The following is a 54,499-nucleotide window of genomic DNA, read 5'->3' as shown; positions in this document are numbered from 1 at the left end:
GGCACGCGATCCTCAACAAACGGGGCTGGCTTGCTGGAAACTGGCCCAAGGCGTTTGGCGGGGCCGGGTGGGATGCGGTCCAACGCCATATTTTTGAGGATGAAATGACCCGGGCCTCTGCGCCCCGTATCGTTCCCTTCGGCCTTGGGATGCTTGGCCCGGTGTTGCAGAAATTCGGCTCCAAGGCACAGCAGGACTACTATCTGCCACGGATCCTGAGTGGGGAGGACTGGTGGTGCCAAGGGTATTCCGAACCCGGCGCAGGATCCGACCTCGCCTCGGTCCGCACGACTGCTGAACGCGATGGCGATCACTACCTGGTCAATGGGCAAAAGACCTGGACGACTCTTGGCCAGCACGCCAACAAGATCTTCTGCCTCGTGCGCACCTCGAAAGAGGGCAAGCCGCAAGAGGGAATCTCTTTCCTGCTGATCGACATGAACAGCCCCGGCGTCAAAGTGCGCCCGATCGTGCTGATCGACGGTGAACCCGAGGTGAACGAGGTGTTCTTCGATGACGTCCGGGTTCCGGTCGAGAACCGTGTGGGCGAGGAAAACAAGGGCTGGACCTATGCGAAGTACCTGCTGACCCATGAACGCACCAATATTGCAGGCGTGGGTTTTGCAAATGCCGGTCTGGCAAACCTGAAGCGCATCGCCCGGCTCGAACAGGCAAATGGGCGCCCACTGATTGAGAACCCGCATTTTGCGGCGCGGATCGCTCGGATCGAAATCGACCTCATGGCCATGTCAACGACTAACTTGCGTGTCGTGTCCAAAGCTGCGGCGGGTCAGGCCCCCGGTGCCGAAAGCTCGATACTGAAGATCAAGGGCACAGTCATCCGTCAGGAAATCAACGCGCTCACCCGGTCAGCGGTGGGGCCCTATGCAATGCCCTTCGCCTCGGAGGCGCTGGAAGACGGCAGCAATCTTGGCCCCGTGGGCCCCGACTATGCCGAAGCCGCCACCGCGCAGTACCTTAACAACCGAAAACTGTCGATCTTTGGCGGATCGAATGAGATCCAGCGCACGATCCTCAGCAAAGCCCTTCTGGAACTGTAAGGACAGACCATGAATTTTGAACTGACAGAAGAACGCCAGATGCTTCAGGACGGTCTGCGCCGGTATCTGCGGGACAGCTACACGCCATCCATCCGGGCTGAACTCAAAGAGTGTGACCGCGGATATTCCCGCGATGTCTGGTCCGGTCTTGCAGAAATGGGCGTCATCGGTGCGTTGTTTGCCGAAGATGACGGCGGTTTTGCCGGGTCCGGGTTCGACATTGCCGTTGTGTTTGAAGAGCTTGGCCGGGTTGGCGCGGTTGACCCGCTGATTGACACAGCCATTCTCGGCGGTGGCCTGATTGCAGCCCTGGGCAACGACGCGCAGAAACCGGTCATCGACGCGGTGATTGACGGTTCAGTCCAGCTTGCCTTTGCCTATGGCGAACCGGCGAGCCGCTATGACCTGTCGCGCGTCGAAACCTCGGCGACCCGCGATGGCGACGGGTTTGTCCTGAACGGGCGCAAGGCCGTGGTGATCAATGCCCCCGCTGCCGATCAAATCCTTGTCAGCGCCCGCACCTCCGGTGACGCGGCAGATCGGGACGGGATCAGCCTGTTCCTGGTATCTGCGTCCACCCCGGGCATGACGCTGCGCAGCTACCCGCTTGTGTCCGGTGGGCAGGCCGCGGAACTCCTGTTGGAAGATGTCCGACTGGGCAGTGACGCCCTGCTGGGCGACGAAGGCGGTGCATTCGAGGCCATCACCCACGCTCAGGCGCGCGCCACGCTGGCGATCTCCGCCGAGGCGCTTGGCCTGATGGAAAGCATCCGGCAATTGACCACCGATTATCTCAAGACCCGCAAGCAATTCGGAAAACCGATTGGCAAGTTCCAGGCGCTGCAACACCGGATGGCCGATGTTCTGATCGAGATCGAACAGGCGCGCTCGGCCGTTATCAACCTCGCCGGGCATATCGATCACCCTGAGGAGATCCGCGAAAAGCATGTGAGCGCAACGAAGAACCTGATCGGCAATGTCGCCAAACTTGTTACCGAGGAGAGCATTCAGATGCACGGCGGCATCGGCATGACCGACGAGTACGAGTTGGGGCATCTCGCCAAGCGGCTGATCATGGTCGATCACCGGTTTGGCGATGCAATCTATCACCTCGAGCGTTTTATCTCGCTGGCCGTGGCTTGATCCATGGCGGCGGGCGATCTGATAAAAGACGAAACCGGCACGCAGCGGCTGATCGGCTATGTCATTGACGTCGGACAACCCGACAAGCGTGCTCGTTGCACGCTGTCGGTGACGGATCATCACCTCAATCGCCACAATGTCCTGCACGGTGGCATCGTAACGACGATGCTGGACAGCGCCATGGGCGCAACCGCCAGCCTGTCGGTTGACCCAAGCGGCCGCGCACCGTTCCTGACCGTCTCGCTCACCACGCAGTTCGTCGCTGCTGCGACCGAGAAATCAAAACTGATCGCAACCGGTGAAGCCGTGGGTGGTGGCCGTTCATTATTGTTCGTGGATGGCGAATTGCGGGACGGGTCGGGTCGGCTGATCGCCACGGCAACAGGCGTATTCAAGCGCGTTCCAGCGGACAAATTGGACGCACCAAAAGGGAGTGACGGCTGATGCACGAGCTTGCCCGTTGCGAAGACCACGGTGATCACCTGATTGTCGTCAATTCGAACACCTCGAAGCGTAATGCGCTGTCGCCGGACCTCTATCGCGTTTTGGGCGATGCACTGGACCTTGCGGCGAGAGAACCCCGCATCACCGCGGTCGTCCTGCGAGGAGAAGGCGGATATTTCTGTGCCGGCGGCGACCTCGGCCTGCTTGCAACCCGCCGGGAGATGCCCCGAGATCAGCGTCTCGCGCGGGTTGAAGAACTGCACGACGTGATCCGCGCGGTCCTGAACTGCCCGAAACCTGTGATCGCCGCCGTCGAGGGCGGCGCGGCTGGCGCCGGTGTTTCGCTTGCCTTTGCCTGTGACATGATCGTGGCTGACCGGGATGCGACATTCACCGCCGCCTATGTCAAGGCCGGACTGGTCCCCGATGGTGGCCTGACCAGCACATTGGCCGCGCACCTGCCACGCGAGTTGGTGATGCGCATGACCTTGCTGGGGGAGCCGGTGACGGCAGAACGCCTGTTCAGCCTTGGGGCCATCTCGCAGATTGAACCTGCGGGCAACGTTGTCCCGGCCGCGCTTGCGCTGGTCGAGAGGCTCGGCGCCGGGCCATCCGGTGCCCAGGGCCGCATCAAAGCGCTGGTCAACAGCGCACATACGTCATCCCGCTTGGAGCAGATGAACGCTGAACGCGACGCAATGGCGGATGCCATTGCAGACGCGGAAGCCGCCGAAGGCATTGCTGCGTTCCTCGAAAAACGCCGCCCTGACTTTACCAAAGCACGAGGCACCACATGACAGATCCGACCTTCGACACCGCCGTTACTCGGACCTATGGATGCCGTCTGCCCATTGTCGCCGGTGGCCTGATGTGGCTCTCGGATGCGTCCTATGTGGCTGCCGGTGTCAATGCCGGTATCATGTCCTTCCTCACGGCGGCTAGTTTTCCCGAGCCCGCCGACCTGCGCGCCGAGATCGCGAAGTGCCGAAAGCTCTGCGGTGATCGCCCGTTTGGTGTGAATGTCTCAATGCTGCCCAAACTGGTCGAAGGCGAAAGGATTGCGGACACTTTCCGCCTGATCGCGGATGAGGGCGTGCGTTTTGTCGAAACCTCGGGGCGCAATCCCGAAGCCTTCTTACCGTTCTTAAAGGACGCTGGCATCCAAGTTCTGCATAAGGTGCCAAGCGTGCGCTACGCGGTGAAGGCACAGCAAGTTGGGGTCGACATGGTCTCCATCGTCGGCGCGGAATGCGGCGGCCACCCCGGGCTCGATCTGATCGGAAGCATGGTCAACCAGGCGCTGGCCGAACGTCAGCTCGACATCCCTTTCCTGATCGGCGGTGGCATCGGTGCCGGTAGCCAGATCGTCTCGGCCCTGGCCTCCGGCGCTGCGGGCGTCGTGATCGGCACGCGCTTTTTGGTGTCCGAGGAAATCTCGGCGCACCCGCAATACAAGCGGGCCTTGGTGGCAGCCAACGAACGAGACACGACATTGACGATGAGCAGCGTGCGCAACACGGTGCGCACGCTCAGCAACGAAACGACCGAGATCGTGCGGCAGCTTGAGGCAGATAATCCCGATATCAGCATTGCCGAACTGATGCCTTATGTGTCCGGCGCGATTGGCCGCAAGGCATATGAAACCGGCGACGTATCGCGCGGGATGTTGTCCGCAGGACAGGCCCTAGGCCTGACCGACTCCATCGCCCCGCTGGCAGACATTGTCGCCCAACTGGAACAAGAGGCAGGTGTCGCGCTGGCGCGCCTGCGCCCCCAATCCCTTGCAACGCAACGCGCAGAGGTGCTGGCATCATGACCGAAAACAGCTTCCGGATTCATCATCTTGTCGAGGAGAGCGCGCGTGCCTATCCCGATGCGATTGCCCTCATAGATGGCAGCGGCCACCAGGTCACATACACTGAATACCAGGCGGCGATCGCCGAAGCCGCCACCTTGTTGCAAAACCGGGGCGTGCAGCCTGGCGACCGCGTCGCGATCGTGGCTGAAAACTGCATCACGACGGCGGTCTTCATTTTTGCGGCCAGCATCGTCGGGGCCTACGCGCTGCCAATCAACGCGCGGATGACCGCAACCGAAGTCGCCCGCGTGATGGCGCATGCAACGCCGCGCGTGACTGTCTTCACAACCGAAGCCTCCAAAGAAGCGGCGGCACATGCGGAGACCGCAGGCGCGGAAACGCAGGAAACTTCTTTTCGGAGTTTCGCCATCGCCGTCACCGGTGCCAGCGCCCCGGAAATGGTCGAGGGCGGCCCGAACGAAACCGCCGTTCTGCTCTACACGACCGGCACCACTGGCGACCCCAAAGGGGTGATGCTGACTCACGCCAACCTGCGCTTTGCCGGCAGGGCCTCGGCTGAGCTGCGCGGCATGAGACAGGACGACAGGATCTATGGCGTGCTGCCGTTGACCCATGTTTTCGGGCTTGCTTCTATGCTGATGGCCGCCTGTGGTATCGGGGCGACGATCCAGCTTGAACCCCGCTTTCGTCCGGACGCCCTGTACGCGGCGCTGATGGACAAAGCCACCGTTCTGCCCGCGGTGCCGCAGATGCACGCCCTGCTGATGCAATATGCCAAGGATCGGGGGCTTTCACGGCTCGAAAACAGTAAATTGCGCTATGTTTCCTCCGGCGCAGCCCCGCTTGATCCGGCATGGAAGCGCAAGGCCGAGGCCTTCTACGGGCTGCCTCTGCAAAACGGGTACGGACTGACAGAAAGCACCGCTGGCGTCTGCAGCACCCGCAATCCCATCGGTTCACCTGATATCAGTGCGGGCTTTGCGTTGCCGGAGACTGAAATCCGGCTCGACACCTCGGTCGGCGCGGAGGGCGATCCGGATGCCGGTGAAATTCTGATCCGCGGCCCGCAGGTCATGAAGGGATATTTTAGGAACCCGGCGGAAACCGCACGCGCCATTGACGCAGACGGATGGCTGCGCACCGGTGATCTTGGAAAGATGGACGAGGCGGGCAATCTGCACGTTGTGGGACGCTGCAAGGAACTGATCATTCGCGGCGGCTTTAACGTCTACCCGCCCGAGGTCGAAGCCGCGTTGAACGACCACCCTGACGTGATCCAGTCAGCCGTGATCGGCAATTCCGTCAACGGCGACGAGGAAATCCTCGCCTTTGTTCAGTGCGCTGATCCGGCGGCGCTGGACCAGGAGGCGCTCGCCGCCTTTGCCGCCAATCGTTTGACTGGCTACAAGCGGCCATCCCGCATCATCCTGACAACCCAGCTTCCGGCTGCGCCGACAGGCAAGATTCTGAAACACAAACTGCTGTCCGTTTTCGCGGACCAGCTGGCGCGACCCACGGCAGAGGGATAACGCAGGTGGTAAATGACATGAATGGTTCCAGCCCCGGCCGGGATAAAAGCCGCTGCCAGAAGACGGCCGACGGTCCTTCTCCTGCGCGGATCTTATCGTTGCCTGGACCAAACCCGAGGCGCGTGGCGGCAACGCGATGTCCGCAGAATTTCATGTCATTCGGCATTTGCTGATGCCTTGAAACCGTGAACCCAGATGAAGGCACCCACGATGTCCACGCGCTGTTCCTCAGGCGCGCAACCACCGGCCTTCAGTCGTTTCATCAATTCCAAACAACAACTTGGAGACCATGCCCATGAAGGTGCTCGTGCCTGTCAAACGCGTGATCGACTATAACGTGAAGGTCCGCGTCAAAGCGGATGGAAGCGGTGTCGATCTCGCCAATGTAAAAATGTCGATGAACCCCTTTGACGAAATTGCCGTCGAAGAGGCGATCCGCCTCAAGGAAGCCGGCAAGGCAGATGAAGTGGTCGCGGTGTCGATCGGGGTCAAGCAAGCCCAGGAAACGCTGCGCACCGCGCTTGCAATGGGTGCCGACCGCGCCATCCTGGTTGTGGCCGCCGATGATATCCATACCGACATCGAACCGCTGGCGGTGGCCAAGATCCTCAGGGCGATCGTCGAGGAAGAGCAACCGGGTATCGTTCTGGCAGGCAAGCAGGCGATCGACAACGACATGAACGCGACCGGCCAGATGCTGTCGGCGCTGCTGGGTTGGTCGCAGGGCACATTTGCCTCGAAGCTCGACATCGAAGGCGATCACGCGCTGGTCTCCCGCGAGGTCGACGGCGGGTTGCAGACGATCAGAGTCCAGATGCCGTCGATCATCACCGTGGATCTGCGCCTGAACGAGCCGCGCTATGCGTCGCTGCCGAACATCATGAAAGCCAAGAAAAAGCCGCTGGATGAGAAAAACGTGGCCGATTACGGCGTCGATGTCACCCCGCGCCTTGAGATCGTCAAGACCGACGAACCCGAGGCCCGCAAAGCTGGTGAAATCGTGGGCTCGGTCGACGAGCTTGTTGCAAAACTCAAAGACGCGGGGGCTGTGTAATGGCTGTTCTTCTTCTCGCCGAAGTCACAGATGGCGAACTCGTTGTCGACGCGACCGCAAAGGCCGTCACCGCCGCTACCAAACTGGGCGAAGTGACCGCGCTGTGCTGCGGTGGGTCTGCCGCTGCCGCCGGAGAGGCCGCCGCCAAGATCGACGGCATTTCCAAAGTGCTGGTCGCCGAGGACCCCTCGCTGGGTCATCGTCTTGCGGAATCCACCGCTGCGCTGATCGTGTCGCTGGCTGATGCGTACGAGCACATAGTCGCCCCCGCCACCACCGACGCCAAGAACATCATGCCGCGTGTCGCAGCCTTGCTTGATGCGATGGTGATCTCGGATGTCTCGGGCGTTGTCGATGGCAGCACATTCGAGCGCCCGATCTACGCTGGCAATGCGATCCAGACCGTCAGGTCCTCGGATGCAAAGAAGGTGCTCACCATCCGGACCTCGACCTTTGACGCGGCTGGTGAAGGTGGTTCGGCCCCGATCGAGAGCATTTCGGTGGCGGACACCCCGGGCCTCTCCGAATGGGTCGAAGACAAGGTTGCGGCAAGTGACCGCCCCGAGTTGACCTCGGCCGGTATCGTCGTCTCGGGTGGGCGTGGCGTTGGCAGTCAGGAAGATTTCGCCCTGATCGAGAAATTGGCTGACAAGCTCGGTGCCGCAGTTGGTGCCTCGCGGGCCGCCGTGGACTCGGGCTTCGCCCCGAACGACCTGCAGGTCGGTCAGACCGGCAAGGTGGTTGCACCAGATCTTTACATCGCCGTGGGTATCTCGGGCGCGATCCAGCACCTTGCCGGTATGAAAGACTCCAAGATCATCGTTTCGATCAACAAGGACGAAGAGGCGCCGATCTTCCAGGTGGCCGACTACGGGCTTGTCGCCGACCTCTTCCAGGCCGTGCCGGAACTGACCGGGAAACTATGACAATCGCGTGGCGGTGACGGGAATCCCCGTTCTCTCTGGTCCGGATCCCGGACGTTTTCCAGGTCCGGCCACGCGGTTGGGCATTGCTAATGGGGAGATACAGGCGGGCCAAGAGGCCCGCTGGCCCGATCCGGTGCATGCCGCTGCCGGCACGGGCGGCATCGCAGAACTGGAGGCCACATGAACAGATCCACCGAATTCGCATCGGCGCCGCCAATGACCGCGCAGCGGGTCAGCCTGATCGGCGGGTTGATGGTCGCGATTGGTCCGATTGCCATGGCGCTCTATACGCCGGCGATGCCCGGTGTGGTTGCAGCGTACGAGTCCACCAAGGCGGTCGTGAAACTGACCTTGACGCTCTATTTCGCCGGTTTCGCTATTTCCCAGCTGGTCGCGGGGCCGCTATCGGATGCGATCGGGCGCCGTCCGGTGACGGTAATCTTCGCGGCGATTTTCTGCGTTGCGTCGCTGGGCGCGCTGCTGGCGCCGACAATCGAGACGCTGACCATTGCCCGCTTCGCCCAAGGGATTGGCGCGTCCGCCGGGGTGGCGATCTCGCGCGCTATCGTACGCGATTGTTTCCAGGGCGACGAATCGTCCAGCATCATGAACATGATCGGCATCATTCTTGCGGTCGGCCCGGCGGTTTCGCCGACGATTGGAGGGTTGCTCGTGCTGCATGTTGGGTGGAAATCGGTGTTCGCGGTGATGATCCTCTTCGGCCTTGCTATTGCGCTGGTCGCGTTGGTCGCGATGCGCGAAACCCTGCCTGCGCCGCAACCGCTGCGGCTGGCGGCCCTGGGCGGGTCTTATCTTCGGCTGCTCGGCAACCGGCATTTCATGACGGCGAGCCTGACGGTTGCGGGCTCGGTTGGGGCAATCTATGCGCAGGCGACGCTGCTGCCCTTTATCCTGATGGGGCAGATCGGTCTGAGTCCCAGCGGATTCGGCCTGGCGATGCTTTTGCAATCGGGGCTGTTCTTCTCGGGCGCACTGGTGGCGCGATCCGTCATGAAACGAACCAGCGCATACCGGCTAGTCTGGCCTGGGCTGGGTGCCATCGCCCTAGGAGCTTTGTTAATTTTCTCGCTTCTCTGGGCGGATGACCCGAAAACCTTCCGGGTGATGGTCCCGGTGGGCATCTATGCCTTCGGCATCGCCTTCGTGGTGCCAGCAATGTCCACCGCCGCACTGGCGCCCTTCCCCCGGATCGCCGGGGCGGCGGCAGCACTGATGGGATTCCTGCAGATGAGCGCAGGGTTGTTGGTCGGTACGATCGGCGCATTTTTCGCGGATACGCTGGTCGCGTTCGCGATGCTAATCCCGTCCATGGCTGTGGTGGCCTGCGCGAGCTACGCGATCTACCGTCTGAACCCGCATCTGGCCGAACCGGAACCGCGCGAAAACGTGATTGGCACTGCTCCACCTGGGCGAACATTCCTGCGAGAAGAGTGAGGGAGCAAGAGACCATCCACTTTCCTAGGGGCTCTTGGCCTCAAGACAAAATGGTGGCTGTAGCATTGTGTAACATACTCGATCCAAAGTTGCTCGTGGCCCTGCTCCTCCTCCAGTTACGTGGTTCTCAGCTATGTTTAGGAAAACGGAGGATAGAGATGCCGGTTGCCTCGACAATTACGTGATCGGGGCGCGGGCGGCGACCAAGGGTGTCGCCGATCGCATAGAATAGATCGCCTGAGATGGTGCAACAGATGCAGCCGTTGGTAAGTTCGATCGTGTCCTTGCCCCGTAATTTCATCAGCGCGGAGTCGATGTTGATCGAGCCGAAATCGTTCACCAGTACAACCATCCGAAGCCCTTGATCTATTGCGCGCGTTGCAGCCATTGGCGCGAAACTGTTGTTGGTCACTCGCATCTGGTCAGGCAAATTGATGCGCGTGGTACGAAATAATGAGGACTATGTTTCCGAGTTAAAGCCGCGTTCGGCCCCAGTTCTTGGACCGGCTATCAAATGATGGAGATCGCCTTTGGCCCGCAACCCCGTTAATGCCTATCAGTACTTCACTGCACTTGACCTGCCCCCCGTTGGTCCCTCGCTCATGAGGAGAGTCTGCGGGTTTGGTTTTGGTAATCGTCGGTCTCGGGCTTGGCAAGCGCGGCAGGCGCGGAGCCCTCAAATAGCTCAAGCGCCTGCCGCGCTTGCTTTGGTGTTCTGTTCCCCAGCGAAGAGTGCGGCCTGACGTTGTTGTAATCGTAGCGCCACAGCGCCAGCTTGCGGCGGGCATCGTCCAGGGTATCGAACAGTTCTTCATTGAGAAGCTCGTCCCGCAGGCTGCCGTTGAATGACTCGATGAATGCATTCTGCTGCGGTTTTCCGGGGTCGATGTAATGCCAATCCACGCCGTTCCTGTAGGCCCATTTCAGGATTGCCCGGCTGGTGAATTCCGTGCCGTTGTCGCTGACAATGCAAGCAGGCTTTCCGTAGATCCGGACGAGCGCGTCCAACTCCCGGGCAACGCGCTCACCTGAAATGCTGGTGTCCGCGGCCAGGCACAGGTTTTCCCGGCAGCAGTCATCGTTCACGGCCAGAATGCGGAATTTCCGCGACGCGCCGAAGCTATCCGCCAGGAAGTCCAGGGACCAGCGCTGGTTGGGCTGCGTGGTTTCGGGCATCGGCGTTCGCGAGCCCCGGGCGCGTTTGCGGCCCCGCCGCCGCTTCACCGCGAGGCCTTCTTCGCGGTAGAGGCGGTACAGTTTTTTGTGGTTCATGATCATGCCTTTGCGCTCAAGCAGCACGCCGATCCTCCGGTAGCCGAACCGGCGGCGTTTGCCAGCGATCTCTTTCATCTCCTGGCGGATCTCGGGATGGTCGGGCGGGCGTTCGCGCCGGACCGTCTTGGGGTCGACACCGACAAGCCGGCAGGCCCTGCGCTGCGAGAGGTCATGATCCCGCATTGCATTGAGCGCTGCCTCTCGCCGCTCTTTCGGTGTCGTCAGCTTTTTCCCAGCAGGTCTTTCAAAACCACGTTGTCGAGCATCGTGTCTGCCAGCAGCCGCTTCAGCTTGGCATTCTCATCTTCCAGCGCCTTCAGCCGCGCGGCCTCCGATACCTCCATGCCGCCATACTTGGACTTCAGCTTGTAAAAAGTCGCCGGGCTCAGGCCGTGCCGGCGGCACACCTCCGCTGTCGGCATCCCGGCTTCCTGCTCTTTGATCATCCCGATGATTTGCGCCTCGGTGAAACGGCTCTTCCGCATTCGTCTGCTCCTACATAGGTTGGGCAGACTCTACTTCATGGTGAGGGATTTTGCGGGGGGCAGGTCACACTTGGCATGAATGGCTGCACTACACGATGCGCAGCGGCGTTGAGAACGAAGCGCTCGCGGTGAAATTCTTGCTGCGAGCGCGCGCAGCGAGAAATCGGCACTTCTGGTGTGGGGTCGTCAGAACCACGGCTGCGTCGCGAACGCAGGTCCGCTCAGGATTGGCGAACGGCAAGAGCCGCCCGCCAAGGTGGTTCAAATGTCGATTTGCTCGGCGATACTCAGCGCATCTTCAAGTTCGACGCCAAGATATCTGACTGTACTGTCAACCTTGATATGTCCGAGCAGAAGCTGAACCGCTCTGAGATTTCCGGTTTTGCGGTATATCTCCGCTGCTTTGGTCCGGCGCAGCGAATGGGTGCCGTATCCACTGGGCTCCAGCCCGATCGCCGCCACCCAATCCCGCACAAGCCGGCCATATTGGCGCGTTGAGATATGCGGGCGGTCGTGAAACCGGCTGGGAAACATGAAACGGCAGCCGATCATTTCCGGCGACTTGATCCATGCGGTAATGGTATTCCGCGTGTTTTCAGAGAGTTCGAACTGAACGGGCCGTTTGGTTTTGCTCTGGATCACGGACACTCTTTCGCGAACGCGATCATCCCTCACCAGGTCGGTTACAGCCAGTTTCACCAGATCGCATCCGCGAAGCTTGCTATCAATTGCCACGTTGAACAGCGCAAGATCGCACAGGTTGCCCGCCAGTTCGAGCCGCGCTCGGATTGCCCAGACCTGTTTCGGCAACAGTAGTCGTTTCTGGCCGATGATCCGGCCCTTGTTCCAGGCTCTTCGTTTCGGGGTGACAGCGGGAAGTTGGACTCTTGGCATAGTGCTCCCTCCAATCCTCCCGCCAAGCCCAGACATCAGCACCGCGCTGACACCTGAATTTTACAGGCAGTTTGAATGGCCGTTGTCAGGTCGCCTATTCTTTGGGACACGCCGCGGATGCATTGGGCTGGTCTGAGCCCGTAGCTGACCTCACTGTTTTCATTTATCATTCGACTAACAATGGGAATGCCAGACGGAGGACGGGGGATAATATGCAAGATTTTGACGAATTCGCTGCCCGCGAGCGCCTCGGCTGGGCCGACGAGAACATTGTCTCCGCCTATGTAAAAAAGTTTGGCCCTGTAACGGACTACGCGGCCCGGGAGTTGATCAATCGTGGATCGCCAAAAGGATTGTCAGTTCTGGATTTATGTTGCGGGCAAGGCACCTTGACTGCAATGCTTAGCGAGGCGGGTTCACGTGTTACTGGCTTAGACTTCTCTGAAGAAATGCTTGCCTTAGCGGCGGAGACTGCACCAGATGCTGTTCTTCAGCAGGGTGACGCCGCAGCACTTCCTTTCGCTGACGGCCAATTTGATCAGGTGGTCTGCAACTTTGGAATGATGCACTTACCTGAGCAACCAAAAGCGTTAGATGAAATCAACAGGGTGCTGCGTACGGGCGGTCGTTTCTTGATGGCAACTTGGGCGACCCCAGATGTTTCTCCGGCTTTCGCAACTGTGTTTGGTGCGATTAAGACGAATGCAGATTTTTCCGATGCCCCCGCTCAGCCGGACCTTTTCGCTTTTGCGCGGCCCGACGAAGCGAAGGCGATGATGAAGGCATCTGGCTTGCGTATGGTTTCCCATGAAAATGTCACAACGCATTGGCTCTTGAATGAACCGGGTGAGTTATTCGAGATATTCCTCACGGCAACGGTTGCGGCGTCCCAGCTTATCAAGGGTCAGAAGCCGGAAGTGATTGAAGCAATTCGGGCTCAAGTAACCGATGCCGTAAGGGCCAATTTTCGCGACAAGAATATTTATCGAGCACCAGTGGCCATCGCGATCGTGCAGGCAGAGGCTGAATAGTAGTCGTTATTCTGTCGAATTCCGTTTTGTCCGCACCCCGGTCATAGAGGGCCGCCGGCACCGCCAAATCCCGAGCGTTTCCGTCTGATGACCGCGGAGAGCCCCTTGCGGGCTTCGCTGCAAACCGCATTCTTCCTTCTGCATCATTCTTCATGCTAGCGTTCGTGCGTGAAGGAGGGGGCATTTCATGACGGACGCACAATCGATTTCAGATCATTGGGGAACGGGCGACGTATTCGCCAAGATCTTGGACGCCATGCGATCGGCCGGGATCGATCCAGAAACCGTGACAATTGAACAATTGGCACCTGTTGATCACTTTCACGCCCGTGGTTTTCCAGCCACCGTTGAGTTGGCCGATGCCCTGCCGATCAAAGCCGGGCAGCGTCTGGTGGACATTGGCTGTGGCATAGGTGGACCAGCAAGATACCTTGCCAAACGCTTCGGCTGTGAAGTTGACGGCTTGGATATCACCGCTCCCTTCGTTGTGGCCGGAAACCAGCTTTCCAAGCTCGTTGGCATGCAGGACGATGTAAGGATCGCACATGGTGACGGGCAGGAACTACCCTATGCAGACGAAACCTTTGACGGTGGATGCACCCAGCATGTGACGATGAACGTTCCTGACCGCGCCACTTTTTTTGGCGAGGCGTTTCGCGTTCTAAAACCAGGAGCCTTCTTCGCATTGACTGAGCATGGACTTGGCGAGGTCGGCAATCCTCATCACCCGGTGCCCTGGTCTGAAGACGGGACCGGGGCCTATCTAATGCGGCCCGCGGACACGGTTGCGGCTCTGGAAAAGGCGGGTTTTGCAGACATCGAAGTCATCGATACTGGCGAAAAGTATCTTCAAGGTTATCTGCGGGCAATCGAACTGGCCGAGAAGGGTGAAGCACCGATTTTTGGTGTCCATATATTGCTGGGAAAGCTGGCGCCGCAAATTGTCAGGAACGCTGCACGCAATATCGAAGAGCGAAGAACGCATCCAGTTCAGATCATCTGCCGTAAGAATCGATAGATCCCATCTTCTAGATACCTCAGCCAGTTAAACACGACGTGTCGTCCGTTTTTAGCTAGAATGGCGTTCAATCAAGGGGAGTTACGAAATGACGTCCAAAAACAACTTGCCACAATTGAATGGCCAGAACATGACCTGCGGCGGAGGATTTGAAACCTGGCTTCAGTATGTCGACGGATTCACGCTACGACATTTTTGCGCCTTCGAACTTCTCAACGTTAAGCGCGGTGTCGCGTGTCTGAGCGATTACCATCGCAAGCTGGTCGAAGCGGCTGTGGAGAACGGCTTTGGCGTCATCAACGAAGGGCTGCACTATCGCGCCAGCCGGGATTGGGGAGAGTTGATTGGGTTTTCCAAAGAGGCTCTCGAAGAAATCAACATCCGCGGAATTGAGTTCTACAAGGACTTCGCCAAGGAGTACGACAGCCCGGAGACGCCGATGATCGTTGGAGGCGTCATCGGTCCGCGAGGGGATGCCTATAACGTGGGTCGGACGCCAGATGCCGCTGAGGCGGAAGACTATCACTCTGAGCAAATTCAAACATTCAAGAAAGCCGGAGCAGATGTCGTAACAGCTGCCACATTCTCGAGCATCGAAGAAGCGACTGGAATTGCGAGAGCCGCAAAATCGGCTGACATTCCCATTGTGATTTCTTTCTTCGTTGCCCGGGGAGGCAAACTTAAAGGAGGAGAAACGCTGGAAGAGGCAATAGGCGCCGTCGATGCTGCCACCGAAAGTGCTCCTGCCTACTACATGATCAACTGCACACACCCGACCGAATTCACACCCGGATTGACCGAAGGAGATTGGGCCCGCCGTCTTGGTGGCTTTATGCCCAACGCAGTTGCGATGGAGACGCTCGATCTTTGCAAGCTTGGTCACTTGGAAGATGGCGATCCGGAAGAACTCGGGGGTCAAATGGCCGACCTGGCCCGACGCTTCCCCCACATCAACGTATGGGGCGGTTGTTGTGGCACGGACGGACGCCATATCGGACAAATCACGCGCCAGGTCGGCGAGGCCCGAAGACAGATGGCGGCGAAGTAGAGCATTTGTCCGAATGGCCAATTTGTCCCGCGACCCGTGAATTCGAGGTTTCAAATTTGCCGCGGCTTGCCGTAATGGCTGCATTCTCCTCTGCCATGCAAAGAAAGAAATTCGGCAGTGCAGCAGATCGGCGCGCTGCGAGCGCGCGCAGCATGAAAACCGGATTCACAGTATGGGCTCGGACCTGCCGCTCGCTGCATTCGGAGCCTATGTCCGCTTCCGTCTAGAGCCACCGACTTTGCCGAAACCGGAACCAACACAAGGCGGACACAGGCTGCTGATCTAACCGCCTTTTCACCTTTCGCGTTCGCGGGCCTCTTCACGCTGCCGTTCCTCTAGTTCACCCTGGCCTCGCTGCTGAACCTTTGCCTGCCGCACCTCAGCGCTCGCCTGCTGGCCAGCCTTGGCCAGTTTTTCCGCTTCGGCTTCCTGTTCTCGGGTGACATTGGGAAGTTTTTGCACGTCGAAGGTCTTCCCGGCCCGCAGGCTCTCGGCCAGGTTGCCCGCCAAATTGGACAGGGCCTTTTCCCGTTCTTCTTCCGGCACCCCGGCGTGGCGCAGAGCGGCATCTGTTTTTGCAGCGATGCTGGCGGCTCCTTTCACCTGCTCGTCGCCCGGCTCGAAGTGGCGTATGCGGTCCTCCAGGCGATCGGTGGCAGGCTGCTGTTCCCGATCCTTGTCCGGGATTCCACTGGCCTCCGGGTTTGACTGCTGGGCTGCAGGGCCAACCGGTACGGCTGGCGCCGGATCCGTAAGCAGCGGCTCGTTCATTTTGACCGCGGCTTTATCGGGTTTCCGGCTCTTTGCCTCCGCACGTTCGATGTCTTCCGCAACCCAGGTGCGCCGTTGCACCTCCCGTTCAGAGATTTCGCCGGTTTTTGGAGCCTTGACCTGGACGGTTACGGTTTGGGTGCCGTCGGAGCGGAGCGTTGCCGTGTCGCCGACCTGCAGGCGGTTCTCCTTTATGATATCCGGTAGGGAAACACCCCAAACCTTGTGCTTCTGACCTGATGCCAATTCGAGTTCCACAAACGGGGTGGCTTTGGCGCCTTCACGGTCACGATAGGGGGCCGAGCCGGTTTCGGTGACCTTGCCGCGCACGCCCTTTTCATAGTTTGGCATGTCGATCACGTTGGTGGTCTTGCCACTATCATGCCGGTCACCCGCAGATGCTGCTGGAGCGGGCGAAGAGTGCCTGGCGTGGCCGGATTTGCCGTCATCCAAGCGCTCAATCACCCGGTCACCGATCAGCTGCGCCCTGCGATCAGATTCCTTGCGGTCCTGTTCGGACGGCCTGTAGCCTTGGACCTTCATGCCGTGGGCGGTGCCCTCGATCCACATTTCACGGCGGAAGTCTTCCGGTCCGCGGGCCTTGATACCTTGCCAGCCGCGGTGGGCAGCCAGCTCGATCATGTCCATGGCAGTGGAACGGTCGGCATTCCTGGTGGACAGCTTGTCGCCCTTGTCCACGATGGCCGGGCGTTCATCGTCATAGGCGCGGAACAGCTCCCGCTTGTTCGCGTGTTTCGTGATCAGGAAGCGTTCTTCAAAGTTGCGCGGCATGCCGAAGCGGGATTTGTCCTGATCGTGCTGCGGGGCAGGGAGGTCCGGCTCGATTTCACCGTCCTGCTGCGGCTGCCGAACCATCGCATCAGAAGCAGGTTCCTGGACATTGACCTTACCAGCGGCTTTTTCCAGCAAACTAGTGCCCGCGGTGTCTTCTTGCGGAACTGCCTGTTCGGGAGCCTGTTGCGGCTCAGGCTGAACAACTTGTTGCCCATGATCTTCCATATCAGGCCCTTTCCTGTTTCTGCGGTTTGTCCGGCACGCCAAGCGCTGCCAGAATGTCGTGCGTACCCTGCGGTGTTGTCAGTTTTCGGGTGGTGCTCAGCTTGGCGATCTTCTCGGTAAGCCCGGCACTGTCGAGCGCCAATTTCTCGAAGGAGATGCCGCTGGGATCAGCCACCTCCTCGTCGGTCATCGGAACCTCGGCGGGTTTGCCGCTGGCCATATTCTCTTCCTGGAACCCCTTGAGGAGTGTGAGCCGGGACACGGTTTCCTCCAGTGCGGTCAGACGCTTGCGCATTGCCCCGTTCTCAGCTTTCAGAGCCGAGATGTCCTCGCCAGCTTCCCGCTTCGGCACGACCGGGACCTCCGGCGGCTTGATGCGCGAGCGGGCCAGAAACACCTCCTCCGCGTAAAAGCGGATCTTGCGCGCCCGAACCGGGCGCTCGCCGCCGATCAGAACCAGCGCTTCCGTGTCGGACAGCTCCAGCAGCTCCTGCGGCATCATCAGATCACGCTTCTGCTCGCTCTCGCTGATAGTTGTCGTTTTGCGTTCTGCCAGGTATTTCGACTTGCTTTCGCTCCTCGCGGCCATGCCATGGGTGCCGAGGCGTTCTGAGATCTTCTTGGCTTCGTCGATATTCTTGGGTGTGAACACCACGGTCACGCCGGCGTTGTCCATATAGGATTTTGCCCCCTCCTGGCCGTAGATATCCGCCAGCTGCGCCGGTGTCTGAAGGATGGTCAGCACCTTCAGCCCGTAGCCCGCGAAATACCCGATGCCGCGTTTGAAGCTGGGCAGCTCACCCACGGCCGCAAACTCATCCATGCACAACAGGACGCGGTGTTTCAGCTCGGGATTGTGCTCGGGCAGTTCCTGCATATTGGCGTCAACGCAGCTTTGGAAGAACAAGTTGAGCAGGGGTGCCAGGCGGCCGAGGTTGTTGGGGGTGATGCCGACATAGATGCTCATCGGTTTCTTGCGCAGATCGGCGAAGTTGAAATCAGACGCCGATGTTGCGCGGTCGAGCATCGGGTTTGCAAACAGACCCAGGTTTGCGGTGATGGTGGACTTCACGCTTTCAAAGGTTGCCTCGCTCTTGGAAAGGAAGTCGTTGAGCGTGGAGACCGTTTGCTGCGACAGGGGCGTTCCCGATGCGGCCCGGTCCTCGATCCGCTTTTTGAATGTCTTGACGAACTTATCTGTGAGGGTGAGCTGACGGTAGATTTCGCCGAGGGTGAACGGCAGCTCGGGCGTTTCGGCCAGATAGCCGCCGACGCCGACAAAGGCGGTCTGGGCGGCGCGGTCGAAGAACGGGTCTTTGGATTGCACAGGAATGAACAGGTCAGCCAGGCGCTGGAGATCATCGATCTGGTAGTCGGTGCCCCGGCGCACGGCGGACAGCGGGTTCCAGCGGTGCGTGCAGCCGTTTGGCTCCAAGGGGTCGAACATGAACACCTCCTGGCCGCCTGCTTTCCGGAAGCCTGCGGTGAGGGTCCAGTTCTCTTTCTTGATATCGAGGATGACGGCCGATTCCGGCCAGTTCAGCAGGTTGGGGATCACAACACCCACGCCCTTGCCCGAACGGGTCGGCGCATAGAGCATCATGTGCTCCGGCCCGCCATAGCGCAGAAGGTTGCTGGCTGTCAGATGGCCGGTCCTGGCCACTTTCACCTTGCCGTTGTCTTCATCGACCCGCCCGAAACGGTCAACGGGCTTGCCGTAGTTCGGCGAGGGCAGGGGGCCTGTGAACCCTGCAATCAGCCCTTGTTTTGCCCGCAGGCCTGCACGTCTGATATCTGCGCCCTTGGCGAATGCAGCACTGCCGTGCAGGTCAGGCTTCGGCTGAGACTTGAGAATCCCTGCGATGATCAGAGCCGCAGGCGCCAGCGCGGCATAGCCCGCCAGTTTCACCCATTTCGCGGTCTGCGCGGGCTGGCCACCCGCCAGCGCAAACTCGGGATAGATCAGAAGATCCTGAGGCAAGGACACCGGCATCTTAAGTCCCCACTGCAGCACCATGGCAGAAGCGGCAAGGCCGCCCAAGGCGGCAATACCCGTCCCCGCTGCCACCGCGGTAATGCGGGCGCCAGTGCCCATGCGGGGCCAGTACTGGACGATCATTTCACCCCTCCTTTGGCTTGTTTCAAGGAGGGGTCATAGAAGATCTCGGTAATGCGCCGCCCTTGCGGGGTTTTCCTGATCTGCACCACCACATCCACCATCTGGTAGAGCATGTCCTTGATTTCGCCGCGCTTGAGGTCGCGCCCCGCCTCGCTTTCCTTCACCAGCAGGGCCAGCTGCTCGAAGGCGAGTTGCGCGGAATCCGCGTGGATGGTGGTGATCGACCCTGAGTGGCCGGTGTTCACATTGCGCAGATAGTAGAAAGCCGCGGCGTCGCGCAGCTCCTGCAGGAAGATCCGGTCAGGCCGCATCCGCAGGGCGCTTTCCAGAAGGTCACGTGCGGACACATTGGCTTCGCCCTGGCCGCCTTTCGAATAGATCAGCCGCACCGCATTGGGCTGCGGCAGCTCGAGCTCCACGGTGTCCTCGATCGTGATCAGCCGTTCATGCTCGGGGATCAGCGGGATCAGTGCCTTGGAGAAGGTTGTTTTGCCCGAGCCGGTGGCGCCGGAAATCAGGATGTTTTTCTTGGCGGTGACGGCCTTCTTCAGAAAGGGGAGCCAAGCTTGGTCCTTGTGCAGCTGCATCAGCTCTCTGCTGTCCGCATCGGGCGTATCTGCATCGGCTGTGACGTCATCGAACATCCCCAGCCTGGCCAGCTCATCCAGTGTAAAGCTGCACTGAGCCGGTTTCCGGATCGTGATGCTGACAGTGCCTGCGGGAACCGCTGGCGGCACCACAATCTGAATCCGCTCGCCGCCCGGCAGCGAGCCGGACAGAAGCGGGCTGGTTTCGTTGATCTCCTGGCGGGTGTAGGAGCCGATGGCACGCACCATGCTCATGAGGAAGTCGAATGTCAGCTGAAGGAGGCTGTGGGTCTCCCAGCCGGAATAGGCCTCGACGAAGACCTGGCCGGGGCTGTTGACGCAGATCTCGATAACATCCGGCCGGTCGAGGAAGCAGTCGAGCGGCTCCAGATAGGCCGCGAGTGCCACCGGCACCCGCTTTGCCATTGCGATGGGACGGGGTTCTGTCATGGCGGTCACCGCAGCTTGTAGACAGAGGAAAAGTCCAGGTCGCGGGCAACCATCACGGCAACCTCCTCGCCCTGGTTCTTCCGCAGGATCACTGGCACGTTGATGGTGTTTTCCAGCTCTATTTCAGCCAGCCTGCTGGCACCGTTGCTTGTGCTCTCATATTCGCCGTCGTCATCATGGCGGTTTGCCGCAATCGCCAGGGCGTCATCAATGATTGACAGCATCATGGTGCCGCCGAAGCGGGTCCAGAACCGGGTATCCACATCACCGTCAAATCCGCTGCGGCCGAGGGCATCGGTGGCGGGAGACGCCAGGCTGACGATGACGCCATTGGGGGTTTCTGCCCGGTTCCAGACCACGAACAGGCGCCTGTTCCCCCGCTTCATGCCGCTCTGGTATTCGCCAATGATCCGGGTTCCCCGTTCCAGCAGAACAACCGCGCCGGTGGTGGAGAATATGTCGTCGGTCACGCTGCAGCGGACCATGCCGGGGTTGCTGGAATCCATCGCTGTATCAAGCGCGCAGGGGATCATTGTTCCCTGGGTGATGGTCAAATGCGGATTTTCGAGAAGCTTGGCTTTGGCGGGCGAGGGCGCCCCGGTGAGCAGCGAAGACGCAAAGCCGCTCAAGTCTCCACCTGCACTGTCGGCGGCACTGCCGAACAGGCCGCCGGGGCTGCCCGCTGCCGCGTCCGCGTTGGCTGCTGCGGTGCCGCGGGGACCTGAGTAGGCCAGGAGCGGGGCCCGCTTCGAGCTTTCGTAGATCAGGTCTGCCTTGCTGGGTGTGGCAGGGCGAAGCTCTTCCTCGGCTCTGGCCTGTTCGATGGGGCCAAGCGGTTCTTCCGGCTCAGACGGAACCGGTGCCGGCAGGACAGCAGGTGCCGGATCCGGAAGATCGGCGGGCTGGAAGCCGCTGCTGGAGCGGATCCGCGTGAATGCCTGCTGCGTTTCCGGCTCCTCCGGCACCTCGTCGCTGGGCCATTGCGCGTAGGCGGCGATACCAAGGAAGGTGATACCCGCCAGCACCAAAAGCTTCTTCCGGGTTTCGCCATCCAGCCCGCCGGTCTTTTCTGCGGTTACGGAGGAGATGCCGCGCTCTTCGGGGATCGCGCTTTCGGTCCCGGCATCAAGTGGGTTCTTGTCGTCAGCCATGATTATTCCCCGATGATTTCGCGCCGCACGGAGCGGGAAATTGTGCCGGTGCCTGTGCCGCTGCGGCCTTCATCAGGCCCCATGTTGTAAATCGCCGTGACCTGGTTTCCGAGGCGCAGGCGCAGTTCCGGCGCTATGTCGTGGACGATGATCTGGTTTTTCCGGACGGTTGTGTTTGCGCTGCGCTCTCGCCCATTTTCCACGATGAAGACAGAAGGCAGCCGGGTGCGGCGCTTAAACGACAGCACGGTCATTTCGCTATTGTCATAGGCGCTGGCGGGCTGCAGGTCGCGGGAGCCAGCCGCCAAATAGCGCCAGTTCTTTGTACCGGTGGTTGCCACCGCATCGGCAAGCCGCGCTGCTGCGGCCTGCTCCTGTGCGCGGGCTTTGTGTTCGGCAGCTTCCGCACGCCTGCGTTCCGCCTCGTCGCCGGGATAGGCGTAGCGGATCTGGAAATAGACATCCCGCGTATTGTGCATGATTTCGCCGTCGCGGGTGATCAGCTCCATGGAATAGGTGCGCGTTGTGCCATCCGCCCGCATGGTGGCGACCTGGAGATTGGTTGGAGGATTGGCCTCGCGCGCCTTGAGGTAGAGGATGTTTCCCCGCGGCTGGATTTCCCAGGCAACCGTGTCGCCGCCCGCCACATCGATGATTTCTTCGCTCTGGGCAAAAACGATCTGAACCGTGGTGCGGATGGTGCCGATCACGCGCACAACATCCCATTCGTTATAGCGCACCGAGCGCACGCGGCTGTCCGACCGTGAAGGATCGGGAATATCCAGTGCCGCCGCCGGACCCGCGGCGGCCAGCAGGACACTGGCCAGAAGGGCTGCTTTCAGTCTCATTCCACCACCTCCGGGTCGGCACGGTAGCTATTGGCGATGAAGCCCAGCGGGTTGATCAGCCGGTCTTCGGAGCTGATTTCAGCACGCGGTTCGAACTCGAAGCTGATGGTGGCCACCCAATGGCTGCGGGTTCTGAGGTCTTCCCGCTCGTTGATTTCGGTGCGGTAGAAGCGCACCTGGGCCAGTCCGTCCCCGAGGAAGGCAATCGAGCGGATCTTGATCTCGGCCTTGGTGTCCTTGCCGTAGGTGTACTGCGGGCTTTGCGGGTTGCTGGCGTTGTAATAGGCCGAGAACTCTCGCTGAGCTTCCGGCGAGGATAGAAGCGAGACCTCGTGAAAAATTGCTTCCCTTTCAGCGTATGAGTAGCCCTCCCGCGCCCGCACGTAGCGGGCAAGAAAATAGCGCGATACGGCCTCGTCATAGGTCTGCCCGCCGTCTTCCAGTGCAGTCATGACCTCCGGCACGCCGCTGGCCTCGTCCACGCGGATCACAAAAGGCGTGACCTCTTTCAGCGGCGCCAACGCGGCTACTGCAGTGACGGCCGCGAGGGCCAGCACACTCGCACCGCCCGCGATGACCCAGGCCACCCGCTTTGACCGTTCTGCGGCAATGCGCAGGTCATAGTCAAAGGACCTCGCCTCGCTCAGGTATTTCTGGAATTCCTTGTCGTGTGCATCCTTCATGATCAGCTCCCGCGGCTATCCTGATCGGTGGGATTTGCGAGCCCGATTTCCTTCTGCTTCTGGAGCACGGCCTCCTGGTAGTCCCATTTCGTGGGGTTCAGCGGGCGCACCATGCTTCCCCTGACATCGGGCAGCGGAGTCACCGGGGCGCAAGCGGTGACGCCAAGCGCCGCCGCCAGAACAATAAGCTTTTTCATGTAATACCTGGTGTTTGAGGGTGATGGGACCGGATTTGCGCGGCCTCAGGTTCTGGTTGCGGAGCCGCTATGCGTGCTGTTTCCACCGCCGCTGCTTGAGCTGCCCAGGAGTTTCCGCTCAACAACCCGTTGAAGCGCGCCCGTGGAGGCACCCGTGCCAGCGGTCAGCGCCGAGGCTATGGACGGCAGGAGAAAGAAGAACAGCATGCCGCAAGTGAGTGCTACTGCGTAGTTCATCATTGCAGTGAGCGCATCAACTCCAGAGGTTTTGGTGATAACCTTTGCAAGAAAATCAACGATGATGGTCATGACAACAACCACCAGCAGTTTAAGAACTGCGAAGTTCACTGTTTGGCCGAGCCAGGAGAAAAACCATCCTCGAGATACATCGAATAGTGCAAAACAGATGAACAAAGGGCCTATCGCCGCCATAATCGCCAACCCGAAGTGCGTGATGACGGCTACAAACAGTGCAACTGCTGAAAAAATGGCGCCATAGGCCATTATGACCAGGTTTTGGATGGATCCAGTGATACTGCCGGAAATGCCGCTTCCTGCTTCTTCCTCAGCACGAACTCCTAGATCTGTGACGTGCGCCATTACACTGTCGGCCGGATTATTCCCCCTTCCCCCAGTTATGCCGGTTACAAATGCCGGTGTGTCAGTCAGAATTGTGTTCGAAACCCAGCTCGTGTAGCCGCCCACACCGCTAACCAAGGACCAAATGATGGCGAGTTTTATCCCGCGCGCCAAGAAATCCATCACAGGCTCCTGAATCATGCCGCGCATGATCGCAAAACCATAGAGCACGATATACAGGGTCATGGCTGCGGCCAGAGGTGCTGCCAGCGCACCTGACATTTTGCCGGCAATCGTGTTGGTTGTGTCCGCGATGCTGCTGGTAAACTGAGAAAAGAACCAATCCCACATCACTATTCTCCGTAGAGTCTTTTGGCGGTTTCCAACCTCTTGATCCGCCGAGCTTTTGCAGCCGCTTCTGTTGCGTTTCGGCAATTTGCATCTTCACCTGATCTATCTTGTACTTCGCAAGCTTCGATCATCGCCGCTCGTTCATGTTCGTTTTCCAGGAAGTATTCGATCGTGTGGTTTTCCTCCTCGTTACACGCGACAAGAAAAAGCGGAGAAAGGAAGGTCGCCGCTCGAAATTTCATCACTTATTCTCCATAGAGATTTTTCGCGTTTTCAAGGCGTTGCACTCGCAATTTGGCCCGGTATCCGTGCTGACGCTGTTCTTCGACCTGCATCTGCGCCTCCTGCAGCATGGCGAGGCCCTGGATTCGGTTGGTGTCGTTCTGCAGCATGGCCTGCTCGACCGAGAGGCGGGCGTTCAGGGCGTTGATCTCCTTCTGAGTTTCCGCCCGGCCGATTTCCATGCGCAGCTTTTCCAGCCCGGATAGCCGGTCGTCGGCTACCTGCAGAATGCGGTCTCCCATGGCGGCATTCCGGGCGCTCTGGCCTTTTATGCGCTCCAGTTCGTTCCGGTAGAAATCCTCGGCGGAGATGTCCGCGCCAATCAGAGAGGCATGATCGTAGACATCCCGCGCGGCCCCGGCCAGTTCTCCCAAGCCATCGAGATCGACATCAAAGGCGCTGGCAATCCGCATTGCATCAGCACCCAGCAGCTCCCGGACTTTGGGATCATTAAGCGCCTCGGCAATGTCATCCATGCTGGTCAGGCCGTTCACAGAGTCATAGAGACGTCTGGCCTCCTCAAGCTCCTTTGCCATCTGCGCGAGTTCCTTGGCGAACTGCGCCTTGGCGTTGGCGATGGCTGTAGCATCGACAACTGGGACACCTGCGGCATGCGCGCCTGTGCATGACAGGGTCAGAGCGACTGCGGATGTGAGCAGGAGTTTTTTCATTCCATCTCCTTTCGTCTTTGGAACAGAAGGGGAAGCCAGTGTGCAGGATCCGGGTTATCAGCCCGCAGCTCACGCATGATTTCATTGGTGGCGGTGCGGCCTGAAAGAACAGTCAGGACGTCATCAAGCCCGGTCAGATCCAGATCGCAGACCACCGAGTTTCCGCCCTGTTTCACCAGGAAGTGTCCCCGCGGCAGCTCGTTCCGGATGATGTCGAATTCCCGTTCGGATAGCCCGAAGCCGTCTATAAGGTCGGCCCGGCTGGCCTTGTCCGAGCCGAAGAATATGAGGTTGGCGCATTGCTCAATCACGGTCCGGGCGATCGGGCTGGCAAGCACGTCCGAGGGGGACTGGGTGCCGGCCACGATGATGCCGTTCTGCTTCCGGATCACCTTCAGCTTGTCCCGCACAAAAGACACGAAATAGGGGTCCGACAGCGCTTTCCAGAATTCATCGATAAAGATTGCGATGCGCTGGCCGTTGATCAGCTGCTCGACCCTGTACATGAGGTACATCATGATCGGATTGCGGATTTCCGGATCATCCAAAAACGCGGTGATATCAAATCCAGCCAAGCTGGCCCCGAAATCGATTGAGTCCGCCTGGTTGTCGAAGATCCAGCCGAGCTGGCCGGTTTCGCACCAGCGGTCCAGCCGGTTGCCGATATCCCCGGCGCCCCGGCCGAAGCCCAGCAGTTCTTTCAGCGTCGAGACCGAGCGCTGTCCGCGTGGCAGGGTGGCCAGCGAGGTAACTGCAGATTCGATACGCTTCTGGTCTTCGGCAGAGAAACGGCAGCTGTCGTCGCCACCGCTCAGTATGCTTTTCACCAGCGAGACAAGAAACGGCGTGGCTTCGGGCGTCGCGTCGATCGCCATGAAGGGGGCACAGCCCGTTGGCTGCCCGGGCTGGAAGCCGAGGTAGCTTCCGCCCAAGGCGCGCACGAAGATCTCGCAGCCGTAATCCTTGTCAAAGAGGATGCCCTTGGCGCCAAACTTTCCCAGCTGGGACAGCATGAAGGTCTGGAAAACGGTCTTGCCCGAGCCGGAGGGGCCGCAGATAAGCGCATGCCCCAGGTCTTCGACATGGAAGTTGAAATAGAAAGGTGTGCCCGCGGTGGAGCGCAGCTTAGCGATGGCGCTGCCCCATTCGTTGCCGCTCCGGTGCCCGGCCGGGAAGTTGTGCAAGGGGGCCATTGCCGTGAAATTCCGGCTGGTGATCAGGGCAGGGCGGATGCGGAACGCGTGATTGCCGGGAAGCTGTGACCAGAAGGCGCTTTCAAGGCCCAGGTCTTCCCGGCCGGCAACTGCCCCGGATTCCGCCAGCAGGTTCTTGGCGTCTGCCACGTGGTTTTTCAGGGCCTTCGCGTCGCTGGCAAAGACAGCCAGGCTCAAGTTGTGCTCGCCCATGACGTAATGGCCGGACATGAGCTCATCGCGCGCCTCGACCAGCTGGTCCGCCTGGGACAGCGCCGGATCCTTGGAGTTGCGCATGCGGCCTTCCTTGAGCGACATGGCACGGAGGGCTTCATTCTTGGCCACGCAGCGGAAGGATTGGGTCAGCACGTATTGAAACGGGGCCGTCAGCAGGTTGTCGAACATATTGGGGCGGGTGACGGCGTGGTACTCCTTCACCCCGAACATGGCGCCATAGGTGGAAGCGGCCGGGTACCGGATTTCGAACGCTTCCCGGCCGAAAATCACCCGGTCAGTGTAGATCGCATTGCCGATGGTGCCCATGACAACAGGGACGGGCTCATTGTGGCCGGTGATGAGCTGTCGCAGCACACTGGCAGGCTGGGAGATCAGCAGGCCTCTGCTGTTGCGCTCGACAGCCAGCCGCCGGGGCTTGAACAGGCTCAGGTTGCTGAGGAGCTGCAGGGTTTTGTCATCCAGTTCGCCAAGCAGATCCTTGTCCACCTCGATCTGGCTGGTCCGGGCGCGGCGGACACCTTTCGCCAGCTTGGCGCCGGGCAGCTCCCGCGGCTGCATGTATATCGTCAGGTAAATGTCGTTCCGGAAGAGTGTCTTGCGCTCAAGCGTTTCGCGGTAGCAGGCATCAATCCATTTGCTCGTATCAGATGAGAAACCGCCGTCGGGGTAGTCGTCATCTGCGGTGCGGATCACGTGCACGTAGAGCATCACATTGTCATCGGCGATGTTGCGCAGCGCATGATTGAGGCTGTTGTGCAGGGTGTTAATCCGCTGCCGGTCAGCGGTTTCAAAGGAGACGCCGTCCAGTTTGAGCATCTGGAATGCGCCGCGGCCGCGCGTGATAATGGTGTGCTCATCGGAGTGCCGGACGTAAGGCAGGTAGCGGTCTGCGGTCAGCTCCGCTTTGATTTTCTTGGTAAAACCCATCAATCAATTTCCTCGATCCTGAAGTCCCGCTTGAGGCGCAGAGCCGAGGACGAAGAACCGCCCCAGAACCGGTGATTGAGGCAGCGTGCGCCAGTGTCGAACCAGCGGAACAGTATGCGGAAAGCGTTCTGGTCGCGCTGCACGATGAACCGTGACATGGCGAGAAAAGGGAGAGCCAGGAGCAGGTAGAAAATCGAGTCCGCAGCAATCATTGCCAGGCCCGCGACCCCGCAGGAGATCGCAAAGGCTTCCATAGGAATGCCCCAGATCATCGCCGGGCGTGTCAGCGCCAGGAACAGCGGATCCTCGTTGATCTTTTCCATGTCCATGTGGCCTCCCTTTTCCGTTCCGGCTGCTTAAGCGGTGATCATCGACAGCACATCGGTCGAGGCGTAGATCAGGACGATGCCGCCCACGACCCAGCCTGCCCGCCGCAGGTCGACGAAGTTGAAGAGCCAGCCGACGCCCACCAGCATGAGCCCGATGAGGGCCAGCGGCTGTTTGGCGTTGTTGAACTCATCGACGATGTTGTTGAAGAAATCCGTGAAGCCCGCAGCCGCGGCCGGCTGTGCGGCCAGGGTCAGGATGGCGGCCATGACTATGGGCGCCGCAAATTTGCGGCGTTTTGCGAAATCGGTTCGCATGAAGGTCTCCTCTATTGAAATACAAGTGCTGCGGATGTGCCGGAGCTTCCGAACACATCCCAGCGGGTTGCCGCATCCGCGGCAGCTGCTGTTACGGGGGGGCGATCTGCAGAATGTTGACGGCCTGTCCCGTTCCCGCCCAGCACGCGCGCCACATAACCGTTTGTGAAACCGCGTGTGAACGAGCCGGTGTTGTAGGCCGAGAGGGCTTGCCCCAGCGCATCCTCTCTGGATGCGCCTGCCTCCCGCGCGCGCTCATACCCGTCGCGCAGAACCTTGGCAGAGGCTTCAAGGTTCTTGCAGGGATCAAAGACGGTTTCCGGGGTGAGCCTCAGCCAGGCGAGGTTGGCGCTGTTAATCTGGCCGAGGCCCATGTCGATGGACTCGCCCTTAAAAATCATCTCGCGCGACACTATGGCCGCCTCGGCAGCGCTGGCCGGGGCATAGCTCCGGCGGTCCGGGCCATTCACACCGATGGCGAACGGGTTGAATCCGCTCTCTGAACGGACAATCTTCTCCAGGATATGGAGCGCGACGCCCGGAGCGCAGTTTTCGGCAATGGCTTCAAATGCCTGCCGGCTGAGCTTTCCGGCTGAGGCGGGAGCGGCTGACGCCACTCCTAGTACAGCAGCCAACAAGAATGCCGATGGGCGCCCTTTAGCTGCCGCCGGTGCTTTCTTGACCGCTGTCGTCGGGGATCGGGATGAACAAGCCGTTGGCGCCGGGGTTGTTCCGGATGTGGAAGGCCAGCAATGCATCCGCTGTTTTGAAAACCCGCGGGCCGCCGGTCTTCGAGGAGGTGACAATCTCCTCATGGCCGTCCGGAGAGATGGCCCACAGTTCCCACTGCCAGCCTTTTGGTGTGTTAATGGGGCGGTATTCAACCCGGCCGCCCTTCTTGAAAAATGAAGGAAGTGCATCGCTGGTAACTACTGGTCGGTTAATTCGCATCTATCCTCACCTGCCGAAATACGATGACAGGTGCAGTTAGCTTTGAATCACATTCCACTCCAAGAGGAAAGCGCTAAATGCAAAAAAGCGCAAAAAGATAAAAGGCGAAAATGACGTAAGCGCGAATCCGCTAAACGTGCCAACTTTGGAAAATCGGGTGGACGCAGGCATCGTCCGTCGGGTAACGCTCCGCCAGCCAACGTGTATTAGAGCGTTTGGACATTCTTGAGTTGAGTAACATGATTTTGGATCGCGCATATGATTTGCAGAACACGTAAAACGGTAGCGGCCGGGCTGCTAGCAGCTTCAGCGGTAATAGGCGGAATTTCGCGCACGGAGGCGGCGCCGATCGATTGCGCGATTTTGCTCTGCCTTTCAGGCGGTTGGCCGGCCTCGGCAGAGTGCGGCGAGGCGCGTGCAGAGTTCATCCGCCGGATCACACCATTTCCGATTGAACCGCCTTTGCAGATCTGGCGTTGCCCGATGGGAGCGTCCTTTGGCCCCGGACAATCGGCCAGCCCCGCACAGCGCCTCTATGACGCCGCATTCAGCGATAGTCTGAACCCTGCAGGGATACTGCCGCAACTGGGAACTGTGGACCTGGCATCAGTCACGATTCGCAAGCCTCGCGCCGAGCTGTTTCCGGCGGTCCTCAGCCAGCTGAAGCACGATGGAGCACCTCCAACCGGGATGCTGGAGCTGGCTGGAGACTATTCCATGGAAAACGGGCGTGCCGACATCGACATTAGCGATCCCGCATTCGATTTTGTCCGCTCCATCCGCGTCTACCATGTTAAGTTCGAAGCGCGGAGGGAGAAGGATTATTGCGGGGAGATCGACAGCACCCAGGTCGGCACCTACGGCGTTCAGGGCGGCTTTTCCTGGCATGGCTACAGCGCGCGCGGTGTGCCAAGCTATGTGATGCCAACCGTCAAGGGATGCCCGGAAGGCGGCCGCATCCGGGCGGTTGGTGTCGAGTGGAAGGACTACGAGGGCAATACCGGGTCCGAGCTCGTCTATTACTAAGACCTGTGCCGTTGAAAGGTCGAGTCTCAATGATTGCGGCACATTCCAGACCTTGGGTCTCCGAGGTTCGCCGGACATCAGCCGGGCTTAATCGGGCTTTCAGCACAAAAGAGGAAGGAAATGTGAGCATGCGGCTTTTGATGGCGCTTGCCCTTGCAGCGGTGCCGGGAAACCTGGCTGCGCAAGCCTGTGTCGAACCGGTGCGGCCGGAACTGGCCTATCTGGAAGATGCCGGGTTCACCGGTGCCGAATTGCGGGAGCAATACCGCCTCTACTTTGCGGACGTGGAGGTCTACCTGAATTGCCTGAATGCCAGTTCCGGCCGGATCCGTGAGGAGGCCAAGGCTGCGGCTTATGATTACGAGCAGGTATTGAACCGGCACCCGCATGCGACAGACGCGGAAACCGCTGGCGAGCACAACGCTCCAGAGGTCAGCATGCGCGAAAGCGGTGATCTCTACCTGTCTTACAAGCCCGGATCTGGGGAGGGAGACCGGGAATGATCCGCTAGCGAGCCACGGCCAGTCGGTATCTGGTTTCGTGCTGTTCTGCTGAGGTTGTCCTTTTTGTGCTGCCGGTGCTGGAGTGGGTTGTTTCGCGCAGGCAGCCGCTTGTGGCGTACTAGCCCTCAAGGGCAGTCGCCGATTGCAATCCGCTCAGGCGCCCGTAGACGGCCTCACTGATGGCTTCAATTACATCGGTTGGGAAACCCGCCGGCATGGACTCTGCGGCTGTTTCGAGCGCCTTGGGCGCACGCTCTGCAATGTCTTCAATGAGGCTGCGCGCACGTTTTTTCGAGAGCCCCGCCCGCATGGCCATTTGCATGAAATGCCGCCCGTGAATCTGGTCGAAGCGATAATGGCGGCTGTTGCCCACCGACATCGCCATTTTCATTCGCTTGCGCTCGATCTGGCGGGTGTTCAGCGCAGGCTGGGCAGTCAGGATGTCATAGAGCGGGGTCATGCGGTAGCTGCCACCCGGACTGAGGAACACGCTGAAGTTCTTGGCATGGCCGTCTGTTGCGCCGATCAGCCAGAAGATCATTTGAGCCTTCAGGAAGGTTGCCTGATCTTCGAGGGGTGTATCGCTGCCTTTGAGCAGGCTGAGTACGTCGGCCATGCCCGGTCCGCCCTCATTCTGGTATTTCAGGGTTGGCGGTACGGACAAAGCCTGGCAGCAGTCTTCCTGCGGCAGGCGCAGGAGGCGTCCGTCCCTTGTCCAACGGCGGTCGAAACGCTCTATCACAAGGGCTTTGGTATCCCCGAAGGTTTCAATGGCGGCGTTGTTCACCGGCAGGCCGAGGGCTTCTGTGAGTTTGAGGCAGTAGTATTCGTTCTCGACGCTGTCTGAGAGATCGATGCCGCCGGGCAGCTCGCCGATCTGTGTCTTGATGAGATGTGTAGTTGTGGATGTAAGCCCGGCACCGGACCACGACGCGGCCTGATGTCCGAACCCGCCCCTAGCGTGGCGGAAATGGAGGCGGCCGGGGTCGAACGGACCTGAAACACCGATGAGCAGCATGCTGCCCAGCACTCCTGAAGCGGGCGTTGACCGGATCCGGCCAGGTTGGCTACGCTTCAGGAGCGAGTCCGTCTTTCGGTTCGCTCAGACTGCAGGAGGCAAACATGCACCCCGACCTTCAGTTGCGACGTTCCGTTCTTGTGAGAGCGAGCCTGCGTTTCGAGAAAGCCGAGGCCGACTGGCGCGCCGCAGTTATAAAAGCATCCGAACTCGTTCCCCAGGCTCATCGGCACAGCTATTGGAGCATCGGACACCCTGGCTCCCGCATCCGCGAACTGTACAATCGTCGCGACAAGGCTCTGAACCTGCTTACTGTAGCCTTGCTGAAGTTTGAAAGCGCTCGTCACCGGGTGCGTGAACGGCAGGCAGGCCGAGGGCCTCGCGCAGTTCTGTTATTGGCTCGAAACGCCAATAGCTTCTGACCGGCTCGGACATTCAGACCGTTAATGCAACGGACCCCTTCCGGGGCATCTGCTTGGGCCGCTGCGCCAGAAGACTGCAGGCGGGCAGCCCCGCCCGTACGCCGTCGGGCTGACGGTCCGGGCACGAAAATCCGATGATGGGCGCGGCTTTCGTCCTCGCAGCTATCAACTTTCCGCCGTTTTGTACCACCACGCCAAGGCCGATGCTTTCGGTCTCTGGAACGGCTATGCTGCCGAAACGAGCGCATGACAGGCCGAGGTCTCGACCTTCTCAATCACGCCCAAACAGCTCGGCGCCCCCTCAGAGAGTTAATTCGTCGTTCGACATGATCGTAGAAATCGAAGATTTGAGAACGATTTGGGTCTGTTCCGCCCGCTGCAGGGCGAGAGAATAGCGATCGTGGCGCACCACATGGCCCTGCAGTCTGACACCATTGACCAAGAAAACCGTCGCCGGCACCTTCTGTAACTCAAGCGCAGTCAGGAAGCCGTCCTGCAGCGCATTTGTCTTCTCTGCCATCGCTGGCTCCCCGATCACTTCGTGTACCGAACATGCCTACATCGCAAGCGGAAGGCAAATGGGTGATGTCACGTTAAAGAGGTGTTGCTGAGAAATGGCCCCTGGGGTTGCGGATTTCAGGCTATGCTCGCAGCGGCGCTTCAGGTGTCGATAGTTTCGAGGCGACGATATCGAATGGCAAGGGCGTTGCGGCGGCTGGCAGGAACGGAGAAATAGTTTCGGATGGCGGAGTGAACGGTAATGAATCGCTGCAGGTTGCCGGGAGATCGGAAGCCTTGCATGTGCATGGTTTTCTCCCGCTTTCGAAACGGCAGATGGCTGTTTTCAGGGCTCTGTCGCAAACGTTTTGGCGGTCTTTCGTGTCGGAGCCCGCTTCGAGTCAATGCAACGTTCGGCCTTGTGAAGCCCGCTACAGCACGATTGCCTCACAGCAATCAGTGCGGACAGATCCTTGAAACCCTCAAAGGAAACACCGCCGAGCTCCGCAAATTACAGATCCTGCGTCTAGGGAATTACGCTGTAGCGTAATTTTGTTTGATTTACGCTATAGCGTAAAAGGGTCGCGTCATGGATCTCACAGCACGAACAGCCTCACAAATTGGCGAGGCACTCCGCAGGTCGCGCAAGGCGCGCGGCTGGACACAGAGCGATATCAGCGCACGCACCAATTTGCGTGTCGCGACTATTTCATCGCTCGAGAATGGCGATTCAGGAACCAAACTGGCCACGGTGCTGACCGTTATGGCTGCCCTCGGGCTCGAGTTCCAGTTAGTTGAACGTGGCGGCTCGGTTGAAATTGAGGATATCTTCTGATGGCGAAACGCGGGCGCGGCGGCGTGATGCAGGTGCTTCTGAACGAGCGGCAGGTTGGTGCCCTGCGTCTCGCGGGTTCTGGCGCGATCAGTTTTACCTATGATCCGGAATGGCTGGCCTGGGAACATGCCATGCCAATCTCGCTTTCCCTGCCTTTGCGCGAGGAGGCGCACCAAGGCGGGCCCGTCATCGCGTATCTGGGAAATCTGCTTCCGGACAATCAGGCAATCCGGGAGCGTGTCGCCGTACGGGTTCGCGCGGGCGGCACTGACGTGTGGCACATGCTGGAGAAGATCGGGCGCGACTGCGTAGGGGCGCTGCAGTTCGCCGCGGGCGATGTCTCCGGGACGGGTGCACTCGAAGGCCAGCCTGTCACTGAAGCGCAAATTGCCGGCATGCTGCGCAATCTGGCGAGCGCTCCTCTGGGGCTTGAGGAAGAGGATGACTTTCGTATTTCCATAGCCGGTGCGCAGGAGAAAACCGCGCTGCTCCGCCGTGAGGGCGATTGGATCCGGCCCTCGGGCATGACCCCCACGACCCATATCCTAAAGACCCAGCTCGGTGTGCTCCCAGCAGGTATTGATCTCTCCGACAGTGTCGAAAACGAGTTCTTCTGCATGAGCTTTTGCCGCGCCATGGGCATGGATGTGGCTGAGGTCGAAATCATGGATTTCGAGGATGTTCGAAGCCTTGTGGTGACGCGGTTTGACAGGCGCTGGACCAGGGGTGGCCGGTTGATCCGCCTCCCGCAGGAAGACTTCTGCCAGGCGCTCTCCGTGCCGCCCAGCCAGAAATATCAAATGGTTGGCGGGCCGGGAATCGCGGAGGGGATCGGGCTGCTGACCGGAAGCGACGATCCGGAGGCTGATCAGCGCGCATTTTTCCGCGCACAGGTCCTGTTCTGGCTCTTAGGGGCGACGGACGGGCATGCCAAGAATTTCAGCATCGCGCTGCACCCTGGCGGTTTCCGCATGACGCCGCTCTATGATGTGTTGAGTGCGCAGAAGGCCGTTGAAGATGGACAGATCCGCCAGAACCGGATGCGCCTCGCCATGGCCGTGGACGGGCACTACCGGATCAATGAGGTTGTGCCGCGGCATTTCCTGCAGGCTGCCAAGGCGGCGGGGTATGGGCTTGCGCTAGCTGAAGAAGTTCTGTCGGAAATCGTTCTGCAGCTAGAGCCGGCCTTGGAAAATACCGTGGACAACCTGCCAGCTGGGTTTCCCCAACTTTTGTCGGAATCGATTGCCTATGGCATCCGAAGACGGGCGAGCGCGCTTTAGGTGATTGGGGCAATCCTTAATGTGACAGTGGGGCATGGCCAAATTGATCCTCCTTACAATCTCAGGCAGCGGCATTGCCAACTTATTTGCACCCGGCTGAATGCGGCCTGCTCCGCGCCCGTCATGCGGTCATCTCGAGTGCGTAGCCGTTCCAAAGATCAAAGGCATCGGATCGGGCGTGGCGGTACGATGTGGCGGTAAGACGATAGCGGCGGGGACGGAAGAACATGTTGATCTGGTCATGTGCGTCCAGAAATCTCTGAGCCTGTCCGGGTGACTTGAACCGCCCCATGAGTTTCTCTCGCTTGCGGGTTGGCCGATGGGATCCTTCGATCCGGTTGTTCAAGCCCTTGTGCGCCCGATGATCAGCATTCGCCACGAGGTTGCGGATCGGCCTGATGTAACTGCGCAGCTTGTCGGTGATCACGACCCGCGGCGCGCCAAACCGGTCGATCAGCCGCTTCAAGAACCGGCTGGCGGCCTTTGCATTACGTTGCTTTTGCACGAGAATGTCGAGCGCATTCCCATTCGCGTCGACTGCCCGCCAAAGCCAGAACTTCACGCCATTGATCGGAACAACGACTTCATCCAAGTGCCATTTGTCACTGGCGCCCGGCCTGTCGCGCTTGATGCAATCGGCGAAATGGCGGCCAAACCGGTTCACCCAGTTCCGGACGGTTTCCCGGCTGACCATCACGCCGCGTTCGGCCAGCAGATCCTCGACATCTGCCGTGCTCAGCGCAAACCGATGGTAAGCCCAGACGGCATAGGAGATGATCTCGCGGGGAAAACGAAAGCCCTTCAGGCGTCGAATTGTCGGCACGGTTTTCATGATGACCGCCTATCCCGACGGAACCCCGTGATCAACTTGGCAATGCCGTTTCGGGGTATCAGGTCTGAGGTGTTACGTCATCCTTTTCGGCGATGGTTTTCCGCATGGACTGGCCCTCGAGTTTGATGCGGTAAGCGTTGTGGACGATGCGGTCGAGGATGGCATCGGCGAAGGTGGGTTCCCGGGTCTTCACATGCACCGGACGGTATAGGTTGACCCGCATCATCTGCGCGATCCCACGCGCATCATTGCGGTCGGTCTTGTTCACCTGCGCCTTGAGGAAGGCCTTCGCGTGGCGTGTCTCGATACAAATCACCGGAAGCCCCGCGCGCGCCAGCCCTTCGAACAACCATTGCGACAGCGGACCGGCTTCCAACCCAATCCGTTCGAAATGGACCCCGATACCGCTCAAGGCTAGAGAGAGCTCCTCGGGGTGGCTCGCAATCTTCATTTCTGAGCAGACTTGGCCGTCGTCGTCGACAACACAAATGGCGGTTTCTTTTACTGAGACATCCAATCCGGCATAATGTTTCATGCTGCGTCTCCTTCCTTGATGCTTGTGGCTGCTTCACACAGACCACGTATTATCATCAGCTCGAGACGCAGCACCTACCGGAGACCGAGGCTGGAAGTGGGGCGCAAGCCGAATACCCCATCTGACCCTAGCCAATGCAACGCTCCACCACCTCGCTTCCCGGCCAGCAGCAGTCATACCAATAGCCGCAGCCGCCGATCACTTTTGCCGGTGGCGCTGCCCTCCGACAGGCTGACACTGCTGTCCTCAGCATCCGCGGCAGATCTGGCCAGGCGGCGGTGCCCTCGGGCAGGAAAAGCTTGATATTTACGCAGCCGCAGTCCAAGGCTCCGCCGCAGATTGACGAGCAGCGGAAAGACCAGAAACCATGACCAGCCGGATCGAGCTTTGCGACCTCGTCTTTACCGTCGAAGGCAAGACGATCCTGCGCGGCCTGTCTCTGGATCTAACCCAGCGCCGGATTGGCATTGTCGGGCGCAATGGCTCGGGCAAATCGACCCTGGCCCGCCTTATTGCCGGTCTGACCCGCCCCAGCAGCGGCCAGATCCGCGTCAACGGGCAGGATCTGGCCCGCGACCGCCGCGCCGCGCTGGATGAGGTCGGCATCCTGTTTCAGAACCCCGAACATCAGATCATCTTCCCCACTGTCGGCGAGGAATTGGCCTTTGGGCTTGAACAGCAGGGCCAAAGCAAACCCGAGGCCAAAGCCACCACCGCCGCGGTGCTGGCCCGCTTTGGGCTGAGCCATTGGCAGGAGGCCTATATCAACACGCTGTCGCAGGGGCAGAAACATCTAGTCTGCCTGATGGCGGTGGTGGCGATGAACCCGCGGCTGGTGGTGCTGGACGAACCTTTTGCCGGGCTCGACATCCCCACCAAGGCGCAGCTGAACCGGTATCTCAAGCTCTACCAGGGCAGCCTGCTGCATATCACCCACGACCCGGCAGATCTGGCGGATTACGACCATCTGATCTGGATCGATCAGGGCCAGCTGCGCCAGTCTGGCCCGCGCCACGACGTCATGGAGGCCTATCTAGCCTCGATGCATGACCAGGGAGGGGCCGATGATCTCGCTCACCTCACCGGTTAGAACCCGCGCCCACGGCTGGCCCGCCGGCACCAAGCTGGCACTGTTGGGGTTGGCGACCTTTGGCCTGTTCATGCTCAGCGATCTGCGCCTGCAGGCGCTTGCGGCGCTGGGAATGCTGGCGCTTTATGCGCTGCCGGGCCGACGTTTTTTCCTCAGCGGCATGACACGGCTGCAGGTGCTGTGGCCCTTTGTGGCGATCCTTGCGCTCTGGCATGGCGTCACCGCCACTTACGCGGAAGGTGCCCATTTCATCCTGCGGCTGCTGACCACCGTGGGACTGGCCAATCTGGTCACCATGACCACCGCCTTGTCCGAGATGATTGCAGTGTTTCGCTGGCTCACCTCGCCGCTGCGGCAGCTGGGGCTGAACACCCGCGCGATGGAACTGGCGATTGCGCTAGTCATCCGCCTGCTGCCCACATTGATCACCAACGGCCAGCGCCTGACCCAAGCTTGGCGCGCCCGCTCCCGCCGCCGCCCCGGATGGCGTGTGGTGGTGCCCTTTACCCTGCTCGCACTTGATGATGCCGACCACCTGACCGACGCCTTGCGCGCCCGTGGCGGCATTCTGGAAACCAAGGAGAAACCCTGACATGGAACGCAATGTCGTCCTGATCGCCCTGTTCACCGCCATGATTGCCGCGCTTGGCCTGCTGCCCAAGCTGACCCTGGCCAGCGGTATTCCGATCACCGCCCAAAGCATGGGCGTCATGCTCTGCGGCACCGTGCTGGGCGCCAAGCGCGGCGCGCTGTCGGTGCTTTTGTTCCTGCTGCTGGTGGCCGCAGGCCTGCCGCTGCTGACCGGCGGCCGCGGCGGTCTGGGTGTGTTCACCACCCCCTGGGCAGGCTTCTACATCGGCTTCCCGCTGGCTGCCTTTGTGGCTGGCCTGGTGATGCAGACCTGGCAACGCGGCAATATCACCGTGATCGCCGTGGCGGCGGCTTTGGTTGGCGGCATTGGCGCGATGTATCTGGCCGCGGTGCCTTATTACATGCTGATGAAACCTGCCGGTCTGGGGGAATCCCTGCTGACCGTCATGGCGCCCTTCGTGCCGGGGGATCTGATCAAGGCCGTGGTGGCCGGGCTGATCACCGGCGCGCTGTACGAGGCCCGCCCCTCCAGCGTACTGTCGCGCAGCTGATCCACAGGCCGGCGGAGGGCAGCCAGATGACCACAGTTCCAAGCAAGCGCTGCGCCTTTGCCAGCCGCGCCGAATGCGACGCGGCGCTGCCGCACATCCTCGCCGCCCCGCGCGACGCGGCCGCCATCGACAACCTGTGTTTCCGCCCTGCCTATGGTAAACGCTGCTTTCCCGATCAACTGCACCTGACCGTGGCTGGCGGCATTGCCGATGAGCGCTGGTTGAAAGCCCCCTGGCTGACCCTGCCCGACGGCAGCCCGGACCCGCGCATTCAGGTCTCGATCCTGCCGCGGCGGGTGATGGACCTGTGCTGGCGCGACCGGGTCAATACCGTGCATCCCGGCGACACCATGGTGGCGGACCTCAACATGAGTGAGGCTAACCTACCCGCCGGCACCCGCCTGCATGCGGGCAGCGCGGTGCTTGTGGTCTCGGACAAGTTTAACACCGGCTGCGCCAAATGGCGCGACCGCTATGGCGCCGACAGCCTTGCGTGGATCAACCACAAACCCAACCGCCCGCTGCGCCTGCGCGGCGTGCTCTGCCGGATCGTGCAGGACGGTGTGATCCACGCCAGCGACCAGATCCGCGTAGAGCGCTGAGCGCCGCGCCGACCGTTCCACCAGCCAGGCCGTTGATGGCAGCGAAATCCGACGATGCGCTGCTTGCCGCCGACGCGGTGTACCTCGCCAATTGGCCGGCCGGCCACCGCAATGGTTCCCAGCGGCTCGACCGGCATTGCCAAGTTGATCACGGGGTTCCGTCGGGATAGGCGGTCATCATGAAAACCGTGCCGACAATTCGACGCCTGAAGGGCTTTCGTTTTCCCCGCGAGATCATCTCCTATGCCGTCTGGGCTTACCATCGGTTTGCGCTGAGCACGGCAGATGTCGAGGATCTGCTGGCCGAACGCGGCGTGATGGTCAGCCGGGAAACCGTCCGGAACTGGGTGAACCGGTTTGGCCGCCATTTCGCCGATTGCATCAAGCGCGACAGGCCGGGCGCCAGTGACAAATGGCACTTGGATGAAGTCGTTGTTCCGATCAATGGCGTGAAGTTCTGGCTTTGGCGGGCAGTCGACGCGAATGGGAATGCGCTCGACATTCTCGTGCAAAAGCAACGTAATGCAAAGGCCGCCAGCCGGTTCTTGAAGCGGCTGATCGACCGGTTTGGCGCGCCGCGGGTCGTGATCACCGACAAGCTGCGCAGTTACATCAGGCCGATCCGCAACCTCGTGGCGAATGCTGATCATCGGGCGCACAAGGGCTTGAACAACCGGATCGAAGGATCCCATCGGCCAACCCGCAAGCGAGAGAAACTCATGGGGCGGTTCAAGTCACCCGGACAGGCTCAGAGATTTCTGGACGCACATGACCAGATCAACATGTTCTTCCGTCCCCGCCGCTATCGTCTTACCGCCACATCGTACCGCCACGCCCGATCCGATGCCTTTGATCTTTGGAACGGCTACGCACTCGAGATGACCGCATGACGGGCGCGGAGCAGGCCGCATTCAGCCGGGTGCAAATAAGTTGGCAATGCCCCCGAAACCTATGCCTCACGGCAACGCGTCAAGGGTGGCCGAATACTTCGGTACAGGTGGCCGGATAAAATCGGAATCAGTGGCCGAATACGTCGGAATACGCACCCGAGGTCTAACCTTTCTCAATCACTCCCAAACAACTTGGCAATCCCAAACAAAGTAATGTGAGATTGACGCGGGTCACTATAATCTGCGGGCCTGACGACGGCGCAGACGGTTCCGGGCCGACGTCAGGGAGCCATTAGCCGTTTCGCGTCCGACGGAACGGCAATTCAACGTCGCTTTGAATGGGGCACTTGTAGGGCGTTCTCTCGACTTTCGCGTTGAATTCCTGACGAGCGCGCTGCAACAGCTCGGGATTTTCAAAGAGGGTTACGGCACTTGACGCCATTGTCTTTGCCGCGAAGACCATCCCCTGATGCGCCGCGCCGGACTTGCCCTGAGCGACGAGTTGCCAGCTGTGGAATGGTGTTCCCACCGCATGGCAGGCCGTCATCACCTGAGCCGTCGGCGTTTGCCAGCTAACATCGCCGACATCTGTCGATCCGGGCAAGACCATGTCGGGTGTTGGTACTGAAAGAACCTGACCGGCGAGTGGCGGCACGTCTCCCTTTTGCTCTAGATTGAACATGTCATAAACTGCCGCAATATCGGCCGCAGATAGGGTTTTCTGAATTTCCGCCGCGAAGGCTTTGTCCTCTTGGCCGAATTGGATGCCGCCGACACGCTCCATCTCTGCTTGCATCAACTGGTCCAGAGTCGAGTTGCGCAGGAGGTTCGAACAGGCCTTGTCGATTTCGACCTCAACAGTCGTCTCGGTCATCATCGCGGCGCCTTCGGCCACTTTCCTGACTCGTTCGAACAAAGCCATCACTTCGGACACCTGCGGGGAACGGATCAGGTAGAGCGCCTCTGCGTAATCTTGGACGACATTGGGGGAGATGCCACCCGTGTTCGTGATTGCGCTGTGCACGCGGGCCCGTTCCGGCATATGTTCGCGCATATACTGAACGCCGACGCTCATGAGTTCGAGTGCGTCCAGAGCGGAGCGCCCGAGTTCGGGCGAAGCTGCGGCATGGGAAGCGCGACCGGAAAACCGGAAGTAGGCCTGAATGTTTGCCAGAGAATTGGCCGCAATGACACTGTTGAAGGAAGCGGGGTGCCAGCAGAATGCGGCATCCACCCCGTCAAAAGCGCCTTCGCGCGCCATGAAGGTTTTGCCGGAGCCACCTTCTTCTGCAGGACAGCCAAAGTAGCGCACGCGTCCCGGATTGCCGCTTGCCACAAGATAATCGCGGGTCGCAACGGCGGCGAGCATGGCGCCCGCCCCCAGAAGGTTGTGACCGCAGCCGTGACCGTTTCCACCGCCTTCCACGGTATGCTTCTCGGCAACGCCGGCCTCTTGAGAGAGGCCGGCGAGCGCGTCAAACTCACCGAGAAATCCGATGAGGGGTCCATCCGAGCCGGCCTCAGCCATGAAGGCCGTCGGGATGCCCGCAACGTTCCGCGTGACCTTAAACCCTGCAGCTTCGAGCATCTCGATTTGAGCGGCTGCGGATTGCTCTTCCTGATAGCGCAGCTCGGGCATTCCCCAGATACGGTCGCTAAGATCGATATATCCGGGTTTTAGTTCATCGATCAGGCGATCCGTTTCGACAAAAGCATTCATATTACACACCCTCCTTCTGACCAGCGGCAGATGCGGAACCGCGCATCCGAGAAACGATAAACATGCCTACAATCGCCCCAACGAGCACGACCGCCCCGACACCCGCGATCGCGATCGGTCCCGACTGGACGCCGGCACCGACGATGAACGGGATCAGTACAAAACCCAGAACCGTGTTCATCGAATAGGCGAGCGAACCATCACGCATCGCCGGGCTCTTGAGGTCAGGATCGCAGATCTTGAGAAGCAGCAAACCGGTGAGGAACACGCCGGAGGCCGTGCCGAAGACAAGCATCGCACGCTCGAACGGCGCAGAGTTAAACAGTTTCCGCGGCAGCAGGACGCTCATTGCAACGGTCCCGATGAAGCCGATCCCGGCGGCGATCAGGATCGGAGCGGCAAATGTCAACACACCCTGTACCGGCATGGACACAAGCGCAGCGACGATGGCAAAATCGGTGAGGGACGAGGCAATTTTGCTCTTGGTGCCCGGATCGACCAACCAAGCAACCCCGAGACGGGTCATGGCAAGCCAGACGAGCCACATAACAATGATTGCATAGGCCCAGACCGGGACCACGCCGATCAGCGGCAGGTCGAGTGAGCGCACGAAGGAGCGCAGCAAGATCGCGAGCCCGGAACCCGCAAGGATCAAGGCAAGGTTGAAGCCCAGCACGTCGATCGAGGTGGAAACAGTGCTTTCTCGACCGGCAACGCGTTGTTTCTCGGGATTGGGTTCAAGACCGGTCAGCCAGGATTTGGGGAGGTTCTGCGGATCGGCGGCACCATCGAGAAGCTTACGCTTGTTCAGCCAGTTGATGATGACGATGCCTGCGATGATCCCGCCCAGCAGACCGATCGTCGCAAATGTCACCGCAACACCCTGTGCGACTTCCCAATATTCCAACCCCATGCCATTCAGCATATTGCCGATGACGCCTGCGGTCCCATGTCCGCCCGAGAAGCCAAGCGGCATTTCGAGACCAAAGGTGGCGTAGATTCCGAGATCCGGCATCGAAGTCGCGAAGAATGCGCCGACGGCACCGCCTACGGCAAGCTGCAAACCGAATAGCCCAGCCATCAGGAAGAACATGTTGAACACATTTCGCGCTGTACCGGCTGAACTGCCCTTTCGGGACAACTGAATCCCGAGCGGAACCGAGGCCACAACCGGGATGATCAAGATACCCGGAAGAAGGCTATACATTTTGATCCAGTCGGCGGGGTATTGAACCGGCGTCAGGTCGCCCCAGATTTGCGGCCCGATCAACAACCCGACGGCACCACCGACCACAGATGCGGGAATGAACAGTTTTTGCAACCATCCGATCTTGGCGCGGAGGAACGTGCCGATTAGTAGAAACAGGCCGAGCAGGGCAAAGCCCTGCAACACATGGCTCATAGAAGCTCCAGTCATTTTTTTCTCCATAAATCCAATTGTGTGCCCCAAAGGTACATCACTCATAGGCAGGTTAGGTCTGCTTGGGTTTCGGAAAAATTGACTTTGAACCCACTTAGTATAACATTTTTATGATATCAAAGCCTTTCCAAAGGGATGCATGCCAAATGGAGATTTCGCACTTTGTCCGGACGAGATTAAAGGTAAGGCATTTGCACATTTTGCTTGCACTCGACGACACGCTCAGCGTCAGTCGTGCAGCCCAGCGGCTCAATGTTGCACAGGCTTCGGTCTCCCGGACACTCTCAGAAATCGAAGATGGATTCGGCGTGCAAATCTTCGATCGGCACCCTCGTGGGCTAAGGCGCACCAAGCTGGGGCGGGAACTGCTCCTGGCGGTACGCAAGGTTGTTGCCAATATTTTTGCGCTCGAAAATTTGGCCGGTATGGTGGAGTCTCTGGACTATGGCGATATTGTTCTCGGATTACACAACGTTTCCCTTTTGGATCGAATGGCCAGGCTGGTCACAGACTTCAAGCACAGCCACCCCAAGATAACCTTTGCACTGCGAGACGGGCTGCTACCGGAACTGCTCGAAGATTTGCACTATGGGAGGGTCGATTTGGTCTTTGGCCGCCTTGAACCGGGGCTTGAGCAGCGTGGATTTGGAACAAGCGTTCTCGCCGAAACAGGCATGATCATTGCCGCAGGAAATCATATCCCTCCGCCCCCTGCAGACGTACAAGAGTTGCTCGGAAAGCCATGGATCCTGCCGCTGTCAGGCACACCTATGAGAGAACATTTCGAACGATTTTGCGCATTTCATCGGGAACCCCTTCCGCAAAACCGAATAGAAACCAACAATGGGCTCCTCATCGCAGAAATCCTGATGCAACAGGATCGCTATTCGCTTTTCCCGGCCCCTCCTTCAATAAAAACCTCTGCGAAAGAAGGGCTGCTCAACTTTCCATGGCTGAGAGGATATCCATATCCCTTTCGAACAACGCATGACAAAGTCGGATTCGTTTATTCGATGTCAAATGTCCGAACTCCCGCAGTCGAAGCGTTTTTGGCTTCGATTGAGATTTGAGAACGAAACGACTCTGTTGCGCAAATCGGGTGATGGCCGAGGTTCCCCTTTCCCCGGACGGGTCCGTTGCATTAACAGCAGAGGGCTGTGTTTGTCGTCGGCTTTTCTCGCCTATCACGCAGCCTCCTGGAACAGTTTGGCGATGAAGGCGATCTCGTTGATCACCCCGGTTTCACAATTCTCGAATTGGCCTTTTCCAATGGTGCGGAAAGTTTCGATGCCAGCAAGCGCGGCCTTCGCTCCGGCCAGTGTCTGGAACCCGCGCATGGTGCGCAATCGCTGCTTCAGTGCGGCATGATCACTCTCGATTCTATTGTTTAAATACTTGCGGTTAACGTGGCGGATAGCATTATCAGGCCCGAGCCGGCCGTTGATCTCGCCGATCACCTTTGCATAGCTTTGCGCCTTGTCGGTGACGATTGTAAGCGGCTGATAACACCGAACGGTGTCTTGCGCCTGGCGCAGAAATGCCCTTGCTGCCTTGGCATCCCGCCGCGCCGTCAGGCGGAAATCGATCAGCTGGCCGAACTGATCCACGGCCCTCCAAAGGTAACGCCAGCGCCCGCCCACACGAAGGTAGGTCTCATCGACATGCCATTGCAGCCCGCGCCAGGAGCGGTGTCGGGCTTGGGCCCGTTTCCGGATTTCGGGGCCAAACTTTCGCACCCATCGGTGAACCGTCGAGGCATCAACAGTAACACCCCGCTCGGCAAGCATATCCCGCACGTCCCGGCACGAAAGCGGGTAGCGGCAGTACCAGCGCACCGCCAACAGGATGACCTCGCGCGGAAACCTGTGCCGCTTGAACGGATTGCGCCGGGACATCGCTCACTCCTCAGCCTGGGGCAACGATGTCTCCGACATCCCGATGGTTAATGCAACGGACCCCCACATCGAGGCTGGAGCAGTTCACTTCTTTCCAAAAACCAAAAACACTCCTCGCATCAGGCTTTATTGATTAATCAACGTGAAAATGGTCTAATGAAGAGCAATGCTTGGTTGTGAAAAGGTAGAAATAATGAGGATCATTAACTTTTTCACCATATCTGCTGTCGCCTTTTTTTCTGTTACTTCTCTCGCCTTTGCCGACAGGCCACCGAAAGGTTTTGACCCCAACATGAGGTTGTTCAAGGACGCTTTCCGATACAGTGTTGCAGGTGAACCGGTACGCCGGGGCCATCGCTCCGAGCGGTACGAGTTGAGGAATGGTTTTTGTACTGGTTCTGATTGCCGCAACAACAGGTTGCGGAGTGAAATCAGAGAATCGAAAAGAGCAACAACGGCCAGAATAGGGAAGGACATATGGTTTGGCTGGAGCTTCTTTGTGTCTTCCGCGCCTTCCTTGCCGGGCAAGGATCGACTGTACCCATTCTTTGGCCAGTGGAAGATGGGCGGGGATAACTTTCCGCTAATTGCATTCGTCCAGTCTGATCATGGAAGTCGTGATGCTATCTTTGTGTCACTAATTGATATGTCACGGGCATCCACGGGTGGCCTTGTTGCCGGAGCAAAGCATGGAAATGTATGTAAAGATATTTTCCGAATGGCGGCGGCTAAGCGCTCTTGGATTGATATCGTCGTCAATACTAACTTTGCTGCGGACGAAACAGGGTATGTGCGAGTTTGGATAAACGGTCAGCTCAAGTGCGACTATAGCGGTCAGATCGTGGTAAGGAGAGATAGAAGCCGATATCCCGGTCCAAACCACAGACGCGGAATCTATGTGGGAAATACCTCATATTGGAAAGAAAAATATGGAAACCGACCGGTTCCCACCTGGGTAGTTTATTATGATGAGTTTTTGACAGGAAAAAATAGGGAAGACGTAGATACTAGAATGCGAGAAAGGGCTGGGCTACCGCCCGTTGACTAGGCCGGGCGTGACCAAAGAAGCCGACCTCAAGTTCAGGAGAACACTAAACGATCAACTTTGAGGAACTTCGACAACAAAAGAGTGGAGAACTGGTCTCATATCATTCCAGTGGGGGGACGGCGCGGGTCCCCAATTCGTCTTGAAATGCGCTAGTGATTGGTCTCCCTTATAATTCTCTGGTCCGCCAGGCTTCCAATTTAGGTAGACTAACGGCTCACCATTTAGCCAATACCAGCCACCGTCCGGTTCCTCGGCACCTTCCTCTTGTGCTAGTCCGATCATCGGGCCATTATACTGTCCATCTTGGACAATCCAGTGGCCTTCGTCCTGCATCGTTAGACTAAAAACGAACTGGTTTTCTTCTTCAGAACCGATAGCCACCATATAGCCTCCAAGCAACTTCGCTATTTTTTGCAAATCAGACAGTTCCCCTCCCCATGTTCGGATCACATAGTATTTCGACTTTCCAAAGGAACCTTCTGTGACCAGGTCAAACTTCCTTAGCAAGTCTTCCGGGCTGGGATTGGTTGCAAGGTAAGCGGCGTCTGGAGGGCACCGGCCTTTCAACTTGACGGCTGGAAATTCCAGGGGAGGAGCTCGTCGAGCTGGCTGGCAGGGTGACCTGCAGCGATGGCTTCGAGGGTGGCCTTGAGGTAGGCGAAGGGCTCGGCGCCGTTGATCTTTGCTGTGGCGATGAGCGAAGCGATACGGCCCCAGGCGCAACCGCCTTCATCATGGCCGGCGAAGAGGGCGTTCTTTCTCGTCAGGGCGATAGGGCGGATCAGGTTCTCGACAGCATTGGAGTCGATCTCGACGCGGCCGTCGTGGAGGAAGGTCTGCAGCCCGTCCCACTGCCGGTGGATGTAGGCCAGCTTCTCTCCGAGACGTGACTTTGAGGAGATCCGGCGGCGCTGGCTCTGCAGCCATTCTCCGAACTCGGCGACCAGCGGCGCGGTGCGGGCCTGCCGGGCCGAGAGCCGCTGGCCGGGACCCATGCCGCGGATCTCACCCTCGATGCGGTAGAGCTCCGCAATCCGGCGCAGTCCCTCGGCGGCGATCTCCGAGCCGTCACGGTCGAAGACTTCCTTCAGCTTCCTGCGGGCATGATGGCATGGATGCCCCCTCTCGCCCAACCGGCAACCGTTGGTGCAGGTTGAGAGGACTGATTGCGAGAGAGGAGATTGAAGATGACTGAACCAATCGCCCTTGTCGGGCTGGATATCGCCAAGTCCATTTTCCAGGTTCACGCGGCCGACCGGAAAGGCAAGCCGATCTTGCGTCGCAGGCTCAAGCGCGACGAAGTCGAGCCGTTCTTCAAAGAACTGCCCTGTTGTCAGATCGGCCTGGAAGCCTGTCCGGGCAGTCACTACTGGGCTCGGACACTTCGGCGCCACGGTCATGAGGTAAGATTGTTGCCCGCGCAATATGTCCGGCCCTATGTGAAGACGAACAAGAACGATGCGGCGGATGCAGAGGCCATTTGCGAGGCAATGACCAGGCCCACGATGCGCTTCGTTCCGATCAAGGAGGAAGACCAACAGGAGATCCTGGTGCTGCACAGGGTTCGCGAGATGCTCATGCGCCAGCGGACCCAGCTGATCAACGGGATCCGCGGTCATCTCACGGAGTTCGGTATTGTCGGACCGCAGCGGGCGCACCGGGTGCAGCTCCTGGTCGATGTCATTCGTGATGAGAACGACGGCCGCTTGCCGGGGGCTGCGCGGCAAGCATTGCTCTATTTGGTGGAGCAACTCGAGCAGGTTGCTAAGAAGCTCGAGGCGATCGACAAGGAGCTCGTCCTTCTTGCCCGTGAGAACGAGACCTGCCGCAGGCTCATGACAATCCCGGGCGTAGGGGTTGTCATTGCGACGGCATTGGTTGCCGCGACGCGAGACCCATCTGACTTCAAGTCGGGCCGACATTTTGCTGCCTGGCTCGGTCTGGTTCCCCGGCAGCATTCGACCGGCGGTGTAGAGCGCATGGGCGGGATCAGCAAACGTGGCAACGGGTATTTGCGCCGCCTGCTGATCCACGGCAGCCGGTCGATCATGCGTTGGCGCAGCAAGACCTGGGTTTGGCTCGCCAAACTACGAGCCAGACGCCCTGCCAATGTCGCGACGGTCGCCGTTGCCAACAAGACGGCCCGCGTGATCTGGGCGATGATGAAGTTTGGCGGTGTCTACGGCACTCCGATGCGCCAAGCGGCTTGATGATGAGACAAGACAAGGATTGCTGACGGCTGTCGGCAAGCCACCGCAGATGCGAGGGACTTTCTGAACGAGATGGCACGACCGGGCGGACCGGGGTCGGCTGAACCCGCTGGGCGCATCGAGCTCCGAGCTCGCGCTGCGTGATTGGGACCCGACTCGCGGATTAACCATCAAGGCCGGCGGTGCGGGGCGCATCGCCATGACAGGCCGGATAGATGACCGCAGTCGCGGTGCGTGACTGAGAACAGAAAAACCTTGCAAGAGCGGGGGCATCCATAGATGCGCCCAGCAATGCGCGACGGTGACCGGCGCGCCGCCTTTCCGCGAGGGGCGCGTCAGCCGGTTGTAGCCGGTATAGCCGTCCAGCTGCAGGATGCCATCGAAGCCCTGCAGGATCTGTTCCGCGTTCTGCCCGGCACGGCCCGGGGCATAGGTGAAGACCACGCCGGGCGGGTCATCGCCGCTCCATCCCCTGTCGTCCCGGGCCAGCGCCCAGAGATACCCGGTCTTTGTCCGGCCGCGGCCCGGGTCCAGGACCGGCGCCGTGGTCTCGTCCATGAACAGCTTGCCCGATCCTTTCAGGTGCTCGGCCAGCCGGTCGACTACGGGACCGAGATGGAAGGCGGCTGTCCCCACCCAATCGGCGAGCGTGCTGCGGTGCAGGTCGATCCCGGATCGGGCCAGGATCTGGCTCTGCCGGTATAACGGCAGATGGTCCGAGAACTTGCTGACCAGCACATGCGCGATGGCGCCCTCGGTCGGCAGACCGCCCTCAATCAGGTGCGCGGGGGCCGGAGCCTGGATGACGCCCTCGGCGCAGGCGCGGCAGGCATACTTAGGCCGGACAGTGACGATGACACGGAGCTGCGCGGGAATAATATCCAGCCGCTCGGTGCGATCCTCGCCGATCCGGTGCATCTCGCCGCACCCGCATGGGCAGTCCAGGCTGTCCGGCTTGATCACCTTCTCGATACGCGGCAGGTCCTTGGGCAGATTGCCCCGGTTGCGGCGGGCTGGCTTGCGCGGCGCCGGACCGGTGGATGTCTGCGTGTTTTGCTGCGTCTCGACCTCGGCCACCGCGGTCTCGAGATCCTCGAAGGCCAGCTGCCGCTCGTCCTCGCTCAGCTTCTCCGACCTTTTGCCATGCACGACCTGGTTCAGCTCGGCAACGAGGTGCTCCAGGCGTTTATTGGCCTCCCGAAGCGCATCCCGCTCGCGAAGTACTGCCAGAACAGCGTCACGCTGGTCTTCGGGAATGGCAGAAAGGTCGATGGGCGGGGTGCTGGACATGTCCGGAGCATACCCTGGTCTGCCTCTCTGGACGCAGGCTTTCGGCTGCCCGAGTCACTCTGCCACAGCCGGGCGGCGCGCCTCCAGGGACCGCACCCGCCGCCAGTCCAGCCCGGCAAACAGCGCTTCGAATTGGGCACGGTTCAGCGTCATCGCCCCGTCGCGGATGGCAGGCCAAGTGAAGCTGTTTTCCTCCAGCCGCTTGTAAGCCATCACAAGTCCGCTGCCGTCCCAGAACAGGATCTTCATCCTGTCCGCCCGTTTGGCGCGGAACACAAAGACCGTGCCGGTGAACGGATCTTCCGCCAGCGCTGACTGCACGAGCGCTGCCAGACCGTCATGGCCTTTGCGGTTATGAAGAGCTCTTCATAACCGCAATTATGCAGAGCGCATGATTATGCGGAGTCCGCAAGCAGAGGCCATTTTTCTTACGCTTTTTCTGCAGGTTAGAACGCTCGTCCATCTATCTCGCTATGCATAATTAGTGTCGTCTCTCGGCATTGCTTTGACGTTGAGAGGAGACCACATATGCCAAAGTCGATGGAAGTATTGCCAGCTTGCGTGCAGCTGATGAACCCTGGCGCCTTGAGGCCGTTCGTGGAGGAATTCGCGATCAGCTTGTTGAACCTGGGGCATAGCCGCCTGACAGTGTCAGGCTACGAAGCCTCAGCTCGGCACTTCGGACACTGGCTGCAGAGCAGCAAGATCGCGGTCGATGAGATCGATGAAGGCGTCGTGGGCCGTTTCGCGCGGCATCGATGCCGTTGCCCTGGTGGCCGACGTACCGCTCGCCTGTCCACCAAATACGTGAACCGGGTGCGGCGGTTCGTGGATTTCCTCGTGGAATGCGGGCTAGTGGCGCCATTGAAAGAGGAAGTGAAGTGCGCCCACGACGACCAGATCCTGGCCTTCCAGACTTGGCTGAGACGGCACCGGGGTATTTCGGAGCGCATAATCCATCGCCATGGCCGAATGGTCGTCCGATTGCTTCCCGCCTTGGGCCCTGAACCAGAGCAATACGATGCCGGTCTCATTCGGCAAGTGATCATGGAGCAAGCGCAGCGCAGTTCGCGGTCAAATCTCAAGACGATGACAATGGCACTGCGGGGGTATCTCAAATACCTGGCTGCCCAAGGTTTATGCCGGCCGGGGCTCGATCGGGCCATACCGATCATTCCGCAATGGCGGCAGGCGACATTGCCACGCTATATCTCCTCAGCTGAGGTTGATCAGATGATTGCATCCTGCGATGTCACGACGCCGCAGGGAACCCGCGACCGCGCGGTGCTGCTGTTACTTGCCCGTCTGGGGCTACGCGCCGGCGACATTTCGGACATGCGTCTCGACGACATCGACTGGCGAGAGGGAACCCTGCGTGTCCGCGGCAAAGGACGCCGCGAGATCCGGCTTCCGCTGCCCCAGGACGCCGGCGACGCGATCATTGGCTATCTGCGTGATGTGCGTCCCCAAGTTGCCTGCGACCAGATCTTCCTGCGCACCGTTGCCCCCTTTCGGCCATTAGCAGGCTCAAGTGTCTCAAGCATCGTTAATCATGCGCTTGGGAGGGCGGGTATCGATAATGCCCCGTCCCGGGGCACCAACTTGCTCCGTCACTCGGCTGCGACCAGCATGCTTCGGGGCGGTGCCACTTTGGATATGATCGGAACCGTGCTGCGCCATCGGTCGGTCGACACGACCGCCCATTACGCGAAGGTGGACGTCGGTATGTTGCTTCGGGTTGCCCAGCCTTGGCCGGGAGGTGCAGCATGCTGAGCCAGGACCTCGCACACCATGCGGAACTTCAACATAAGCTGGGGTTCAAGTTCCGGGTACAGCATACCCTGTTGAAGAGTTTCGTTGCCTTCGCGGAGGGGCATGGCGATCGGTATGTTCATACTGCGCGCGTGCTTGAATGGGCGGCGTTCGCGCCTTCGCCACGGCAGCGCCGCAACCGATTGCTGACAGTTCGCCGATTTGCACTGGCGCTGTCGGCCGAGAACCGGCGTCATGAGATCCCGCCCGCTGACGCTCTGGGCCACGGCCCATCGGAGCGACGGATTCCGTATATCTACAGCGCGGACGAGATCGCCGCGCTGATGCAGGCTGCCTCTTCACTCAAACCGACGTGTTCGATCAGGCCGCAGATGTACGAGACCCTGTTCGGCTTGCTTGCCGCAACCGGCATGCGCATTTCTGAAGCTCTCGCTCTTCGGCTCGATGACGTAATTGCCGATGGCTTGCTCATCCGGCAGACAAAGTTCCAGAAGAGCCGGTTGCTGCCACTCCATCGAACGACATGGGACGCCTTGGATCGCTATTTGCTGGCGCGCCGCCGGGTCGGGACCTTGAACAGCGCGCTGTTCGTTTCCGCAGCAGGCACGCCGCCAGCCTACAGTACCGTGATAGCCGTTTTTCTCCAGCTCGCGCGCTTGATCGGCCTGCGCGGAGGCCCCGGCCAGCCGGGGCCCTGTATTCATGATCTTCGGCACACCTTTGCCGTTCGATCCTTGGAACAGTGCGGGCAAAATCGCGATGCTGTCGACCGCCATATCGTCGCCCTCAGCACCTACCTCGGCCACGCCCACGTCACCGACACCTATTGGTACCTGCAGGCGACACCAATCCTCATGAGGCAGATCGCTGCGGCTGGCGAGGCCATGCATAAAGGAGCCGTCTCATGACCGCGCTGGCTCCGCATCTCACCGCTTTCTTGCGCGAGCACCTGCCGCACGAGAGGCGGGCGAGCCCGCATACCTGCGCGGCCTACGCCTACAGCTTTCAGCTGCTGCTTTCCTTCGCGGCGGCTCGGTTGCGGACCACCCCGTCCAGCATTCAGATTGAACAGCTCGATCCTCCACTCATTCTCGCTTTCCTGGAGTACATTGAGGACGGTCGCGGCAACTCGGCGCGCACCCGCAACGCCCGGCTTGCCGCCATCAAAGCCTTCTTCCGCTTCCTCGAGTATCGGCTTCCGTCTTGTCTGGATCAGGCGCGCCGGACCCGGGCGCTCCCGATGAAGAAGGTTGACGAGACCCTCGTCAGTCATCTCACCCGCGAAGAGATGCAGGCTCTGCTCGACGCTCCGGACCCGTGCCGGGTCTCCGGCCTCCGCGATCGGGCGATGCTGCATCTGGCCTTCGCTGCCGGGCTGCGCGTATCCGAACTCGTCAGTCTCCGCACCGACCAGATTGACCGTCAGGCGGCCGCCAGCATCCACGTCATGGGCAAAGGACGCCGCGAACGTGTGCTGCCCCTCTGGAAGGAAACTGCAGCGGCGCTGAAGGCTTGGCTGGCGGCCCGCCCGGCGAGTGGCGACGCCGAACTCTTTCTCAATGCGAAAGGACGTGCGATGACACGGTCCGGGTTCGAGTACATTCTGACCAAGCACGTCGTTACCGCGGCGCAAAAGCAGCCCTCCATCTCCGACAAGCGCGTCACGCCCCATGTCCTGCGTCACACCTGCGCCATGCACACGCTGCAGGCGACCCGGGATGTCCGCAAAGTCTCGCTTTGGCTCGGTCACGCCAGCCTCCAAAGCACGGAAATCTACCTGCGAGCCGACCCGACCGAGAAGCTCGAGGCGCTCGCTGCGATGGCGCCGCCGTCACTAAAGCCGGGTCGCTTCCGCGCTCCCGACGAGCTGCTGGCTATGCTGAAGTCCGTCGGCCGATCAGCAGATTATGTCGAGTGATTTCTGCTAAAAACACCGCAGTCGGCAAGCCGTTGCCGCTGCGGACTCCGCATAATCATGCGCTCTGCATAATTGCGGAAATCCACCGGCTTTGTCGCCACCAGTGTCCGGACGCCCTGCGAGGTGACGTGCTCCCCTTGGAGTCCGCGTTTTTCAGTTAGCTCTGTTCAGGGTTTGGTCCTCTCTTGACCGTTGGTGATACTCCCGCGGGGTGAGCCCGTCGAGGCTCGAATGCGGGCGGTGGTGATTGTAGTCGTCGCGCCAGGCGTGGATCAGGTGACAGGCATGGCGCAGGCTCGCAAACAAGTGCTCGTTCAGGCACTCATCCCGAAAACGGCCATTGAAGCTCTCCACGAAGCCGTTCTGCATCGGTTTGCCGGGCGCGATGTAGTGCCATTCGACCTGCCGGTCCTGCTGCCATTTCAAGATCGCGTTGCTGGTCAGTTCGGTGCCATTGTCGGACACCACCAAGCAGGGATAGCCACGCAAATCCGCGATCCTGTCCAGTTCCCTGGCGACACGCAGGCCCGACAGAGATGTGTCCACGACAGTAGCCAGGCATTCCCGGCTGAAGTCGTCGATCACACACAGAATACGGAACCGGCGCCCGTCCGAGAGCGTGTCTGAGACGAAGTCCAGCGACCACCGCTGGTTCGGCCCCTGCGGGATCGCCATAGGCGCCCTGGTTCCGATTGCGCGCTTGCGGCCGCCCCGTTTGCGCACCGTCAGCCCCTCTTCCCGGTAGATGCGATAGAGCTTTTTCCAGTTCACCTCCCAGCCTTCCCGCTTCAGAAGAATGTGCAGGCGCCGATAGCCAAACCGCCTGCGCTCACCAGACAGTTCACGCAGCCGGTGCCGCAGGTCCTTGTCTTCCGGCCTGACCGGCCGCCGCCGGTACACACGCGGATCGATCCCGGCCAGCGCACAAGCCCGCCGCTGCGAGTAGCTTTTCTCTTTCATGGCCCAGTCCACGGCGCGTCTCCTTGAACCGGGCTTCAGAAGTTTTTTCCAAGCATCTCTTTCAGCGTGGCGACATCAAGCATTTGCTCCGCCAGCATTTTCTTCAGCTTGGCGTTCTCGGCCTCCAGCGCCTTCAACCGCCGGGCATCCGAAACTTCCATGCCGCCATATTTCGACCGCCACTTGTAAAAGGTCGCATCGCTGATGCCGTGCTTGCGGCACAACTCTTTCGCGCCCAACCCAGCCTGGTGCTCCTTCAGAATGCCTATGATCTGCTCTTCGCTGAACCGGCTTCTTTTCATCGTCTGTCTCCTCAGTTGGAGAACAGGCTAACCTCAAAGCGAGGACATTTCAGGGGAGCACGTCAGAGCGAGAACAACGGTATGCCAAACAGTAGTTTCGCGGCTAAGAAGCCGTTTTTTGAAAAGAGCAGCCTGACTACCACCGCTGCACTCGGAGAATACGAAGGCTGGTCACCGAAGGAGGTGGAAGATCGGCAGAAAGAGATGGCCACCCTTGCGCTGAGGGCGTGGCCAGCTGAATAGCAGAAATCTTTCGGCGAGCCTGAGGGTGTGCTTCGCTCCCCTCAGGCAGTTCGGCCGTTATTCAGGGCTACTCAGCACCCGCTTTTTGCACGTATTAACTAAGGATGCGACGCTGATGCTGCCAGCAGATCAAGAGATCTGCTTCAGGCTCACTTCGGCGCGTAATATAAGTCGACTTGAATGACATGGTGTGTTTGCGGC

Annotated in this window: 54 protein-coding genes and 8 pseudogenes (1 of these 62 running past the window's edge); 30 read left to right on the top strand and 32 right to left on the bottom strand. The window is 59.8% G+C overall.

Annotated elements, in window-relative coordinates; all coding sequences use genetic code 11:
• The 10 genes and pseudogenes from CAER_RS0101190 to CAER_RS27145 form a co-directional block, all read left to right on the top strand.
• A protein-coding gene (locus tag CAER_RS0101190; protein ID WP_027233690.1) for an acyl-CoA dehydrogenase family protein crosses the window boundary here: on the top strand, positions 1-1,061 show its 3' portion. It extends 136 nt beyond the left edge of the window; the window shows 1,061 of its 1,197 coding nt (coding positions 137-1,197); its start codon lies off the left edge, out of view; the stop codon is at positions 1,059-1,061.
• 9 nt (positions 1,062-1,070) lie between these two features.
• Positions 1,071-2,204: an acyl-CoA dehydrogenase family protein gene (locus tag CAER_RS0101185; protein ID WP_027233689.1), complete on the top strand. Its 1,134-nt coding sequence runs from the start codon at positions 1,071-1,073 to the stop codon at positions 2,202-2,204.
• A gap of 3 nt (positions 2,205-2,207) precedes the next feature.
• Positions 2,208-2,648 carry a PaaI family thioesterase gene (locus tag CAER_RS0101180; RefSeq protein ID WP_027233688.1) on the top strand — a complete coding sequence of 147 codons (441 nt, stop codon included), beginning with the start codon at positions 2,208-2,210 and terminating at the stop codon, positions 2,646-2,648.
• Entirely contained in the window at positions 2,648-3,445 is a 798-nt protein-coding gene (locus CAER_RS0101175) for an oxepin-CoA hydrolase, alternative type (RefSeq protein ID WP_027233687.1), read from the top strand. Before CAER_RS0101180 ends, CAER_RS0101175 begins: the two co-directional genes overlap by 1 nt.
• Positions 3,442-4,464, top strand: coding sequence for an NAD(P)H-dependent flavin oxidoreductase (locus CAER_RS0101170; protein WP_027233686.1), 1,023 nt, complete (start codon positions 3,442-3,444; stop codon positions 4,462-4,464). Before CAER_RS0101175 ends, CAER_RS0101170 begins: the two co-directional genes overlap by 4 nt.
• Entirely contained in the window at positions 4,461-5,996 is a 1,536-nt protein-coding gene (locus CAER_RS0101165) for a class I adenylate-forming enzyme family protein (RefSeq protein WP_036796644.1), read from the top strand. Before CAER_RS0101170 ends, CAER_RS0101165 begins: the two co-directional genes overlap by 4 nt.
• 115 nt (positions 5,997-6,111) lie before the next feature.
• Positions 6,112-6,295, top strand: a pseudogene (locus CAER_RS30830) (hypothetical protein); the annotation flags it as partial.
• Positions 6,292-7,050, top strand: coding sequence for an electron transfer flavoprotein subunit beta/FixA family protein (locus CAER_RS0101160; protein WP_027233684.1), 759 nt, complete (start codon positions 6,292-6,294; stop codon positions 7,048-7,050). The pseudogene CAER_RS30830 and the gene CAER_RS0101160, both read left to right, overlap by 4 nt.
• Complete coding sequence (locus CAER_RS0101155) at positions 7,050-7,976, top strand: electron transfer flavoprotein subunit alpha/FixB family protein (RefSeq protein WP_027233683.1); 927 nt, start codon at positions 7,050-7,052, stop codon at positions 7,974-7,976. The genes CAER_RS0101160 and CAER_RS0101155 overlap by 1 nt, the downstream gene beginning before the upstream one ends.
• A 180-nt stretch (positions 7,977-8,156) precedes the next feature.
• Positions 8,157-9,431, top strand: coding sequence for a multidrug effflux MFS transporter (locus CAER_RS27145; protein ID WP_051357627.1), 1,275 nt, complete (start codon positions 8,157-8,159; stop codon positions 9,429-9,431).
• 127 nt (positions 9,432-9,558) lie between these two features.
• Here the strand turns inward: CAER_RS27145 and CAER_RS0101145 are convergent, their stop codons facing one another.
• From CAER_RS0101145 to CAER_RS0101130, 3 genes are all read right to left on the bottom strand, one after another.
• Positions 9,559-9,843, bottom strand: a complete 285-nt coding sequence (locus tag CAER_RS0101145) for a GTP-binding protein (protein ID WP_245597309.1) — start codon at positions 9,841-9,843, stop codon at positions 9,559-9,561.
• Between the two features lie 188 nt (positions 9,844-10,031).
• Positions 10,032-11,191 (bottom strand): IS3 family transposase gene (locus CAER_RS0101140; protein ID WP_154667600.1). Its coding sequence is split into 2 segments (ribosomal slippage): positions 10,032-10,933 and positions 10,933-11,191, totalling 1,161 coding nucleotides; the frame shifts between segments, so codons are not numbered across the junction.
• 261 nt (positions 11,192-11,452) lie between these two features.
• Positions 11,453-12,085: a tyrosine-type recombinase/integrase gene (locus tag CAER_RS0101130; protein ID WP_027233681.1), complete on the bottom strand. Its 633-nt coding sequence runs from the start codon at positions 12,083-12,085 to the stop codon at positions 11,453-11,455.
• Between the two features lie 212 nt (positions 12,086-12,297).
• Between CAER_RS0101130 and CAER_RS28675 the strand changes: the two genes are divergently transcribed.
• The 3 genes from CAER_RS28675 to CAER_RS0101115 all read left to right on the top strand — a co-directional run bounded on the left by CAER_RS28675 (position 12,298) and on the right by CAER_RS0101115 (position 15,182).
• Positions 12,298-13,116, top strand: a complete 819-nt coding sequence (locus tag CAER_RS28675) for a class I SAM-dependent methyltransferase (protein WP_051357626.1) — start codon at positions 12,298-12,300, stop codon at positions 13,114-13,116.
• Between the two features lie 187 nt (positions 13,117-13,303).
• On the top strand, positions 13,304-14,134 hold the full coding sequence (locus tag CAER_RS0101120; RefSeq protein ID WP_027233680.1) for a class I SAM-dependent methyltransferase: 831 nt from the start codon (positions 13,304-13,306) through the stop codon (positions 14,132-14,134).
• 88 nt (positions 14,135-14,222) lie between these two features.
• Positions 14,223-15,182, top strand: a complete 960-nt coding sequence (locus CAER_RS0101115) for a homocysteine S-methyltransferase family protein (protein ID WP_027233679.1) — start codon at positions 14,223-14,225, stop codon at positions 15,180-15,182.
• Positions 15,183-15,476: 294 nt separating this feature from the next.
• Here CAER_RS0101115 and CAER_RS0101110 read toward each other — a convergent pair whose 3' ends face one another.
• Genes CAER_RS0101110 through CAER_RS0101045 form a run of 15 tightly spaced genes read right to left on the bottom strand, consistent with a single transcriptional unit; the run spans position 15,477 to position 28,843 of the window.
• Positions 15,477-16,973 (bottom strand): LPD7 domain-containing protein, encoded by a 1,497-nt coding sequence (locus CAER_RS0101110; RefSeq protein ID WP_036796641.1) that lies wholly within the window; start codon positions 16,971-16,973, stop codon positions 15,477-15,479.
• A gap of 1 nt (position 16,974) precedes the next feature.
• Complete coding sequence (locus CAER_RS0101105; protein ID WP_027233677.1) at positions 16,975-19,092, bottom strand: type IV secretory system conjugative DNA transfer family protein; 2,118 nt, start codon at positions 19,090-19,092, stop codon at positions 16,975-16,977.
• Complete coding sequence (gene virB11, locus CAER_RS0101100; RefSeq protein ID WP_154667611.1) at positions 19,089-20,129, bottom strand: P-type DNA transfer ATPase VirB11; 1,041 nt, start codon at positions 20,127-20,129, stop codon at positions 19,089-19,091. Before virB11 ends, CAER_RS0101105 begins: the two co-directional genes overlap by 4 nt.
• Positions 20,130-20,134: 5 nt before the next feature.
• Positions 20,135-21,280 carry a type IV secretion system protein VirB10 gene (gene virB10 / locus CAER_RS27135; RefSeq protein ID WP_051357625.1) on the bottom strand — a complete coding sequence of 382 codons (1,146 nt, stop codon included), beginning with the start codon at positions 21,278-21,280 and terminating at the stop codon, positions 20,135-20,137.
• Between the two features lie 2 nt (positions 21,281-21,282).
• Entirely contained in the window at positions 21,283-22,128 is an 846-nt protein-coding gene (locus CAER_RS0101090; protein WP_027233675.1) for a TrbG/VirB9 family P-type conjugative transfer protein, read from the bottom strand.
• Positions 22,125-22,811: a VirB8 family type IV secretion system protein gene (locus tag CAER_RS0101085; protein ID WP_027233674.1), complete on the bottom strand. Its 687-nt coding sequence runs from the start codon at positions 22,809-22,811 to the stop codon at positions 22,125-22,127. The genes CAER_RS0101090 and CAER_RS0101085 overlap by 4 nt, the downstream gene beginning before the upstream one ends.
• A gap of 2 nt (positions 22,812-22,813) precedes the next feature.
• A complete protein-coding gene (locus CAER_RS0101080) occupies positions 22,814-23,008 on the bottom strand; it encodes a hypothetical protein (RefSeq protein WP_027233673.1) in 195 nt (64 codons plus the stop codon).
• Positions 23,009-23,053: 45 nt separating this feature from the next.
• The gene (locus CAER_RS0101075; protein WP_027233672.1) at positions 23,054-23,938 is read right to left on the bottom strand and encodes a TrbL/VirB6 family protein; all 885 of its coding nucleotides are present in this window, start codon (positions 23,936-23,938) and stop codon (positions 23,054-23,056) included.
• 2 nt (positions 23,939-23,940) lie between these two features.
• Entirely contained in the window at positions 23,941-24,180 is a 240-nt protein-coding gene (locus tag CAER_RS27130; protein WP_036796639.1) for an EexN family lipoprotein, read from the bottom strand.
• 3 nt (positions 24,181-24,183) lie between these two features.
• Positions 24,184-24,891, bottom strand: a complete 708-nt coding sequence (gene virB5 / locus CAER_RS27125) for a P-type DNA transfer protein VirB5 (RefSeq protein ID WP_051357624.1) — start codon at positions 24,889-24,891, stop codon at positions 24,184-24,186.
• Positions 24,888-27,248, bottom strand: coding sequence for a VirB4 family type IV secretion/conjugal transfer ATPase (locus CAER_RS0101065; protein WP_036796637.1), 2,361 nt, complete (start codon positions 27,246-27,248; stop codon positions 24,888-24,890). The genes virB5 and CAER_RS0101065 overlap by 4 nt, the downstream gene beginning before the upstream one ends.
• On the bottom strand, positions 27,248-27,577 hold the full coding sequence (locus tag CAER_RS0101060; RefSeq protein WP_027233670.1) for a VirB3 family type IV secretion system protein: 330 nt from the start codon (positions 27,575-27,577) through the stop codon (positions 27,248-27,250). Before CAER_RS0101060 ends, CAER_RS0101065 begins: the two co-directional genes overlap by 1 nt.
• 27 nt (positions 27,578-27,604) lie before the next feature.
• Entirely contained in the window at positions 27,605-27,892 is a 288-nt protein-coding gene (locus tag CAER_RS0101055) for a TrbC/VirB2 family protein (protein ID WP_027233669.1), read from the bottom strand.
• Positions 27,893-27,903: 11 nt separating this feature from the next.
• Positions 27,904-28,527, bottom strand: coding sequence for a lytic transglycosylase domain-containing protein (locus CAER_RS27120; protein ID WP_245597308.1), 624 nt, complete (start codon positions 28,525-28,527; stop codon positions 27,904-27,906).
• Between the two features lie 22 nt (positions 28,528-28,549).
• Positions 28,550-28,843 (bottom strand): hypothetical protein, encoded by a 294-nt coding sequence (locus tag CAER_RS0101045; RefSeq protein ID WP_027233668.1) that lies wholly within the window; start codon positions 28,841-28,843, stop codon positions 28,550-28,552.
• Positions 28,844-29,437: 594 nt separating this feature from the next.
• On the opposite strand from CAER_RS0101045, the gene CAER_RS30700 reads away from it, so the two are divergent.
• Both CAER_RS30700 and CAER_RS0101035 read left to right on the top strand, forming a co-directional pair.
• Positions 29,438-29,869 carry a hypothetical protein gene (locus CAER_RS30700; protein WP_322786326.1) on the top strand — a complete coding sequence of 144 codons (432 nt, stop codon included), beginning with the start codon at positions 29,438-29,440 and terminating at the stop codon, positions 29,867-29,869.
• A gap of 128 nt (positions 29,870-29,997) precedes the next feature.
• The gene (locus tag CAER_RS0101035) at positions 29,998-30,372 is read left to right on the top strand and encodes a hypothetical protein (RefSeq protein WP_027233666.1); all 375 of its coding nucleotides are present in this window, start codon (positions 29,998-30,000) and stop codon (positions 30,370-30,372) included.
• A gap of 118 nt (positions 30,373-30,490) precedes the next feature.
• Here CAER_RS0101035 and CAER_RS27115 read toward each other — a convergent pair whose 3' ends face one another.
• Positions 30,491-31,390, bottom strand: coding sequence for a HipA domain-containing protein (locus tag CAER_RS27115; RefSeq protein ID WP_245597307.1), 900 nt, complete (start codon positions 31,388-31,390; stop codon positions 30,491-30,493).
• Positions 31,391-31,494: 104 nt separating this feature from the next.
• Here CAER_RS27115 and CAER_RS29480 point away from each other — a divergent pair, with 104 nt between their 5' ends.
• Positions 31,495-31,812, top strand: coding sequence for a hypothetical protein (locus tag CAER_RS29480; protein WP_154667610.1), 318 nt, complete (start codon positions 31,495-31,497; stop codon positions 31,810-31,812).
• Between the two features lie 301 nt (positions 31,813-32,113).
• On the opposite strand, the gene CAER_RS0101025 is transcribed toward CAER_RS29480, so the two are convergent.
• Positions 32,114-32,332, bottom strand: coding sequence for an RNA chaperone Hfq (locus CAER_RS0101025; RefSeq protein ID WP_027233665.1), 219 nt, complete (start codon positions 32,330-32,332; stop codon positions 32,114-32,116).
• A 140-nt stretch (positions 32,333-32,472) separates the two neighbouring features.
• Positions 32,473-32,658, bottom strand: a pseudogene (locus CAER_RS30825) (IS6 family transposase); the annotation flags it as partial.
• 241 nt (positions 32,659-32,899) lie between these two features.
• Here CAER_RS30825 and CAER_RS0101020 point away from each other — a divergent pair.
• Positions 32,900-33,145, top strand: coding sequence for a helix-turn-helix domain-containing protein (locus CAER_RS0101020; protein ID WP_027233664.1), 246 nt, complete (start codon positions 32,900-32,902; stop codon positions 33,143-33,145).
• Positions 33,145-34,428, top strand: coding sequence for a type II toxin-antitoxin system HipA family toxin (locus CAER_RS0101015; RefSeq protein ID WP_027233663.1), 1,284 nt, complete (start codon positions 33,145-33,147; stop codon positions 34,426-34,428). Before CAER_RS0101020 ends, CAER_RS0101015 begins: the two co-directional genes overlap by 1 nt.
• A gap of 121 nt (positions 34,429-34,549) precedes the next feature.
• Here CAER_RS0101015 and CAER_RS0101010 read toward each other — a convergent pair whose 3' ends face one another.
• The 3 genes and pseudogenes from CAER_RS0101010 to CAER_RS0101005 all read right to left on the bottom strand — a co-directional run.
• Complete coding sequence (locus CAER_RS0101010) at positions 34,550-35,260, bottom strand: IS6 family transposase (protein ID WP_027233657.1); 711 nt, start codon at positions 35,258-35,260, stop codon at positions 34,550-34,552.
• A gap of 58 nt (positions 35,261-35,318) precedes the next feature.
• Positions 35,319-35,438, bottom strand: a pseudogene (locus CAER_RS30425) (ATP-binding protein); the annotation flags it as partial.
• 6 nt (positions 35,439-35,444) lie between these two features.
• A pseudogene (locus CAER_RS0101005) lies at positions 35,445-35,795 on the bottom strand (IS110 family transposase); the annotation flags it as partial.
• A 367-nt stretch (positions 35,796-36,162) separates the two neighbouring features.
• Here CAER_RS0101005 and CAER_RS0101000 point away from each other — a divergent pair.
• The 5 genes from CAER_RS0101000 to CAER_RS0100980 all read left to right on the top strand — a co-directional run bounded on the left by CAER_RS0101000 (position 36,163) and on the right by CAER_RS0100980 (position 39,519).
• Entirely contained in the window at positions 36,163-36,885 is a 723-nt protein-coding gene (locus tag CAER_RS0101000) for an energy-coupling factor ABC transporter ATP-binding protein (protein WP_027233661.1), read from the top strand.
• Positions 36,860-37,477 (top strand): energy-coupling factor transporter transmembrane component T family protein, encoded by a 618-nt coding sequence (locus CAER_RS0100995; RefSeq protein ID WP_027233660.1) that lies wholly within the window; start codon positions 36,860-36,862, stop codon positions 37,475-37,477. Before CAER_RS0101000 ends, CAER_RS0100995 begins: the two co-directional genes overlap by 26 nt.
• A gap of 1 nt (position 37,478) precedes the next feature.
• Positions 37,479-38,027 carry a biotin transporter BioY gene (locus CAER_RS0100990; RefSeq protein ID WP_027233659.1) on the top strand — a complete coding sequence of 183 codons (549 nt, stop codon included), beginning with the start codon at positions 37,479-37,481 and terminating at the stop codon, positions 38,025-38,027.
• A gap of 26 nt (positions 38,028-38,053) precedes the next feature.
• Positions 38,054-38,629, top strand: coding sequence for an MOSC domain-containing protein (locus tag CAER_RS0100985; protein ID WP_027233658.1), 576 nt, complete (start codon positions 38,054-38,056; stop codon positions 38,627-38,629).
• Between the two features lie 179 nt (positions 38,630-38,808).
• A complete protein-coding gene (locus CAER_RS0100980) occupies positions 38,809-39,519 on the top strand; it encodes an IS6 family transposase (RefSeq protein ID WP_027233657.1) in 711 nt (236 codons plus the stop codon).
• A gap of 292 nt (positions 39,520-39,811) precedes the next feature.
• Here CAER_RS0100980 and CAER_RS0100975 read toward each other — a convergent pair whose 3' ends face one another.
• Entirely contained in the window at positions 39,812-41,239 is a 1,428-nt protein-coding gene (locus CAER_RS0100975; protein ID WP_027233656.1) for a M20 family metallopeptidase, read from the bottom strand.
• Between the two features lies 1 nt (position 41,240).
• Entirely contained in the window at positions 41,241-42,641 is a 1,401-nt protein-coding gene (locus CAER_RS0100970) for a sodium/glutamate symporter (RefSeq protein WP_051357621.1), read from the bottom strand.
• Between the two features lie 164 nt (positions 42,642-42,805).
• Here CAER_RS0100970 and CAER_RS0100965 point away from each other — a divergent pair, with 164 nt between their 5' ends.
• Complete coding sequence (locus CAER_RS0100965; RefSeq protein ID WP_161631046.1) at positions 42,806-43,729, top strand: LysR family transcriptional regulator; 924 nt, start codon at positions 42,806-42,808, stop codon at positions 43,727-43,729.
• Positions 43,730-43,843: 114 nt separating this feature from the next.
• On the opposite strand, the gene CAER_RS0100960 is transcribed toward CAER_RS0100965, so the two are convergent.
• Positions 43,844-44,554, bottom strand: a complete 711-nt coding sequence (locus CAER_RS0100960) for an IS6 family transposase (protein WP_027233653.1) — start codon at positions 44,552-44,554, stop codon at positions 43,844-43,846.
• 193 nt (positions 44,555-44,747) lie between these two features.
• On the opposite strand from CAER_RS0100960, the gene CAER_RS29085 reads away from it, so the two are divergent.
• Positions 44,748-45,602 carry a heparin lyase I family protein gene (locus tag CAER_RS29085; protein WP_161631045.1) on the top strand — a complete coding sequence of 285 codons (855 nt, stop codon included), beginning with the start codon at positions 44,748-44,750 and terminating at the stop codon, positions 45,600-45,602.
• 51 nt (positions 45,603-45,653) lie between these two features.
• Here CAER_RS29085 and CAER_RS29475 read toward each other — a convergent pair whose 3' ends face one another.
• Together CAER_RS29475 and CAER_RS27110 are read right to left on the bottom strand one after the other, a co-directional pair.
• A complete protein-coding gene (locus tag CAER_RS29475) occupies positions 45,654-46,109 on the bottom strand; it encodes a C-type lectin-like domain-containing protein (RefSeq protein WP_154667609.1) in 456 nt (151 codons plus the stop codon).
• Positions 46,110-46,165: 56 nt separating this feature from the next.
• Positions 46,166-46,720 (bottom strand): annotated as a pseudogene (locus tag CAER_RS27110) (IS66 family transposase); the annotation flags it as partial.
• Between the two features lie 69 nt (positions 46,721-46,789).
• Between CAER_RS27110 and CAER_RS29080 the strand changes: the two are divergent.
• Positions 46,790-47,812, top strand: a complete 1,023-nt coding sequence (locus CAER_RS29080; RefSeq protein ID WP_084299307.1) for an IS110 family RNA-guided transposase — start codon at positions 46,790-46,792, stop codon at positions 47,810-47,812.
• Positions 47,813-48,091: 279 nt separating this feature from the next.
• Here the strand turns inward: CAER_RS29080 and tnpC are convergent.
• Together tnpC and tnpB are read right to left on the bottom strand one after the other, a co-directional pair.
• Positions 48,092-49,102, bottom strand: a pseudogene (gene tnpC / locus CAER_RS27105) (IS66 family transposase); the annotation flags it as partial.
• A gap of 54 nt (positions 49,103-49,156) precedes the next feature.
• A pseudogene (tnpB, locus tag CAER_RS27100) lies at positions 49,157-49,441 on the bottom strand (IS66 family insertion sequence element accessory protein TnpB); the annotation flags it as partial.
• A 189-nt stretch (positions 49,442-49,630) separates the two neighbouring features.
• On the opposite strand from tnpB, the gene CAER_RS30420 reads away from it, so the two are divergent.
• From CAER_RS30420 to CAER_RS0100930, 3 genes are read left to right on the top strand one after another with little or no spacing between them, the layout of a single operon-like run.
• On the top strand, positions 49,631-50,875 hold the full coding sequence (locus CAER_RS30420; protein WP_027233651.1) for a tyrosine-type recombinase/integrase: 1,245 nt from the start codon (positions 49,631-49,633) through the stop codon (positions 50,873-50,875).
• Complete coding sequence (locus CAER_RS0100935; protein WP_027233650.1) at positions 50,869-51,783, top strand: tyrosine-type recombinase/integrase; 915 nt, start codon at positions 50,869-50,871, stop codon at positions 51,781-51,783. Before CAER_RS30420 ends, CAER_RS0100935 begins: the two co-directional genes overlap by 7 nt.
• On the top strand, positions 51,780-52,793 hold the full coding sequence (locus CAER_RS0100930) for a tyrosine-type recombinase/integrase (RefSeq protein WP_027233649.1): 1,014 nt from the start codon (positions 51,780-51,782) through the stop codon (positions 52,791-52,793). The genes CAER_RS0100935 and CAER_RS0100930 overlap by 4 nt, the downstream gene beginning before the upstream one ends.
• Positions 52,794-52,848: 55 nt before the next feature.
• Here the strand turns inward: CAER_RS0100930 and CAER_RS0100925 are convergent.
• Positions 52,849-54,055, bottom strand: a pseudogene (locus CAER_RS0100925) (IS3 family transposase).
• Between CAER_RS0100925 and CAER_RS30740 the strand changes: the two are divergent.
• Entirely contained in the window at positions 53,963-54,298 is a 336-nt protein-coding gene (locus CAER_RS30740; protein WP_409359718.1) for an HNH endonuclease family protein, read from the top strand. The pseudogene CAER_RS0100925 and the gene CAER_RS30740 overlap by 93 nt on opposite strands.
• Positions 54,299-54,499 lie beyond the last annotated feature (201 nt).

This window comes from Leisingera caerulea DSM 24564 (assembly GCF_000473325.1).
Classification (GTDB): domain Bacteria; phylum Pseudomonadota; class Alphaproteobacteria; order Rhodobacterales; family Rhodobacteraceae; genus Leisingera; species Leisingera caerulea.
Note: the sequence above shows the minus strand (reverse complement) of the source record. Positions and strands in the feature narration are given on the sequence as shown.

What these genes read in the sequence shown, in the direction of transcription:
- CAER_RS29480 (WP_154667610.1), top strand. Translation starts at nt 31,495, where the DNA reads ATGCACCCCGACCTTCAGTTGCGACGTTCCGTTCTTGTGAGAGCGAGC.
- CAER_RS0100970 (WP_051357621.1), bottom strand. Translation starts at nt 42,641, where the DNA reads ATGAGCCATGTGTTGCAGGGCTTTGCCCTGCTCGGCCTGTTTCTACTA.
- CAER_RS0101155 (WP_027233683.1), top strand. Translation starts at nt 7,050, where the DNA reads ATGGCTGTTCTTCTTCTCGCCGAAGTCACAGATGGCGAACTCGTTGTC.
- CAER_RS0101115 (WP_027233679.1), top strand. Translation starts at nt 14,223, where the DNA reads ATGACGTCCAAAAACAACTTGCCACAATTGAATGGCCAGAACATGACC.
- CAER_RS0101085 (WP_027233674.1), bottom strand. Translation starts at nt 22,811, where the DNA reads ATGAAGGATGCACACGACAAGGAATTCCAGAAATACCTGAGCGAGGCG.
- CAER_RS0101075 (WP_027233672.1), bottom strand. Translation starts at nt 23,938, where the DNA reads ATGTGGGATTGGTTCTTTTCTCAGTTTACCAGCAGCATCGCGGACACA.
- CAER_RS0100930 (WP_027233649.1), top strand. Translation starts at nt 51,780, where the DNA reads ATGACCGCGCTGGCTCCGCATCTCACCGCTTTCTTGCGCGAGCACCTG.
- CAER_RS0100975 (WP_027233656.1), bottom strand. Translation starts at nt 41,239, where the DNA reads ATGAATGCTTTTGTCGAAACGGATCGCCTGATCGATGAACTAAAACCC.
- CAER_RS0100985 (WP_027233658.1), top strand. Translation starts at nt 38,054, where the DNA reads ATGACCACAGTTCCAAGCAAGCGCTGCGCCTTTGCCAGCCGCGCCGAA.
- CAER_RS0101010 (WP_027233657.1), bottom strand. Translation starts at nt 35,260, where the DNA reads ATGAAAACCGTGCCGACAATTCGACGCCTGAAGGGCTTTCGTTTTCCC.
- CAER_RS0101080 (WP_027233673.1), bottom strand. Translation starts at nt 23,008, where the DNA reads ATGAAAAAGCTTATTGTTCTGGCGGCGGCGCTTGGCGTCACCGCTTGC.
- virB5 (WP_051357624.1), bottom strand. Translation starts at nt 24,891, where the DNA reads ATGAAAAAACTCCTGCTCACATCCGCAGTCGCTCTGACCCTGTCATGC.
- CAER_RS27145 (WP_051357627.1), top strand. Translation starts at nt 8,157, where the DNA reads ATGAACAGATCCACCGAATTCGCATCGGCGCCGCCAATGACCGCGCAG.
- CAER_RS0101055 (WP_027233669.1), bottom strand. Translation starts at nt 27,892, where the DNA reads ATGCGAACCGATTTCGCAAAACGCCGCAAATTTGCGGCGCCCATAGTC.
- CAER_RS0101110 (WP_036796641.1), bottom strand. Translation starts at nt 16,973, where the DNA reads ATGGAAGATCATGGGCAACAAGTTGTTCAGCCTGAGCCGCAACAGGCT.
- CAER_RS0101165 (WP_036796644.1), top strand. Translation starts at nt 4,461, where the DNA reads ATGACCGAAAACAGCTTCCGGATTCATCATCTTGTCGAGGAGAGCGCG.
- CAER_RS0101170 (WP_027233686.1), top strand. Translation starts at nt 3,442, where the DNA reads ATGACAGATCCGACCTTCGACACCGCCGTTACTCGGACCTATGGATGC.
- CAER_RS27115 (WP_245597307.1), bottom strand. Translation starts at nt 31,390, where the DNA reads ATGCTGCTCATCGGTGTTTCAGGTCCGTTCGACCCCGGCCGCCTCCAT.
- CAER_RS28675 (WP_051357626.1), top strand. Translation starts at nt 12,298, where the DNA reads ATGCAAGATTTTGACGAATTCGCTGCCCGCGAGCGCCTCGGCTGGGCC.
- CAER_RS29085 (WP_161631045.1), top strand. Translation starts at nt 44,748, where the DNA reads ATGAGGATCATTAACTTTTTCACCATATCTGCTGTCGCCTTTTTTTCT.
- CAER_RS0101160 (WP_027233684.1), top strand. Translation starts at nt 6,292, where the DNA reads ATGAAGGTGCTCGTGCCTGTCAAACGCGTGATCGACTATAACGTGAAG.
- CAER_RS0101130 (WP_027233681.1), bottom strand. Translation starts at nt 12,085, where the DNA reads ATGCCAAGAGTCCAACTTCCCGCTGTCACCCCGAAACGAAGAGCCTGG.
- CAER_RS0100935 (WP_027233650.1), top strand. Translation starts at nt 50,869, where the DNA reads ATGCTGAGCCAGGACCTCGCACACCATGCGGAACTTCAACATAAGCTG.
- CAER_RS0101185 (WP_027233689.1), top strand. Translation starts at nt 1,071, where the DNA reads ATGAATTTTGAACTGACAGAAGAACGCCAGATGCTTCAGGACGGTCTG.
- CAER_RS0101065 (WP_036796637.1), bottom strand. Translation starts at nt 27,248, where the DNA reads ATGGGTTTTACCAAGAAAATCAAAGCGGAGCTGACCGCAGACCGCTAC.
- CAER_RS30420 (WP_027233651.1), top strand. Translation starts at nt 49,631, where the DNA reads ATGCCAAAGTCGATGGAAGTATTGCCAGCTTGCGTGCAGCTGATGAAC.
- CAER_RS0100965 (WP_161631046.1), top strand. Translation starts at nt 42,806, where the DNA reads ATGGAGATTTCGCACTTTGTCCGGACGAGATTAAAGGTAAGGCATTTG.
- CAER_RS0101025 (WP_027233665.1), bottom strand. Translation starts at nt 32,332, where the DNA reads ATGGCAGAGAAGACAAATGCGCTGCAGGACGGCTTCCTGACTGCGCTT.
- virB11 (WP_154667611.1), bottom strand. Translation starts at nt 20,129, where the DNA reads ATGACAGAACCCCGTCCCATCGCAATGGCAAAGCGGGTGCCGGTGGCA.
- CAER_RS0101175 (WP_027233687.1), top strand. Translation starts at nt 2,648, where the DNA reads ATGCACGAGCTTGCCCGTTGCGAAGACCACGGTGATCACCTGATTGTC.
- CAER_RS0100995 (WP_027233660.1), top strand. Translation starts at nt 36,860, where the DNA reads ATGATCTCGCTCACCTCACCGGTTAGAACCCGCGCCCACGGCTGGCCC.
- CAER_RS0101105 (WP_027233677.1), bottom strand. Translation starts at nt 19,092, where the DNA reads ATGATCGTCCAGTACTGGCCCCGCATGGGCACTGGCGCCCGCATTACC.
- CAER_RS0101090 (WP_027233675.1), bottom strand. Translation starts at nt 22,128, where the DNA reads ATGAGACTGAAAGCAGCCCTTCTGGCCAGTGTCCTGCTGGCCGCCGCG.
- CAER_RS0101060 (WP_027233670.1), bottom strand. Translation starts at nt 27,577, where the DNA reads ATGGACATGGAAAAGATCAACGAGGATCCGCTGTTCCTGGCGCTGACA.
- CAER_RS29080 (WP_084299307.1), top strand. Translation starts at nt 46,790, where the DNA reads ATGACTGAACCAATCGCCCTTGTCGGGCTGGATATCGCCAAGTCCATT.
- CAER_RS0101180 (WP_027233688.1), top strand. Translation starts at nt 2,208, where the DNA reads ATGGCGGCGGGCGATCTGATAAAAGACGAAACCGGCACGCAGCGGCTG.
- CAER_RS0101035 (WP_027233666.1), top strand. Translation starts at nt 29,998, where the DNA reads ATGCGGCTTTTGATGGCGCTTGCCCTTGCAGCGGTGCCGGGAAACCTG.
- CAER_RS0101120 (WP_027233680.1), top strand. Translation starts at nt 13,304, where the DNA reads ATGACGGACGCACAATCGATTTCAGATCATTGGGGAACGGGCGACGTA.
- virB10 (WP_051357625.1), bottom strand. Translation starts at nt 21,280, where the DNA reads ATGGCTGACGACAAGAACCCACTTGATGCCGGGACCGAAAGCGCGATC.
- CAER_RS0100980 (WP_027233657.1), top strand. Translation starts at nt 38,809, where the DNA reads ATGAAAACCGTGCCGACAATTCGACGCCTGAAGGGCTTTCGTTTTCCC.
- CAER_RS27130 (WP_036796639.1), bottom strand. Translation starts at nt 24,180, where the DNA reads ATGAAATTTCGAGCGGCGACCTTCCTTTCTCCGCTTTTTCTTGTCGCG.
- CAER_RS0101015 (WP_027233663.1), top strand. Translation starts at nt 33,145, where the DNA reads ATGGCGAAACGCGGGCGCGGCGGCGTGATGCAGGTGCTTCTGAACGAG.
- CAER_RS0100990 (WP_027233659.1), top strand. Translation starts at nt 37,479, where the DNA reads ATGGAACGCAATGTCGTCCTGATCGCCCTGTTCACCGCCATGATTGCC.
- CAER_RS0100960 (WP_027233653.1), bottom strand. Translation starts at nt 44,554, where the DNA reads ATGTCCCGGCGCAATCCGTTCAAGCGGCACAGGTTTCCGCGCGAGGTC.
- CAER_RS0101000 (WP_027233661.1), top strand. Translation starts at nt 36,163, where the DNA reads ATGACCAGCCGGATCGAGCTTTGCGACCTCGTCTTTACCGTCGAAGGC.
- CAER_RS0101045 (WP_027233668.1), bottom strand. Translation starts at nt 28,843, where the DNA reads ATGCGAATTAACCGACCAGTAGTTACCAGCGATGCACTTCCTTCATTT.
- CAER_RS0101020 (WP_027233664.1), top strand. Translation starts at nt 32,900, where the DNA reads ATGGATCTCACAGCACGAACAGCCTCACAAATTGGCGAGGCACTCCGC.